This is a genomic window from Klenkia sp. AC732, assembly GCF_979256525.1.
Genome location: NZ_CEEDOS010000012.1, coordinates 56324 through 107590 on the forward strand (window position 1 = coordinate 56324; position 51267 = coordinate 107590).

General features: G+C 74.3%; 52 protein-coding genes (1 of these 52 running past the window's edge). 23 read left to right on the top strand and 29 right to left on the bottom strand.

The genetic code is table 11. From position 1 onward, the window contains the following. The 3 genes from AC0IVP_RS07700 to AC0IVP_RS07710 form a co-directional block, all read right to left on the bottom strand. A protein-coding gene (locus AC0IVP_RS07700) for a penicillin-binding protein (RefSeq protein WP_471755681.1) crosses the window boundary here: on the bottom strand, positions 1 to 2013 show its 5' portion. It extends 264 nt beyond the left edge of the window; 2013 of the gene's 2277 nt are visible here — the first part of the coding sequence; it begins with the start codon at positions 2011 to 2013; its stop codon lies off the left edge, out of view. A 125-nt stretch (positions 2014 to 2138) separates the two neighbouring features. Beyond that, positions 2139 to 2984, bottom strand: coding sequence for a PPK2 family polyphosphate kinase (locus AC0IVP_RS07705; protein WP_056300642.1), 846 nt, complete (start codon positions 2982 to 2984; stop codon positions 2139 to 2141). A 104-nt stretch (positions 2985 to 3088) separates the two neighbouring features. After that, on the bottom strand, positions 3089 to 5077 hold the full coding sequence (locus AC0IVP_RS07710; RefSeq protein WP_056300656.1) for a HelD family protein: 1989 nt from the start codon (positions 5075 to 5077) through the stop codon (positions 3089 to 3091). Between the two features lie 78 nt (positions 5078 to 5155). Here AC0IVP_RS07710 and AC0IVP_RS07715 point away from each other — a divergent pair, with 78 nt between their 5' ends. The 3 genes from AC0IVP_RS07715 to AC0IVP_RS07725 all read left to right on the top strand — a co-directional run bounded on the left by AC0IVP_RS07715 (position 5156) and on the right by AC0IVP_RS07725 (position 7238). After that, positions 5156 to 6175, top strand: a complete 1020-nt coding sequence (locus AC0IVP_RS07715) for a zinc-binding dehydrogenase (protein ID WP_200939178.1) — start codon at positions 5156 to 5158, stop codon at positions 6173 to 6175. A 47-nt stretch (positions 6176 to 6222) separates the two neighbouring features. Further along, positions 6223 to 6969 carry a PRC and DUF2382 domain-containing protein gene (locus AC0IVP_RS07720; RefSeq protein ID WP_471755683.1) on the top strand — a complete coding sequence of 249 codons (747 nt, stop codon included), beginning with the start codon at positions 6223 to 6225 and terminating at the stop codon, positions 6967 to 6969. Between the two features lie 74 nt (positions 6970 to 7043). After that, positions 7044 to 7238, top strand: coding sequence for a hypothetical protein (locus tag AC0IVP_RS07725; protein WP_471755685.1), 195 nt, complete (start codon positions 7044 to 7046; stop codon positions 7236 to 7238). 3 nt (positions 7239 to 7241) lie between these two features. On the opposite strand, the gene AC0IVP_RS07730 is transcribed toward AC0IVP_RS07725, so the two are convergent. Then, positions 7242 to 8093: a 3-hydroxybutyryl-CoA dehydrogenase gene (locus AC0IVP_RS07730; RefSeq protein WP_471755687.1), complete on the bottom strand. Its 852-nt coding sequence runs from the start codon at positions 8091 to 8093 to the stop codon at positions 7242 to 7244. A gap of 237 nt (positions 8094 to 8330) precedes the next feature. Between AC0IVP_RS07730 and AC0IVP_RS07735 the strand changes: the two genes are divergently transcribed. The 6 genes from AC0IVP_RS07735 to AC0IVP_RS07760 all read left to right on the top strand — a co-directional run bounded on the left by AC0IVP_RS07735 (position 8331) and on the right by AC0IVP_RS07760 (position 15525). After that, positions 8331 to 8954, top strand: coding sequence for an FBP domain-containing protein (locus tag AC0IVP_RS07735; protein ID WP_471755689.1), 624 nt, complete (start codon positions 8331 to 8333; stop codon positions 8952 to 8954). Continuing rightward, positions 8951 to 12151 (top strand): fused isobutyryl-CoA mutase/GTPase IcmF, encoded by a 3201-nt coding sequence (gene icmF, locus AC0IVP_RS07740; RefSeq protein WP_471755691.1) that lies wholly within the window; start codon positions 8951 to 8953, stop codon positions 12149 to 12151. Before AC0IVP_RS07735 ends, icmF begins: the two co-directional genes overlap by 4 nt. After that, positions 12151 to 12636 carry a MarR family winged helix-turn-helix transcriptional regulator gene (locus AC0IVP_RS07745; RefSeq protein WP_471755693.1) on the top strand — a complete coding sequence of 162 codons (486 nt, stop codon included), beginning with the start codon at positions 12151 to 12153 and terminating at the stop codon, positions 12634 to 12636. Before icmF ends, AC0IVP_RS07745 begins: the two co-directional genes overlap by 1 nt. Further along, positions 12633 to 13376, top strand: coding sequence for a helical backbone metal receptor (locus tag AC0IVP_RS07750; RefSeq protein ID WP_471755695.1), 744 nt, complete (start codon positions 12633 to 12635; stop codon positions 13374 to 13376). The genes AC0IVP_RS07745 and AC0IVP_RS07750 overlap by 4 nt, the downstream gene beginning before the upstream one ends. Next, the gene (locus tag AC0IVP_RS07755) at positions 13373 to 14311 is read left to right on the top strand and encodes an MBL fold metallo-hydrolase (protein WP_471755697.1); all 939 of its coding nucleotides are present in this window, start codon (positions 13373 to 13375) and stop codon (positions 14309 to 14311) included. Before AC0IVP_RS07750 ends, AC0IVP_RS07755 begins: the two co-directional genes overlap by 4 nt. A gap of 71 nt (positions 14312 to 14382) precedes the next feature. Further along, the gene (locus tag AC0IVP_RS07760) at positions 14383 to 15525 is read left to right on the top strand and encodes a thiolase family protein (RefSeq protein ID WP_471755699.1); all 1143 of its coding nucleotides are present in this window, start codon (positions 14383 to 14385) and stop codon (positions 15523 to 15525) included. Positions 15526 to 15614: 89 nt separating this feature from the next. Here AC0IVP_RS07760 and AC0IVP_RS07765 read toward each other — a convergent pair whose 3' ends face one another. The 3 genes from AC0IVP_RS07765 to AC0IVP_RS07775 are packed head-to-tail and all read right to left on the bottom strand — an operon-like array spanning position 15615 to position 21324. After that, entirely contained in the window at positions 15615 to 18032 is a 2418-nt protein-coding gene (locus AC0IVP_RS07765) for an AMP-binding protein (protein ID WP_471755701.1), read from the bottom strand. Then, positions 18029 to 19732 carry a class I adenylate-forming enzyme family protein gene (locus AC0IVP_RS07770; protein WP_471755703.1) on the bottom strand — a complete coding sequence of 568 codons (1704 nt, stop codon included), beginning with the start codon at positions 19730 to 19732 and terminating at the stop codon, positions 18029 to 18031. Before AC0IVP_RS07770 ends, AC0IVP_RS07765 begins: the two co-directional genes overlap by 4 nt. Further along, complete coding sequence (locus AC0IVP_RS07775; protein ID WP_471755705.1) at positions 19729 to 21324, bottom strand: flavin-containing monooxygenase; 1596 nt, start codon at positions 21322 to 21324, stop codon at positions 19729 to 19731. Before AC0IVP_RS07775 ends, AC0IVP_RS07770 begins: the two co-directional genes overlap by 4 nt. Positions 21325 to 21405: 81 nt before the next feature. Between AC0IVP_RS07775 and AC0IVP_RS07780 the strand changes: the two genes are divergently transcribed. Further along, positions 21406 to 22329: an enoyl-CoA hydratase-related protein gene (locus AC0IVP_RS07780; RefSeq protein ID WP_471755707.1), complete on the top strand. Its 924-nt coding sequence runs from the start codon at positions 21406 to 21408 to the stop codon at positions 22327 to 22329. A gap of 31 nt (positions 22330 to 22360) precedes the next feature. Here AC0IVP_RS07780 and AC0IVP_RS07785 read toward each other — a convergent pair whose 3' ends face one another. The 6 genes from AC0IVP_RS07785 to AC0IVP_RS07810 form a co-directional block, all read right to left on the bottom strand. After that, entirely contained in the window at positions 22361 to 23125 is a 765-nt protein-coding gene (locus AC0IVP_RS07785) for an ester cyclase (protein ID WP_471755709.1), read from the bottom strand. After that, a complete protein-coding gene (locus tag AC0IVP_RS07790; protein ID WP_471755711.1) occupies positions 23125 to 24627 on the bottom strand; it encodes a long-chain-fatty-acid--CoA ligase in 1503 nt (500 codons plus the stop codon). Before AC0IVP_RS07790 ends, AC0IVP_RS07785 begins: the two co-directional genes overlap by 1 nt. A 23-nt stretch (positions 24628 to 24650) precedes the next feature. Next, positions 24651 to 25847: an acyl-CoA dehydrogenase family protein gene (locus AC0IVP_RS07795; protein WP_471755713.1), complete on the bottom strand. Its 1197-nt coding sequence runs from the start codon at positions 25845 to 25847 to the stop codon at positions 24651 to 24653. A gap of 55 nt (positions 25848 to 25902) precedes the next feature. Beyond that, a complete protein-coding gene (locus AC0IVP_RS07800) occupies positions 25903 to 26751 on the bottom strand; it encodes a 3-hydroxyacyl-CoA dehydrogenase family protein (protein WP_471755715.1) in 849 nt (282 codons plus the stop codon). Positions 26752 to 26813: 62 nt separating this feature from the next. Then, positions 26814 to 27473: a TetR/AcrR family transcriptional regulator gene (locus tag AC0IVP_RS07805; protein ID WP_471755717.1), complete on the bottom strand. Its 660-nt coding sequence runs from the start codon at positions 27471 to 27473 to the stop codon at positions 26814 to 26816. Between the two features lie 9 nt (positions 27474 to 27482). Continuing rightward, positions 27483 to 27854 carry an acVLRF1 family peptidyl-tRNA hydrolase gene (locus AC0IVP_RS07810; protein WP_471755719.1) on the bottom strand — a complete coding sequence of 124 codons (372 nt, stop codon included), beginning with the start codon at positions 27852 to 27854 and terminating at the stop codon, positions 27483 to 27485. A gap of 188 nt (positions 27855 to 28042) precedes the next feature. Here AC0IVP_RS07810 and AC0IVP_RS07815 point away from each other — a divergent pair, with 188 nt between their 5' ends. Further along, complete coding sequence (locus AC0IVP_RS07815) at positions 28043 to 28366, top strand: hypothetical protein (protein ID WP_471755757.1); 324 nt, start codon at positions 28043 to 28045, stop codon at positions 28364 to 28366. Between the two features lie 110 nt (positions 28367 to 28476). Here AC0IVP_RS07815 and AC0IVP_RS07820 read toward each other — a convergent pair whose 3' ends face one another. From AC0IVP_RS07820 to AC0IVP_RS07850, 7 genes are all read right to left on the bottom strand, one after another. Next, complete coding sequence (locus AC0IVP_RS07820) at positions 28477 to 29133, bottom strand: TetR/AcrR family transcriptional regulator (protein ID WP_056300684.1); 657 nt, start codon at positions 29131 to 29133, stop codon at positions 28477 to 28479. Between the two features lie 26 nt (positions 29134 to 29159). Next, positions 29160 to 29828: an acVLRF1 family peptidyl-tRNA hydrolase gene (locus tag AC0IVP_RS07825; protein ID WP_471755721.1), complete on the bottom strand. Its 669-nt coding sequence runs from the start codon at positions 29826 to 29828 to the stop codon at positions 29160 to 29162. A gap of 59 nt (positions 29829 to 29887) precedes the next feature. After that, positions 29888 to 30310, bottom strand: coding sequence for a rhodanese-like domain-containing protein (locus AC0IVP_RS07830; RefSeq protein ID WP_471755723.1), 423 nt, complete (start codon positions 30308 to 30310; stop codon positions 29888 to 29890). Beyond that, positions 30307 to 30891: a cysteine dioxygenase gene (locus AC0IVP_RS07835; RefSeq protein WP_471755725.1), complete on the bottom strand. Its 585-nt coding sequence runs from the start codon at positions 30889 to 30891 to the stop codon at positions 30307 to 30309. Before AC0IVP_RS07835 ends, AC0IVP_RS07830 begins: the two co-directional genes overlap by 4 nt. Positions 30892 to 31106: 215 nt before the next feature. Next, on the bottom strand, positions 31107 to 32321 hold the full coding sequence (locus AC0IVP_RS07840) for an MFS transporter (RefSeq protein WP_471755727.1): 1215 nt from the start codon (positions 32319 to 32321) through the stop codon (positions 31107 to 31109). A 98-nt stretch (positions 32322 to 32419) separates the two neighbouring features. After that, complete coding sequence (locus tag AC0IVP_RS07845) at positions 32420 to 32902, bottom strand: hypothetical protein (protein ID WP_471755729.1); 483 nt, start codon at positions 32900 to 32902, stop codon at positions 32420 to 32422. 120 nt (positions 32903 to 33022) lie between these two features. Continuing rightward, the gene (locus tag AC0IVP_RS07850) at positions 33023 to 34837 is read right to left on the bottom strand and encodes a phosphoenolpyruvate carboxykinase (GTP) (protein ID WP_056300699.1); all 1815 of its coding nucleotides are present in this window, start codon (positions 34835 to 34837) and stop codon (positions 33023 to 33025) included. Positions 34838 to 35082: 245 nt separating this feature from the next. On the opposite strand from AC0IVP_RS07850, the gene AC0IVP_RS07855 reads away from it, so the two are divergent. Continuing rightward, entirely contained in the window at positions 35083 to 36246 is a 1164-nt protein-coding gene (locus AC0IVP_RS07855; RefSeq protein WP_471755731.1) for an NADH:flavin oxidoreductase/NADH oxidase, read from the top strand. A 12-nt stretch (positions 36247 to 36258) separates the two neighbouring features. On the opposite strand, the gene AC0IVP_RS07860 is transcribed toward AC0IVP_RS07855, so the two are convergent. Further along, on the bottom strand, positions 36259 to 36738 hold the full coding sequence (locus tag AC0IVP_RS07860; RefSeq protein ID WP_471755733.1) for an SRPBCC family protein: 480 nt from the start codon (positions 36736 to 36738) through the stop codon (positions 36259 to 36261). A gap of 93 nt (positions 36739 to 36831) precedes the next feature. Here AC0IVP_RS07860 and AC0IVP_RS07865 point away from each other — a divergent pair, with 93 nt between their 5' ends. Then, positions 36832 to 37026: a hypothetical protein gene (locus tag AC0IVP_RS07865; protein ID WP_056300706.1), complete on the top strand. Its 195-nt coding sequence runs from the start codon at positions 36832 to 36834 to the stop codon at positions 37024 to 37026. 72 nt (positions 37027 to 37098) lie between these two features. Here the strand turns inward: AC0IVP_RS07865 and AC0IVP_RS07870 are convergent, their stop codons facing one another. After that, entirely contained in the window at positions 37099 to 37875 is a 777-nt protein-coding gene (locus AC0IVP_RS07870; RefSeq protein WP_471755735.1) for an alpha/beta fold hydrolase, read from the bottom strand. A gap of 61 nt (positions 37876 to 37936) precedes the next feature. Next, a complete protein-coding gene (locus AC0IVP_RS07875; RefSeq protein WP_471755737.1) occupies positions 37937 to 38572 on the bottom strand; it encodes a DUF1707 SHOCT-like domain-containing protein in 636 nt (211 codons plus the stop codon). Positions 38573 to 38624: 52 nt separating this feature from the next. On the opposite strand from AC0IVP_RS07875, the gene AC0IVP_RS07880 reads away from it, so the two are divergent. Further along, positions 38625 to 39587, top strand: coding sequence for an NAD(P)H-dependent flavin oxidoreductase (locus AC0IVP_RS07880; RefSeq protein ID WP_471755739.1), 963 nt, complete (start codon positions 38625 to 38627; stop codon positions 39585 to 39587). 1 nt (position 39588) lies between these two features. Here AC0IVP_RS07880 and AC0IVP_RS07885 read toward each other — a convergent pair whose 3' ends face one another. Then, positions 39589 to 40284, bottom strand: a complete 696-nt coding sequence (locus AC0IVP_RS07885) for a DsbA family oxidoreductase (protein WP_471755741.1) — start codon at positions 40282 to 40284, stop codon at positions 39589 to 39591. Between the two features lie 54 nt (positions 40285 to 40338). Here AC0IVP_RS07885 and AC0IVP_RS07890 point away from each other — a divergent pair, with 54 nt between their 5' ends. Beyond that, positions 40339 to 40746: a VOC family protein gene (locus AC0IVP_RS07890; RefSeq protein WP_471755743.1), complete on the top strand. Its 408-nt coding sequence runs from the start codon at positions 40339 to 40341 to the stop codon at positions 40744 to 40746. Here AC0IVP_RS07890 and AC0IVP_RS07895 read toward each other — a convergent pair. From AC0IVP_RS07895 to AC0IVP_RS07905, 3 genes are all read right to left on the bottom strand, one after another. Next, positions 40743 to 40931 (bottom strand): hypothetical protein, encoded by a 189-nt coding sequence (locus AC0IVP_RS07895; protein ID WP_471755745.1) that lies wholly within the window; start codon positions 40929 to 40931, stop codon positions 40743 to 40745. The two genes, AC0IVP_RS07890 and AC0IVP_RS07895, sit on opposite strands and share 4 nt — an antisense overlap. Before the next feature lie 44 nt (positions 40932 to 40975). After that, the gene (locus AC0IVP_RS07900; RefSeq protein ID WP_056295092.1) at positions 40976 to 41353 is read right to left on the bottom strand and encodes an FKBP-type peptidyl-prolyl cis-trans isomerase; all 378 of its coding nucleotides are present in this window, start codon (positions 41351 to 41353) and stop codon (positions 40976 to 40978) included. Positions 41354 to 41427: 74 nt separating this feature from the next. Continuing rightward, entirely contained in the window at positions 41428 to 42045 is a 618-nt protein-coding gene (locus AC0IVP_RS07905) for a TetR/AcrR family transcriptional regulator (RefSeq protein ID WP_235564767.1), read from the bottom strand. Between the two features lie 188 nt (positions 42046 to 42233). Here AC0IVP_RS07905 and AC0IVP_RS07910 point away from each other — a divergent pair, with 188 nt between their 5' ends. The 5 genes from AC0IVP_RS07910 (at position 42234) to AC0IVP_RS07930 (ending at position 47543) form a co-directional block, all read left to right on the top strand. Next, positions 42234 to 43040: an SDR family NAD(P)-dependent oxidoreductase gene (locus tag AC0IVP_RS07910; protein WP_056295098.1), complete on the top strand. Its 807-nt coding sequence runs from the start codon at positions 42234 to 42236 to the stop codon at positions 43038 to 43040. Beyond that, on the top strand, positions 43037 to 44176 hold the full coding sequence (locus tag AC0IVP_RS07915) for a DUF5938 domain-containing protein (protein ID WP_471755747.1): 1140 nt from the start codon (positions 43037 to 43039) through the stop codon (positions 44174 to 44176). The genes AC0IVP_RS07910 and AC0IVP_RS07915 overlap by 4 nt, the downstream gene beginning before the upstream one ends. Beyond that, complete coding sequence (locus tag AC0IVP_RS07920; protein ID WP_471755749.1) at positions 44176 to 45723, top strand: AMP-binding protein; 1548 nt, start codon at positions 44176 to 44178, stop codon at positions 45721 to 45723. Before AC0IVP_RS07915 ends, AC0IVP_RS07920 begins: the two co-directional genes overlap by 1 nt. A gap of 210 nt (positions 45724 to 45933) precedes the next feature. Continuing rightward, positions 45934 to 46929 (top strand): 2-oxoglutarate and iron-dependent oxygenase domain-containing protein, encoded by a 996-nt coding sequence (locus tag AC0IVP_RS07925; RefSeq protein ID WP_471755751.1) that lies wholly within the window; start codon positions 45934 to 45936, stop codon positions 46927 to 46929. Positions 46930 to 46973: 44 nt separating this feature from the next. Then, positions 46974 to 47543: a hypothetical protein gene (locus tag AC0IVP_RS07930; protein WP_056295110.1), complete on the top strand. Its 570-nt coding sequence runs from the start codon at positions 46974 to 46976 to the stop codon at positions 47541 to 47543. Between the two features lie 28 nt (positions 47544 to 47571). Here the strand turns inward: AC0IVP_RS07930 and AC0IVP_RS07935 are convergent, their stop codons facing one another. Next, complete coding sequence (locus AC0IVP_RS07935) at positions 47572 to 48441, bottom strand: LysR family transcriptional regulator ArgP (RefSeq protein WP_471755753.1); 870 nt, start codon at positions 48439 to 48441, stop codon at positions 47572 to 47574. 70 nt (positions 48442 to 48511) lie between these two features. On the opposite strand from AC0IVP_RS07935, the gene AC0IVP_RS07940 reads away from it, so the two are divergent. Both AC0IVP_RS07940 and AC0IVP_RS07945 read left to right on the top strand, forming a co-directional pair. Then, positions 48512 to 49135 carry a LysE/ArgO family amino acid transporter gene (locus tag AC0IVP_RS07940; protein ID WP_471755755.1) on the top strand — a complete coding sequence of 208 codons (624 nt, stop codon included), beginning with the start codon at positions 48512 to 48514 and terminating at the stop codon, positions 49133 to 49135. Next, on the top strand, positions 49132 to 49665 hold the full coding sequence (locus AC0IVP_RS07945) for a GNAT family N-acetyltransferase (protein ID WP_056295116.1): 534 nt from the start codon (positions 49132 to 49134) through the stop codon (positions 49663 to 49665). Before AC0IVP_RS07940 ends, AC0IVP_RS07945 begins: the two co-directional genes overlap by 4 nt. On the opposite strand, the gene AC0IVP_RS07950 is transcribed toward AC0IVP_RS07945, so the two are convergent. Beyond that, positions 49646 to 50644 (bottom strand): helix-turn-helix transcriptional regulator, encoded by a 999-nt coding sequence (locus AC0IVP_RS07950; RefSeq protein WP_157519398.1) that lies wholly within the window; start codon positions 50642 to 50644, stop codon positions 49646 to 49648. The two genes, AC0IVP_RS07945 and AC0IVP_RS07950, sit on opposite strands and share 20 nt — an antisense overlap. Before the next feature lie 85 nt (positions 50645 to 50729). On the opposite strand from AC0IVP_RS07950, the gene AC0IVP_RS07955 reads away from it, so the two are divergent. After that, entirely contained in the window at positions 50730 to 51155 is a 426-nt protein-coding gene (locus AC0IVP_RS07955) for a VOC family protein (RefSeq protein WP_056295118.1), read from the top strand. The last annotated feature ends 112 nt before the right edge of the window (positions 51156 to 51267 follow it).

Consider the following 51267-nt stretch of genomic DNA (forward strand, 5'->3'; position numbering starts at 1 on the left):
GCCGTTCATCACCGCAGGGTCGGCGGGCGGGAAGTCGCTGCTCCCCCGCGCCTCCAGGACCGGCGCCATCGCCGCGCGCCAGATGGTGGCCGGCTTGTTGCCGCCGAACCCGCCGCCGTCCTCGTTCTGCTTGGGGTTGAGCACCATCACGCTGGCGGTGATCTCGGGGGTGTAGCCGACGAACGCCGCGGAGAAGTTGTCCTGCGACGTCCCGGTCTTGCCGGCGATCTGGTGCCCGGGGATCCAGGCGCGGGAACCGGTCTGCCCCGGGTTCCCCGGTTCGACGTCACGGCGCAGGATCTGGTTCATCGTGGTGGCGACGCCCGACGGGATCGCCTCCGGCGTGCACTGGTCGCCCGTCACCAGGGGCTGCCCGCCCTCGCCGAGCAGCGGCTGGCCGTTGCGGTCCAGCACCGCGGTGACCGGCGTGACCAGGCAGCGGGTGCCGCTGGCGGCGAAGGTCGAGTAGGCGCTGGCCAGCCCCAGCGGGCTGGTCTCCTCGGCACCGAAGGTGAACGAGCCGCGGTTCTCGTCGATGACCTGCTGGGCCAACCCGGGGCGGCTGAACTGGAACAGCCCGGCCGCCTCGGCCATGCGCACCGGCTCCTCGACGCTGCCCAGGGCGTCCTCCAGGGCCAGGAAGTAGGTGTTGGAGGACTGGTAGAGCGCCGTCGACAGGTCCAGCGTCCGGCCGTACCGCCCGGCGTTGCGGACGTCGTAGGGCTCGCTGCCGTCCCGGTAGACCCGCGAGACGTAGGGGTCCGACGTCGTCAGCGTGTAGTAGGCGGAGTACTGCCGGGCCAGCGCGGCGGCCGCGGTGAAGACCTTGTAGGTCGAGCCGGAGCCCTGGCTGGCCGCGACGTTGAGGTTGTAGGACTCCTGCGCCGGGTCGTTGACGTCGTAGCCGAACACCCGGTTCACGCTCATCGCCAGCAGGTGCCCGGTGCCCGGCTGGACGGCGGTGAACATACCGGCCAGCGAGTCGCCCATGGGCAGCGTCTCCAGCACCGCGGCGTCCCCGGCACGCTGCAGCTCGGGGTCCAGCGTGGTCTGGATGGTGAGGCCGCCGTGCTCGAGCTGCTGCTGGGTGATCCCCAGGGTCTGGGTCAGGTAGCGCTGCACGAAGTCGCAGACGAAGGGCCCGACGCTGGCCTGCACGCACCCCCGCGGCGGGGCCGGCCCCAGGACCAGGCCCAGCGGGGCGGCCTGCGCGGCGGCGGCCTCCTCGGCGGTGACCATGCCCTGGTCGCGCATCCGGTCCAGCACCTGGTCGCGCCGGACGGTGGCGGCGTCGGGGGCGATGGTCGGGTCGTCGCTGGTGGGGCTCTGCGCGAGACCGGCCAGCATCGCCGCCTGGGGCAGGGTCAGCGCGGCCGCGTCGACGGAGAAGTAGGTGCGGGCGGCGGCCTGCACGCCGTAGCTGTTCTGCCCGAAGTACACGATGTTCAGGTAGCGGGTGAGGATCTCGTCCTTGGAGTAGGTCTCCTCCAGGGCGAGGGCCAGCCGGGCCTCCCGGAGCTTGCGGGCCAGCGTCTGCTCGGTGGCTGCCGCGGCCTCCTCGGGGGTGTCCGCGGTCTGCAGCAGGGTCTGCTTGACCAGCTGCTGGGTGAGCGTCGAACCGCCCTCCTCGACCTCGCCGGAGGCCAGGTTGCGGGCCAACGCGCGCAGCGTGCCCTGCACGTCCAGGCCGTTGTGGCCGTAGAAGCGGGCGTCCTCGATGGCCACCATGGCCTGCTTCATGACCTCGCCGATGGCCTCGGCGGCGACCGGGGCCCGGTTCTCGTCGTAGAAGCCGGTGATCGGCTCGCCGTTCGCGGCCACCATCACCGTGTTGCCGGCGAGCGTGGCGTCGGTCAGCTCGACGGGCAACGCGTCCAGCAGCGAGGCGGAGTCCTGCGCGACCAGCGCCGACCCACCGACCAACGGGAACAGCCCGGCAGCGACGAGCACCCCGGAGACGACGAGGGCCACCACGAGCTTCGCCAGGGTGCCCAGCTTGCGGGCCACGCGCATGGGGCCTCCGTGCCCTCGACCACTGCTGACGTCCAGTCGATCAGAGAACACCCCGATCCACAACTGCCGTCACCCGGCCGTGACCTGCACCGACGACCGGACCGGGTCCGATCGCCGGTGCGGGGTCAGTCGGCCTCGTCGATCAGCCGGTCCCGCTGGGCGTCGACGTCGTAGTCGGCGGCCGGGAACCGCGGGGCCAGGTCGGTCATCGTCTCCAGCAGGAGGCGGCCGATGGCCCAGTTGCGGTACCACTTCCGGTCACTGGGGACGACGTACCAGGGGTTGGCCTCGGTGCTGGTGCGCTCGATCGCCGCCTCGTAGGCCTGCTCGTACTCCGGCCACAGCGCGCGCTCGTCGATGTCTCCGGGGTTGAACTTCCAGCGCTTGGTGGAGTCGTCCAGGCGGGCCAGCAGGCGCTGCTTCTGCTCCCAGCGGGAGATGTGCAGCATGCACTTGACCACCGTGACACCGGAGGCGGCCAGCTGGTCCTCGAACCGGACGATCTCCTTGTACCGGCGCTCGACGACCGCCGGGGTGGCCAGCGACCGGACCCGGCCGATCAGCACGTCCTCGTAGTGCGAGCGGTCGAAGACACCGACCATGCCCGGCGCCGGGACCGCGCGGCGCACCCGCCAGAGGAAGCCGTGCCGCAGCTCCTCCGGGGTGGGCTTCTTGAAGCTGGTGATCGACACGCCCTGCGGGTTCACCGCACCGACGACGTGCTCGATGACGCCGCCCTTGCCGCTGGTGTCCATGCCCTGCAGCACCAGCAGCACCCGGCGGCTCCCACCGCTGACGCCCTCGGCGTAGAGGCGCTCCTGCAGCGCCGCCAGCTCGGCGCCGTCGGCGGCCATCTGCTCCTTGGTCGCGTCCTTGTCCCCGGGCGCGTGCGGCTTGCCGCGCGGGTCGATGTCGGCCAGGGCCACGGGGGCGGACGGCGCACGCAGCGCGTCACGGAGGGAGTCGGCCATGGCCGGAGCCTAGTTTCCGCGGCCCGACCGTCGTCGAGTGCGGAGTGGTACCGGTCATCGGGCCGACGTGACCGGCCTGGCTCCGCACTCGACGGGCGGTTGCCTCAGGCGAGCAGCTCGGGCAGGTCGCCGCGGTGCAGCACCACCAGGCTGCTCACCGCGCGGGTCAGCGCCACGTAGAGGCGGTGCAGGCCACGGGGCTCGGCGGCGACGATCGCAGCCGGGTCGACGACGACGACGTGGTCGAACTCCAGGCCCTTCACCAGCGTCGCCGGCACGACGACCACCCGGCCCGGCTCGTCGCCGTCGTCGACCAGTGCGCCGACCTCGAGCCCCTCGGTCCGCAGGGCCGCGACCAGCTCAGGCACCGCAGCGTCGGCGCAGACCACCCCGACCGAGCCCTCCCCGACCTGTGCCACGACCCCGGCCACCGGCCCGGTCATCGACGTGACCGACCGCAGCTGCAGGGACCCGGGCTCGGAGCGGACCGCGGTGGCCGGCGCGAGCCCGGGCACCAGCGTCGGCAGCAGCCGGTTGGCGAACTCCAGCACCTCCGCGGGCACCCGGTAGCCACGGGTCAGCGGCCGGACGGCGGTGTCCGGGCGGCCCAGCGCGGTCAGCGTCTGCGTCCAGTCGGCCACCGACCACGGGCTGGTGGCCTGGGCCAGGTCGCCGAGCACGGTCAGCGAGCCGGCGGCCAGCCGTCGGGCGACCACCCGGCACTGCATGGGGGACAGGTCCTGCGCCTCGTCGACGACGACGTGCCCGTAGCCCGGCGTCCGCTCCAGCAGACCGGCGACCTCGTCGACGAGCACCGCGTCGGCCGGTGTCCAGCGGGTGGCCCGCACCGACCGGGCCGCCGGGCGCTGCAGCAGCACCTGCTCCTCCTCGCTCAGCAGACCGCGGGCGGCGCGGGCCAGCGCGGCCGGGTCGGTGAGCAGCTCGGCGACCACGGCCGCCGGGTCCAGGGCCGGCCAGTGCGCCTCGCAGAACGCCCGGGCCTCGGCCGACCGGGCGCAGGCCCGCGTCTCGGCATCGGTGGGGCTGCCGCCGGCCTCCTCCTTCTGCCGGCGGGCGTCCTCGGCCAGGGTCATGGCCAGCCGCTCCCGGCCGGCGCCGTAGCTGACCTCGGCCCGGCGCAGGTCGTCCACCAGGCGCTTGAGCCGCTCGACCGGGACCCGGTACCGCCGTCCCGACAGCGGGACCTGGACGGAGTCGACCGGCTTGACCACCCGGCGCCACACCGCCCGGTGCAGCACGTCGGCCAGCCGCGGGTCGCCCTTGAGGACGGCGACCGCGGGCTCGTCCTGCGCCCGCACCGGCACCCGGTCGGTCAGCGTGCCCACCGTGGCCTGGTCGACCTCCACCTCGCCCAGGGCGGGCAGCACCTGCTCGATGTAGCGCAGGAACGCCCGGTTGGGCCCGACGACGAGGACGCCGGTGCGGGCCAGCTGCTCGCCGTGCGTGTACAGCAGGTAGGCCGCGCGGTGCAGCCCGACGGCGGTCTTGCCGGTGCCCGGGGCGCCCTGCACGCAGACCGACTCGGACAGCGGGGCCCGGACGATGTCGTCCTGGTCGGGCTGGATGGTGGCCACGATGTCGCGCATCGGGCCCGACCGTGGCCGCTCGATCTCCTGCCGCAGCACGTCCGACGGGCCGTCGTCGACGGTGAGCGACTCGTCCTCGTAGGAGGTCAGCCGGCCGTCGGCGAAGCCGAACCGCCGGCGGCGGGTCAGGCCCTGCGGGTCCGCGGCGCTGGCCTGGTAGAACGGCCGGCTCATCGGCGCCCGCCAGTCGATGACCACGGGGTCCCCGGCGGCGTCCCGGACGTGCCGCCGACCGACGTGGAAGGTCTCCGCCGGGGTGTCGGTGCGGCCGAAGAACGGGGGTGCGTCCGGGTCGGCGGCCAGGGAGCGCAGCCGCTCCGCCCGGGCCGCGCCGAGCCGCTCCGAGGCCCAGGCGTCGACACCGGCGTCGGCGGTGGCGGCGGTGGCCACGTGCATCCGGGCCAGGCAGGTGGCGGCGTGCTCCAGGTGGGCGCGCTCGGCCTGGAGCACGGGGTCGGCGGTCTCGCTGGCGGGGTGGGGAGACACGGTCGGAGGACGTTACGCCCGGACCTGCCCCGGATCCAGCGGTTTCCCCGACGTCGCCCGCGGGGCACCACCGGGGGCATGACCGTCCCCACCACCATGCTCGCCGGCCGCCTCGACGTCGGCACCCACGAGTTCGCCGTCGTCGAGGTGCCCACGCCCACCGCCGGGCCCGGCGAGGTGCTGGTCCGGGTGCGTGCCGCCGGCGTGTGCCTGTCCGACGTGCACCTGGTCGAGGGCGAGCTGCGCCCGCTCCTCCTGGCCGGCGACACCGTGACCCTGGGCCACGAGGTCGCCGGCACCGTGGCGGTGCTGGGCGAGGGCGTGACCGGCTGGGTGCCGGAGCAGCGGGTGCTGCTGCAGGCCGGCGAGGACCGCGGCGGCGTCGTCTTCACCCGGGGCGTGGACTACGACGGCGGCTGGGCGCAGTACGCCGTCGCCCGGGCCGACACCCTGGTCGCCGTCCCCGACGACCTGCCGCTGGAGCAGGCCTGCATCGTGCCCGACGCCGTCTCCACCCCGTGGGCGGCGGTCACCGCCACCGCGGGGGTGCGCCCGGCGCAGCCGGTCGGGGTGTGGGGCGTCGGCGGACTCGGGGCGCACGGCGTGCAACTGCTCCGGCTGGTCGGCGCGGCGCCGATCGTCGCCGTCGACCCGGTGCCCGAGGCGCGGGAGCGGGCACTGGCCTTCGGCGCCGACGTCGCCCTGGACCCCGCCGACGACGACCTGGTCGCGCAGGTCCGGGCGGCCACCGGCGGGGTCGGGCTGGCGCACGCCTTCGACTTCGCCGGGGTCGCCGCCGTCCGGGAGCAGGCGGTGGCGTGCCTGGGCGTGGGCGGCGCGCTGACCCTCGTCGGGCTGACCAAGCAGCCGCTGACCCTGCGCGACGGCACCGCGTTCAGCTACTTCGGCCAGCGGGTGCAGGGCCACTACGGGTCCCGGCCCGAGCACGTCCAGGAGCTGGTCGACCTGGTCCGGCACCACCGCGTCGACTTCGCCCGGTCGGTGTCGGAGACGCTGCCGCTCACCGACGCGGCGGACGCGATCGAGCGGCTGACGCACAAGACCGGCAACCCGATCCGGATCGTCCTGCAGCCGTGACCGCCGCCGATGTGTGACGAGGCCGTTCCGCGAGCACCTAGGAGGGCATGAGCATCGACCCTGCCTCCCTCGTCGGCACCACCGCCACCGACCGGGACGGCGGTGTGCTGGGGACCGTCCGGGCGGTCTGGCTCGACGACGCCACCGGCCAGCCCACCTGGGTGGGGCTCGCCGACGGCGCGCACGCCGCGGCCGGTGACGACGAGCCGGTCACCGTGGTGCCGCTGGCCGACCACCGGTCGACCGCCGACGGCCTGCAGCTGGGCGTGGACCCCGCCCTGACCCGCGGGGCGCCTCGGCTGCGGGCCTCGCAGCGGCTGAGCCCGGAGGACGAGCTGCGGTTCCGGCAGCACTACGCACCCGAGCCCGCCGCACGCGGGCCCGCTGCACCCGGGTCCGATGCACCCGACGCCCTGCGGGGTCCGGGCACGGTGCGGTCCGAGGAGCGGCTGAGCGTCCGGTCCTCCACGGTGCCGTGGAGCCGGGCGGTCCTGCGGGTGGAGACGGTGACCGAGCAGGTCATGGTCCCGGTGACGGTGACCCGGCAGCGCGCCCGCGTCGAGCACCTCCCGTCGACCCCGGTGTCCGCCGCGGGCGGCACGATCCCGCCGGGGACCGAGGGCCAGGCCACCGACTGGGTGACCCTGTGGGGCGAGCAGCCGGTCGTCGGCGTCGAGCGTGTCCCGCTCGAGCGGGTGCGGCTGCGCACCGACTGGGTGACCCGCGAGGACACCGTGCGCGGGCAGCTGGCGCACGAGGAGATCGCCGTCGACGTCACCGACGGGCCGCGGTGAGGGCTGCTGCCACGGCAGGTGAACAGTGCACCAACGGGGGCGCGCGTCCCGGGGTGCGGCCATAGCGTCGGGGCATGGAGATCGCACTGATCGGCGTCACCGTGCTGGTGACGGGCCTGGTGGTCCGGGGGCTGCGGCGCCGTCGGGACGGCTGGTACGACCAGGACGGGGCGACCGCCCGGAGCGCGGACCCCGCCGCCCCCGCCGACGCCCGCGGTGCCGTCAACCGGCACAGCTGGATGCTCGGGGGCGGGGGCTCCGGCGGCTGAGCCCTACCTCGCGTAGGGGAAGAAGCCCCGACCGGTCTTCCGGCCGAGCAGGCCGGCGTCGACCATGCGCAGCAGCAGCGGCGGCGGCGCGAACAGCGGCTCCTTGAACTCCTCGTACATCGACTGCGCGACGGCGGCCGTGGTGTCCAGGCCGATCAGGTCGGCCAGCGCGAGTGGGCCCTGCGGGTGGGCGCAGCCCTGCACCATGCCGGCGTCGATGTCCTCGGCCGAGGCGAACCCGGACTCCATCATCCGGATCGCGGACAGCACGTAGGGGATCAGCAGGGCGTTGACGATGAACCCGGCGCGGTCCTTGGACCGGATCGTGGTCTTGCCCAGCTGGTCCTCGGCGAAGGTCGTCACCGTCGCCAGCGTCTCGTCGCTGGTCAGCAGGCTGGCGACGATCTCCACCAGCGGCAGCACCGGCGCGGGGTTGAAGAAGTGCACCCCGACGACCTTGTCCGGGCGCTTGGTGACGCTGGCCATCTTCACCAGCGGGATGGAGGACGTGTTCGAGGCCAGCAGCGCGTCCGGCGGCAGGATGTCGTCGAGCTTGCGGAACAGGTCCAGCTTCAGCGACTCGATCTCCGGTGCGGCCTCGATGACCAGCTCGGACTGCGCGGTGGCCTCCAGCTCCGTGGCGACGTCGACCCGGGCGAACGCGGCGTCCGCGTCGGACTGGGTGATCCGCCCCGAGGTGGCCGCACGCTGCAGCGACTTCTCCAGCCGCGCGCGGAACCGCTCGACACCCGCCGGGTCGGCCTCCACCACGACGACGTCGCACCCGGCCCGGGCGCTGACCTCGGCGATGCCGGCCCCCATCGTCCCGCCACCGATGACCGCGATCCGCTGCACTGTGCCTCCTGCTCGACGTGTGCCGCCCACGGTGCCACGCCCCGCGAACCTGCGTGCACCGGACCTGGTGGCGTCGTAGGGTGCTCGGCGGCCGTCCACGGTGGACGGCGACGTGCGTGCGGGCGGGTCCCGCGAGGAGCGAGGTGGCCGCGATGGCCTCCACGACCTCGAGCCGGACCCGCGCCCGGCGCCGCTGACCGCACCACCGACGACTCCCGCGGGAGCCGGTGCGACCGCGTGCCCGGAGCGGGGCGGCGACCACCCACCCCCCTCCTCCCGCACCGGAGTCAGCTGCGCACCCCCTCACCGAGGAGCAGCCTCCCGCTCGGCCCCCTCGTAGGGGCCCGCCGCGAGCGTGCGAGCGGTGGGGGACGAGGGGGTCCTTCTCCTGCTGGGCTGGTCGGACCGCAAGGCCCCCTGCTCGCCTACGTCGTCCTCGAGCTGGACGGCGTCCCGACCGGCGTCCGGTTCCGCACCCCGACCGCCGAGCGCGGCCGGACCCGCCGCGGCGCGATGTGCACGTGGTGCCAGGACGTGCGCACCACCGAGGCCGTGCTGGTGGCGGCCCGCCGGGGCGGGGCGTCGGGCAAGGCCGGGAACACCGTCGGCACGCTGGTCTGCGAGCAGTTCGTCTGCTCGGCGCACGCCCGCTGGACACCGCCGCGGCGGGACCCCGACCCGGCGACGGTGGCCGCCGACCTGATCGGCGTGGCCGAACGGGTGGCCGGGCTGCGCGAGCGGTCGGCGGCGTTCGTCCGGCTGGTGGCCGCCACCGCCTCAGGCGTTGCGTGGACGTCCAAGCATCCGGCGCGTAGGTTGCTTGGACGTCCACGTATCCAGCGCCGGAGGACCCCCTCGTGACCGATCTGCACGTGCCCCAGAACCCCGTCCGGTTCGTCACCGCCGCGAGCCTGTTCGACGGGCACGACGCCGCGATCAACGTCATGCGCCGGCTGCTGCAGAGCCAGGGCGCCGAGGTCGTCCACCTCGGCCACGACCGCAGCGTGGCCACCGTCGTCCGGGCGGCGCTGGAGGAGGACGCGCAGGGCATCGCGCTGAGCTCTTACCAGGGCGGGCACGTGGAGTACTTCAGCTACCTCCGCGAGGAGCTCGAGCGGCACGGCGCCGGCCACGTGCAGGTCTTCGGCGGGGGCGGCGGCGTGATCGTGCCCGAGGAGATCGCCCTGCTGCGCTCGCGCGGCGTGCGGATCTTCGCCCCGGAGGACGGCCAGAAGCTCGGCCTGCCCGGGATGATCAACACCCTCATCGAGGCCTGCGACGTCGACCTGGCCGCCGAGGGCCCCGACGTCGAGGCACTGCTCACCGGCGACCCGGCCGCCCTCGCCCGGGCGATCACCGTGCTGGAGGCCGGCCGCTCCCCCGAGCTCGCGCAGCGGCTGGCCACCGAGGCCGCGCAGCGGCACGTCCCGGTGCTGGGCATCACCGGCACAGGCGGGTCGGGCAAGTCCTCGCTCACCGACGAGCTGCTCCGCCGGCTGCGGCTGGACCAGGAGGACAAGCTGCGGATCGCCGTCCTCGCCGTGGACCCCTCCCGCCGGCGCGGGGGCGGCGCGCTGCTCGGCGACCGGATCCGGATGAACGCGCTGGAGACCGGCGACCGGGGCTCGACGTTCTTCCGCTCGCTGGCCACCCGGACCGCCGGGGCACAGGTGCCCGAGCACCTGGACCACGTGATCGACGCGGTGAAGGCGGCCGGCTACGACCTGGTCGTGGTGGAGACCCCGGGCATCGGCCAGGGCGACGCGGCGATCCTGCCCTACAGCGACGTCAGCCTGTACGTGATGACGCCGGAGTTCGGCGCCGCGTCCCAGCTGGAGAAGATCGACATGCTCGACTTCGCCGACGTCGTGGCGATCAACAAGTTCGAGCGCCGCGGCGCCGAGGACGCCCGCCGCGACGTCGCCCGGCAGATGGTCCGCAACCGGGAGGCCTTCGGCCAGAGCTGGGAGACCATGCCGGTCTTCGGCACCAGCGCCGCCCGGTTCAACGACGACGGCGTCACCGCGCTCTTCCAGGAGCTGAAGACGCTGCTGGGCGGCAAGGGGCTGGCGCTGGGCTCGGGTGTCCTGCCCCGGGTCGAGGTGCGGGCGTCGTCCGGGCTGACCAGCGTCGTCCCGACCTCCCGGGCGCGGTACCTGGCCGACGTCGCCGACACCGTGCGCGGCTACCACCGCACCACCGCCGAGCAGGCAGCGCTGGCCCGGGACCGGCAGCACCTCGGCACCGCCGCCGGCCTGCTGGACGGGGACGCCGCGGACGCCGCGCGGGCGAAGGCGGACTCGATCGACCTGTTGCCGGCGGTCGGCCACCTGCTCGAGGAGTGGCCGCAGCTGGTCGAGGACTACTCCGGCGACGAGTACACCTACACCGTCCGCGGCAAGGAGATCGCCGTCCCGCTGACCAGGGAGACGCTGTCGGGCAACCACGTCCGCCGGGTCTCGCTGCCGCGCACCGAGGACCACGGCCAGCTCGTCGGCTGGCTGCGCTCGGAGAACGTGCCCGGCCGCTTCCCCTACACCGCGGGCACCTTCCCGTTCAAGCGGCAGGGCGAGGCCCCGGCGCGGATGTTCGCCGGCGAGGGCGACGCGTTCCGGACCAACCGGCGCTTCCAGCTGCTGTCCGAGGGCCAGCCGGCAACCCGGCTGTCCACTGCGTTCGACTCGGTGACCCTCTACGGCCGGGACCCCGACCCGCGCCCGGACGTCTACGGCAAGGTCGGCACCTCCGGTGTCTCGATCGCCACCGTCGACGACATGAAGGTGCTCTACGGCGGGTTCGACCTCTGCTCGCCGACCACGTCGGTCTCCATGACGATCAACGGTCCCGCACCGGCGATCCTCGCGATGTTCCTGAACACCGCGATCGACCAGCGGCTGGCCGAGCACCCCGACGAGGACCCCGACGAGGTGCGCGCCTGGGTGCTGGCCAACGTCCGCGGCACCGTGCAGGCCGACATCCTCAAGGAGGACCAGGGCCAGAACACCTGCATCTTCTCCACGGAGTTCGCGCTGCGCTGCATGGCCGACATCCAGGAGTGGTTCATCGACCACCAGGTGCGGAACTTCTACTCGGTCTCGATCTCCGGCTACCACATCGCCGAGGCCGGGGCGAACCCCATCAGCCAGCTCGCGTTCACGCTGTCCAACGGGTTCACCTACGTCGAGGCCTACCTGGCCCGCGGCATGTCGATCGACGACTTCGCACCCAACCTGAGCTTCTTCTTCTCCAACGGGATGGACGCCGAGTACACCGTCATCGGCCGGGTGGCCCGCCGGATCTGGGCCGTCGCGATGAAGGAGCGGTACGGCGCGAACGCCCGGGCCCAGCAGCTGAAGTACCACGTGCAGACGTCGGGCCGGTCCCTGCACGCGCAGGAGATGGACTTCAACGACATCCGGACGTCGCTGCAGGCGCTGTGCGCGATCTACGACAACGCCAACTCACTGCACACCAACGCCTACGACGAGGCCGTCACCACGCCCTCGGCGCACTCGGTGCGCCGGGCGCTGGCGATCCAGATGATCATCGACCAGGAGTGGGGCCTGGCGATGAACGAGAACCCGCTGCAGGGCTCCTTCGTCGTCGACGAGCTGACCGACCTGGTCGAGGAGGCCGTGCTGGCCGAGTTCGACCGGATCGCCGAGCGCGGCGGCGTGCTGGGCGCCATGGAGACCGGCTACCAGCGCGGCAAGATCCAGGACGAGTCGATGCTCTACGAGCACCGCAAGCACGACGGCTCGCTGCCGATCGTCGGGGTGAACACCTTCCTGGACCCGCACGCCGGCGAGGAGGCACCGGCCACCGTCGAGCTCGCCCGCGGCACCGAGTCGGAGAAGCAGTCGCAGCTGGACCGGCTGGCCGACTTCCACGCCCGGCACGCCGCCGAGGCACCGGCCGCCCTCGCCGCGCTGCAGGAGGCGGCCCTGCACGGCGGCAACGTCTTCGAGGCGCTGATGACCGCGGTCCGCAGCTGCTCGCTCGGCCAGATCAGCGAGGCCTTCTTCGAGGTCGGCGGCCAGTACCGGCGCAACGTCTGATGGATCCCATCGAGGAGGCCGGGCGGCAGTGGCGGGAGCGGGGGTGGGGCGACGCCGCGGACGGGATGCTCGCGGTCACCTCGATCATGCGGGCGCAGGCGATCGTGCTGGCCCGGGTGGACGCCGTCCTGCGCCCGCTCGGGCTGACCTTCGCCCGCTACGAGCTGCTACAGCTGCTGTCGTTCACCCGTGAGGGGTCGCTGCCGATGACCCGGGCCGGTGCGCTGCTGCAGGTGCACCCGGCGTCGGTCACCAACGCGGTGCAGCGGCTGGAGGTGGCCGAGCTGGTCACCCGGCGTCCCTCGCCGTCCGACGGCCGGGTGGTGGTCGTCTCGATCACCGACGAGGGACGGCGGGTGGCGGCCAAGGCCACCGACTCCCTGAACAGCGAGGTGTTCACCCGCCCCGGCCTGCCGCCGGACCGGGTGCGCGACCTGGTCGACGTCCTCCGCGAGCTGCGCGCCGACGCCGGCGACCTGGGGTGATCGACGACCTCGGCACCCCGGTGCCGCTCCCCCGGTCGCCGCGGCGGGTCGTCTCGCTGGTGCCCTCGCTGACCGAGGCGCTCGCGGTGACCGTGCCCGAGCGGCTGGTCGGGGCCACCGACTGGTGCACCCACCCCGCCGGGCTCGACGTCGCCCGGGTGCGCGGCACCAAGAACCCCGACCGAGCAACGATCGCGGCCCTGACCCCGGACCTGGTGGTGGCCAACCAGGAGGAGAACCGGCAGCTCGACGTGGAGCGGTTGCGCTCCGCGGGCATCCCGGTGTGGGTCACCCGGATCGAGACCCTGGACCAGGCGCTGACCTCGATGGGCCGGCTGTTCGACGAGGCGCTCGACGTCGGGACGCCGGACTGGCTGGCCGCCGCCACGCAGGCGTGGGCCGAGCCGGCACCCCCGGGACCGCGGGTCGCCGTCCCGGTCTGGCGGGACCCGTGGATGTGGGTCGGTGCGCGCACCTTCACCGGCGACCTGCTCGCCCGGCTGGGGTGCACCAACGCGGTCACCGCGGAGCGCTACCCGAAGCTCGAGCCGGAGGCCGTCGACGCCGACCTCGTGCTGCTGCCCGACGAGCCCTACCTCTTCACCGCCGACGACGGGCCCGAGGCCTTCCCCGGCACCCCGACCGCGCTGGTCAGCGGGCGCCAGCTCACCTGGTACGGCCCCTCGCTGGCCACCGCCCGCGCCGACCTGACCGCCGCCCTGCAGAGAGGGACCCGATGAGCTCCACCACGACCGACCCCGTCCTGCCGCCGCCCGTGCTGCACGAGGTCGCGGACGGCGTCTTCGCCTACGTGCAGCCCGACGGCACCTGGTGGGTCAACAACACCGGTCTGCTGGTCGGCCGCCGCGGCGCCGCGATCGTGGACACCTGCTCCACCGAGAAGCGCACCCGCGCGTTCCGGGACACCATCGCCACGGTCACCGACCAGCCGGTGCGCACCCTGGTGAACACCCACCACCACGGCGACCACACGCACGGCAACTGGCTGTTCGGCGGGGCCACCGTGGTCGGCCACGAGGGCACCCGCGAGGGCGTCATCGCCGCCGGCGTCCCCCGCGACCAGCCGTTCTGGACGCCGTTCGACATCGGCGAGGTCGTGCTCGAGCCACCCTTCCTGACCTACACCGACGGCGTGACCCTCTGGGTCGACGACCGCCGGGTCGAGGTCACCCACGTCGGCACCCCGGCGCACACCACCAACGACTCGGTCGTGTGGCTGCCCGAGCAGCGGACGCTGTTCGCCGGCGACCTGCTCTTCGCCGGCGGCACCCCGTTCCTGGTCATGGGCTCGCTGGCCGGGGCGATCGAGGTGCTCGAGCAGGTGGTCGCCCCGCTGGGCGCGGAGACCATCGTGCCCGGCCACGGTCCGGTGGCCGGCCCCGAGCTGGTGGACCAGATCCTGGGCTACCTGCACTGGCTGGACGGCGTCGCCCGCGACTCGCACGCCGCCGGGGTCCCGCCCCTGGAGGCCGCGCGCAGCGTCGACCTGGGGCAGTACGCCGACTGGAGCGACGCCGAGCGGATCGTGGGCAACCTGCACCGGGCGCACGCCGAGCTGTCCGGCGGCGAGCGGGGCTGCCGCATCGACGTCCCCGCCGCACTGGCCGACATGGTCACCTACAACGGTGGTCGACGGCTCACCTGCATCGCCTGACCCGCGATACAGTCAGAACTGACCGTCCAGCGTCGGCACCGCCGCCGGCGCCCAGCGAGAGGAGTCGCCTGATGCGCGACGCAGTCATCGTCGAGGCCGTGCGCACGCCCGTGGGCAAGCGCAACGGCGGCCTGTCCGGCGTCCACCCCGCCGACCTGTCGGCCCACGTGCTGGCCTCCCTGGCCGCCCGGTCCGGGCTCGACCCGGTGCTGGTCGACGACGTCGTCTGGGGCTGCGTCTCGCAGTCGGGTGAGCAGACCTTCGACATCGCCCGCACCGCCGTGCTCGCCGCGGGCTGGCCGGAGTCGGTGCCCGGCACCACGGTCGACCGGCAGTGCGGGTCGTCCCAGCAGGCCGTGCACTTCGCCGCCGCCGGGCTGGTCGCCGGCCACTACGACGTCGTGGTCGCCGGCGGCATCGAGTCGATGTCCCGGGTGCCCATGGGCTCTTCGCGGGGCGACCAGGACCCGATGGGCCCGCAGTTCATGGCCCGCTACGGCGGCGTGAGCCCCAACCAGGGCATCGGCGCGGAGATGATCGCCTCCCGTTGGGGGCTGTCCCGCACCCAGCTCGACGAGTTCGCCCTCCGCTCCCACGAGCGGGCCGCCACCGCGCAGGACGAGGGCCGCTTCGACGCCCAGATCGCGCCGGTGGACGCCCCCGAGGGCAAGGTCTCTCGCGACGAGGGCATCCGCCGCGGCGGCAGCGTCGAGGCCCTGGCCGGGCTGAAGACCCCGTTCCAGGCCGACGGCGTGGTCTCCGCCGGCAACGCCAGCCAGATCTCCGACGGCTCGGCCGCGCTGCTCATGATGACCAGCGAGAAGGCCGCCGAGCTGGGCATGACCCCGATCGTCCGGGTGCACAGCGTGGCGCTGGCCGCCGACGACCCGGTCATCATGCTCACCGCGCCCATCCCGGCGACCAAGAAGGTGCTGCAGCGCTCGGGCCTGCGGCTGGACGAGATCGGCGTCTTCGAGGTCAACGAGGCCTTCGCCTCGGTGCCGCTGGCCTGGCTGGCCGACATCGGCGGCGACGAGAAGGTGCTCAACCCCGTCGGCGGCGCGATCGCCCTGGGCCACCCGCTCGGCGCCTCGGGCGCCCGGATCATGACCACGATGGTCCACCACATGCGGGACAACGGGATCCGCTACGGCCTGCAGACCATGTGCGAGGGCGGCGGCCAGGCCAACGCCACCATCCTCGAGCTCCTCTGACCCTCGGCGTGGATCAGCTCAGCTGATCCGACTCCGTCCTGGCTCACCGACGCCGGTGAGCCAGGACGGACACCGCTGGACCCAGCTGATCACCGCCCCACCCAGCGGGCGAGGTCGGCGGTGAGCTCGTCGGCCTGGGCCAGCGCCTTGTCCAGCCACCAGAAGCCGTGGACGGCGCCCGGGTACTCCACCAGCTCCACCGGCACGCCCGCCCCGCCCAGCCGCGCCGCGTAGGCCCGGCCCTCGTCGCGCAGCGGGTCCAGCTCGGCCACCACCACCGTCGTCGGCGGCAGCCCGGCCAGGTCCTCGGCCAGCAGCGGCGCCGCTGCCGGGTCGCCGTCCGGGGCGTACAGGCCCCAGAACCAGTCCAGCTCGCGGCGGGTCATGAGCGGCCCGTCGGCCTGCGCCAGCATGGACGGGGTGTCCGTGGGCGGGGCCAGGGTCGGGTAGACCAGCACCTGCCGGTCGGGCAGCTGCTCCCCGGCATCGCGCAGCGCCGTGGACACGGCCGCGACCAGCGCACCGCCGGCCGAGTCGCCGAGCAGCACCAGCCGCTGCCCCAGCCCGCGCGCCCACTGCACGGCGGCCAGGCAGTCCTGCACCGGCCCCGGGAACGGGGACTCCGGGGCGAGCCGGTAGTCGACCGCGACGACGGTGGCGCCCGACGCGGCGGCCAGCGCCCGGCACGGCCGGTCGGCCACCGCGAGGTCGCCGAGCACGAACCCGCCGCCGTGCAGGTAGACCAGCACGGTGCCCGTCGAGCCCGGGTACACCCGGACCGGGAAGCCGAGGTCGACGTCGTGGGTCCCGGCGACCTCGGCGACGGGCTTCTGCAGCCGCACCGCACCGCGCACCTGCTCCCGCGCCGCGGCCACGCCGACCCGGTCGTAGGTCTGCAGACCGGCCCGGGCGAACGTCGCCACCAGCGCCTGGACGTCGGGCCGCAGCCGCACCTGCTGCCGCAGCACGTTCTTCTGCACCTTGCCGGTCGGGGTCCGCGGCAGGTCCTCGACCAGCACGAGCGACTCGGGGTACTTCTGCCGGGCGATGCCCAACCCGTCCAGGAACGCGGTGAGCGAGGCCAGCGTGACCGTCGCGCCGGGCCGGGGGACGACGACGGCGCAGCCCCGCTCGGTGAGCACCGGGTCGGGGACGGCGACCACCGCCACGTCGGCGACGTCGGGGTGCTGGTAGAGGTGGTCCTCGACCTCCTTGGCGCTGATGTTCTCCCCGCCGCGCAGGATGAGGTCCTTGCTCCGCCCGGTGACGGTGAGGAAGCCGGCAGCGTCGACCCGGCCCAGGTCGCCGGTGGCGAACCAGCCGTCGCCGTCGACCACCTGCCGGTCCAGGCCGTGGTAGCCCAGGAACATCTCCGGCGCCCGGGCACGCAGGTGGCCGACCGTGCCGGGGGGCACCTCGCGCTCCTCGTCGTCGACCACCCGCAGCTCGCCGAGGCCGACCACCCGGCCGTCGGTGTCGGCGCGCAGGTCGGCGGGGTCGGCGGCGTGCCCGGCGGTGACCGTGGGGATCTCGGTGGAGCCGTACACCCGCACCACCGTGCAGCCCAGCTCCCGGGCCGCCTCGCGCACCAGCTCGGGCGGGACGTCGGCGCCGCCGCAGCCGAACACCCGCAGGGTCGAGGACGCCGGCCGGGCCGGGGAGTGGGTGAGCCCGTGCAGGAACGGGGTGGCGGCGACGGTGACCGTGCAGCCCTCGGCGGCGATCAGCTCCCAGCCGCGCTCGGGGGACCAGACGTCGCAGAACACCACCGCGGTGCCCAGCAGCGAGGCGAGGTGGAAGCCGTAGAGCACCCCGGTGACGTGGGCGACCGGCGAGGCGGACAGCACGACGTCGTCCGGGCCGAGCTGCAGGTGCTCGACCATGCTGCGGTCCTCGTGGCCGAGGGTGTCGTGGCTGTGCACCGCGCCCTTGGGGTCGCTCTCGGTGCCCGAGGTGTAGAGCAGGCAGACCGGGTCGCCGCTGGTCCGGCCGGGCTCGGCGTGCCCGCCCTCGGCGGTGCCCAGCAGATCGGCGAACCCGCCGCCCCGCGCGACCACGACGTGCTCGAGGACCGGGCAGTCCGGGCGCAGCCGGTCGGCCAGCGCCGCGTGGTCGTACCCGCGGAACACCCCGGGGACGACGAGCACCCGCGCCCCGCCCGCCTGCAGCGCGAAGCGCATCTCGGCGTCCCGCAGGATCGGCATCAGCGGGTTGCTCACCGCACCCAGCCGGATCGTGGCCAGGTGCACGACCAGCGCCTCCCACCAGTTGGGCAGCTGCTGGGCGACGACGTCCCCGGGCCCGATCCCCAGGCGCCGCAGCCCGGCGGTGCAGCGCACCACGCGGTCGGCCAGCTCGGCGTAGCTCAACCGGACGTCGCCGTCGACGACCGCGAGCCGGGTGGGGTCGGCGGCGGCCACCCAGGCGTCGAGCAGCGTGCCGTCCCAGGCGCCGGCAGCCGTCCACCGCTCCCGCACGGCGTCCGGCGAGCGCGGGAACGCGCTCACGAGGTCAGCAGCGTGTGCCGGGCCCGCTCGGCGAGCAGGAACTTGCGCGGGCGGCCCGACGGCGTGAGCGGGACGTCGGCGGCGGCGACGGCCAGCACGTGCCGGGGCACCTTGAACCGGGCCAGCTGCGGCGCGGCCCAGGCCAGCACCTCGGCGGCATCCAGCTCGGCACCGGGCTCGAGCACCACCCAGGCGACCCCGACCTCGCCCATCCGCTCGTCGGGCAGCGGGACGACGTGGGCCTGCGCGATCGCGGGGTGGCCGAGGAGCACGACCTCGACGTCGCCGGGCACCACCTGCTCGCCCCCGCAGCGGTAGCAGTCCTTGACCCGGCCGGCCAGCCGCAGCCAGCCCTCGTCGTCCACCGAGCCCAGGTCACCGGTGCGCAGCCAGCCGTCGGCGGTGAAGGTCGCGGCGTCGGCCCCGGGGTTCTCGAAGTACCCGTCGACCACCCCGGGCCCGCGGGCCAGCAGCTCGCCGACCGCGCCGGGCTCCAACGCCTCGCCGGTCACCGGGTCGGCGGTCCGGTAGACGACCAGCCGCCGGTCCAGCGCGGGGTCACCGGCGACCCCGGCGTCGCGCACCCGGCCGTTGGTCGTCCGGCGCTTCTCGGGGCCGTCCTCGGGGCGGGTGCAGGTCGTCGAGGCCGTCGTCTCGCTCTGCCCGTAGCCGGTGACCACCTCCACGCCGCCGAACGCCTCGTCGATCGCGTCCCAGATGCCCGGCGGGGAGACCCCACCGGAGGTGAACAGGTGCGTGAGGGAGGACAGGTCGTGCTCGCGGGCGCGCAGCTCGACCAGCACGGCCAGGGTCATCGTCGGGATGAGGAGCGCGTCGGTGCAGCGGTGCTCGGCGACCGCGGCCAGCGTCGCGGCCGGGTCGAAGGCCAGTTGCGGCACGATCGCCCCGCCGACGAACGGCACGGTCAGCAGACCCTCGACGAAGCCGTACACGTGGTACATCGGCAGCGAGAACGTCACGCGGTGGCCGTCGGCGAACGCCCGGCCGAGCACGCTGGAGTACGCCGCCCGCAGCAGCATGTCGTGGGTGAGCGGCACGCCCTTGGGCTCGCCGGTCGTGCCGGAGGTGAACAGCAGGACGGCGGGGGCGTGCGGGTCGGCGGGCGCGTCCTCGGCCGGTGGGCGGTCGGCGAGGGCGGCCACCGTCGTCGTCCCCGGGCGGGGGTCGGCCTGACCCGTCTCGTACACCACCACCGACCGCAGCTCCGGCAGCGCAGCGCCGCCGCCGTCGGTGGCCCACCCCGGGGCCACCTCGTCCAGCATCGCCAGGTGGTCCGTGCCGCGGAAGTGGTCCATGACCACCAGGGCGACGGCGTGCGACCGGCGCAGGATGAAGCCCAGCTCCGCCGCCCGGACCAGGAAGTTGACCGGCACCATGGTCGCCCCGAGCCGGCTCAGCGCGTAGGTGACGACCGGGAACTCGGCGACGTTGGCCAGCACCACGGCCACGTGGTCCCCGGGCCGCACCCCCAGGTCGTGCAGGCCGGCGGCCAGCCGACGGGAGCGGTCGGCGACCTCGGCGTAGGTCCACCGCACCCGGTCGGTGCGCACGAGGTCCCGGTCGGCGAACTCGGTGCACGCGTGGTCCAGCGCGCCGGCCAGGGTGCGCGGCGTCCAGACCGGGAACCGCTCCTCCAGCAGGGCCCGGCGCGCGGCCGGGGGGACCGGGTGGGCGGTCACCGGGCGGACCCGGAGAGCACGAACCCGTCGTAGTCGTCGGCGACCACGCGTTCCAGGATCCGCTTGTAGCCGCGGACCCCGCCCACGTAAGGGGTGAAGACCCGCGGCTTGCCCGGGACGTCGTCGCCCATGTAGTAGCTGCGGGCCTGCGGGTAGAGCGTGGCCTCGGCCCGTTCGTTGACGTGAGCCACCCAGCCGGCCTCGGCCTCGGCGGTCACCTCGACGACGGCGGCGCCCCGGGCACCGGCGGCGTCGAGCAGGTCGGCGATCCAGTCCACGTGCTGCTCGATGCTCAGCAGCACGTTGCTCAGCAGCGACGGGCTGCCCGGGCCGGCGACCACGAACAGGTTGGGGAACCCGGCCACCTGCAGGCCCAGGTAGGTGCGCGGCCCGGCGTCCCACGCCTCGCGCAGCGTCTGCCCGTCCCGGCCGACGATCTCGGGCTTGAGCAGGGCGCCGGTCATCGCGTCGAACCCGGTCGCGAAGACGACGACGTCGAGCTCGACCTCCCGCTCGGTGGTCCGCAGCCCGTGCTCGGTGAACCCGGTGATCGGGGTGTCCCGGACGTCGACCAGCTCGACGTCGTCCCGGTTGAAGGCCTCGAAGTACCCGGAGTCGACCGGCGGCCGCTTGGCACCGAAGGGGTAGCCCTCGGGGAGCAGGTGCGGCAGCAGCTCGGGCTTGGTCACCTTCGCGGCGATCTGCTCCCGGACGTAGTCGGCGACGGTGTCGTTGGCCGCGCCGTCGAGCATCAGGTCCCGGTAGGCCAGCAGGAAGCCGAAGCCCGTGGTCGGCCACTGCTCGTCGTAGTGCCGGCGGCGCTCCGCCGGGTCGACCTCGAGCGCCGACTCGCGGCTGACCGGGAAGCTCAGCCCGGTCGGGGAGTTGCGGGCGGCTTCCCGGCGCTCGCGGTAGACCGCCTTGACCGCGGCGTCCTCGGCGTCGTCGACCGGGGCGTTGTTCGCCGGGATGGAGAAGTTCGGCGTGCGCTGGAAGACGGTGAGGTGGGCGGCCTGCTCGGCGACGACGGGCACCAGCTGGGTGCCCGAGGAGCCGGTGCCGATGACGCCGACCCGCTTGCCGGTGAGGTCGATGCCCTCACGGGGCCATCGGGCGGTGTGCAGCACGGTGCCGGCGTAGTCGGCCTGGCCGGGGAGCTCGGGGTCCTTGGGGATGCTCAGCTGGCCGGTCGCCATCACCACGAACCGGGCCCGCCAGGTCGCACCGGTGTCGGTCTCGACGTCCCAGCCGCCGTCCCGGAAGACCATCCGGGTGACCCGGGTGCGCAGGTGCACGTCGCGGGCCAGGTCGAAGCGCTCCACCACGTGGTCGACGTAGCGCAGGATCTCCGGCTGGGTGGCGTACCGCTCGGTCCAGCGCCACTCCTGCTCGAGGTCGGGGTCGAAGCCGTAGGAGTAGTCGTGGCTGCGCACGTCGCAGCGGGCTCCGGGATACCGGTTCCAGTGCCACACGCCGCCGATGCCGTCACCGGCCTCCAGGACGGCGACCGCACGGCCCCGTTCGCGCAGCGTGTGCAGCGCCCGCAGGCCGGCGAACCCGGCTCCCACCACCACGACGTCGACGTCGGTCATGCCTCCACTGTGGCTGTGGACACAGGCGCTGTCAACGCATACGTTGACAGCGCTTCGTCGACGAGGACAGAGGAGACCGCCATGGGCCGCAGGGTGCCGAACCCGGAGATGCTGACCTACGAGAAGGAGGGCCGGATCGCCACGATGACGCTGAACCGGCCCGAGCGCGGCAACGCGCTGTGCCGGCAGCTCCGCGACGAGATGGACGACGTCCTCGACGACCTGGACGCCGACGACGACACCCGGGTGCTCATCGTGGCCAGCAACGGGAAGAACTTCTGCACGGGCTACGACCTGTCCGAGTGGGGCTACCTCTGGGGCACCGGTGAGCCGTCCCGCCCCGAGGACAGCCGCCCGCACCGGCGGGCACCGATCTTCAGCCGCCGCGAGTTCCACGAGTCCCGCGAGCGCTGGATGCGGCTGTGGCGCATCCGCCAGGCCACCATCGGCGTCGTGCGCGGGGCCTGCGTGGCCGGCGGGCTGGACCTGGCCGGCGTGCTGGACGTCGTGTTCGCCGCCGACGACGCGACCTTCGGCCAGCCCGAGGCGCGGTCGATGGGCGAGATCCACACCTTCGGCATGTGGCCGGTGCACCTCGGCATGCGCAAGACCAAGGAGTGGCTGTTCACCGGCGACTCGATGACCGGCACCGAGGCCGAGCAGTACGGCCTGGTCAACAAGGCGGTGCCCGCCGACGAGGTGATGGCGGTGGCCCGCACCTACGCCGAGCGGATCAGCCACGTGCCGCTGGAGATGCTCTACAGCCACAAGGAGGCCACCAACCGCTGGTGGGACGCGATGGGCATCGCCTCGGCGATCGCCGCGGCCAACGACGCCGACGCCATGGCGATCGCGGGCCCCGCGATGGCCGACTTCGAGCGGATCCAGCGGGCCGACGGTGTGCGGGCCGCGGTGGAGGACCGGGACGAGCCGTTCAGCCACCACCGCACCTACTGGGAGGCCTACCAGGCCGGTCGGGCCGCGGAGCGCGCCGAGCGCGGGTGACCGGGGCGGCCCGGCACGGCCGCTGCGGGGTTCAGCGCCGGGTGCGCGACCGCAGCAGGCCGTGCCGGTCGCTGACCACGACCCCGCCGGAGACCACGCCGTCGACGACCCGCACCAGACCCGCCAGCCCGAGCCGGACCGGTCCGTCCGCGGCCGGGAGGTCATCGGACCCGAGGAACTCGCCGGTCTGGGTGGCCGCGAAGGCGACGGTCGGGCCGACGGAGAACAGCTGGGCCACCTCCACGCCCCGGGGCCGGACCAGCGCGGCGGTCAGCCCGTCGTCCCAGGTCACGTCGTCGAACCCGGGCTGCGCGGAGCCCAGCCAGGCCCGGACGATGTCCTCCGCGGCCGGGTCGGGCACCCCGGGCACCGTGGTCCACGGCGCCACCGCCGGCGGGCCGACGGTGTCGGGCACGCCGTCGGCCAGCTGCCGGCGGCGGGCGGCGTAGTCCTCCTGGGTCCAGTTCTCGGCGAGCCGGTCGCCGTCCCGGGCGAAGAGCGCGACGCCGGTCCAGGCCGCAGCCCGCAGGTCGTGCCGGACCGAGGCGCCGTGCTCGGTGAAGTGCAGCGCCAGCCGGTCCTCGGTGAGCGCGAGGGCGTGCACGGTCAGCTGGAGCCCCGGGAACTGCTCGAGCTGGCCGAGGGTGGCCGGCACGTAGGCGTCCAGCCCGGTGAGCTCGACGTCGCCGATGTGCACCCGGTAGCCCGGCACCATGATGTCCGGCGGGACGGCGGGATCGGCCCGGTCCAGCCAGTCGACGGTGAACCGCTGCGCGAGGCGGGCCAGCGGGTGCATCAGTGCACCCGCCGGTCGGTGCCGGCCCAGAACGGCTCGCGGAGCACCTTCTTGAGCACCTTGCCCGAGGCGTTGCGCGGCAGCTCGTCGGCGAAGTCGACGCTGGTCGGGCACTTGTAGTGAGCCAGCCGGTCGCGCACGAACGCGATCAGCCCGGGCTCGTCCAGGGTGGTGCCCGGCCGCCGGACGACGACCGCCTTCACCGTCTCGCCCCACCGGTCCGAGGGCACCCCGATGACCGCGGCCTCCAGCACGTCCGGGTGCGCGTGGAGCACGTTCTCCACCTCGGCCGGGTACACGTTCTCCCCGCCGGAGACGACCATGTCCTTGATCCGGTCGTGCATGTAGACGTGGCCCTCGGCGTCCAGGTAGGCGGCGTCGCCGGTGCGCAGCCAGCCGTCCTCGACCAGCGCCTCGCCGGTGAGCCCGGGCTGGCCCCAGTAGCCGACCGTGTTCTGCCCCGAGCGGACCCAGATCTCGCCCACCCCGCCCACGGGTGCCTCCTCGCCCGTCGCCGGGTCGACCACCCGGAGCTCGACCCAGGGCAGCGGCTTGCCCACCGAACGCAGCAGATGGGCCCGCGCGCCGCCGGGGTCGTGGTCCTCGGGCTGCAGCGAGACGACGCTGCCCGCGGTCTCGGTCATGCCGTAGACGCCCATGAACTCGCAGCCGAACAACCCGATCGCCGTCAGCAGCTGGGTCTCGCCCATCGGGGCCGCCCCGTAGGCGATCCGCCGCAGGCTGGAGATGTCGGTGCCCGGCAGCGCCGGGCTCTCGGCCAGCATCTGCACGACCGCCGGCACCAGGAACGTGTGGGTGACCCGGTGCCGCTCGATCAGGCCCAGGACGGCGGTCGGGTCCATGTCGCGGACGAGCACGGTGTGCCCGCCCTGGCCCAGCGCGGTCAGGCTGTAGCCGGCGCCGCCGATGTGGAACAGCGGCGAGGGCACCAGGTTCACCGTTCGTGGGTCCATGCCGTAGAACTCCCGGCCCATCCGCGGGGTCCACAGCAGGTTCGCCGAGGTGAGCATGGCGCCCTTGGGGTTTCCCGTCGTCCCCGAGCTGTACAGCTGGAGGACGACGTCGTCCGGGTCGGGTTCGTGGCCGGGGTCGGAGTCGTCGTCGGACAGCCAGGCCTCGTACTCCTCCCCCAGCCGGACGACGGTCGGGCCGGCGGCGGGCAGCAGGTGGACGAACTCCCGGGCCGCGACCACAAGCCGGGGGGCGGCGTCCTCGACGATCGCGGTGACCTCGGGTGCGGCGAGGCGGACGTTCAGCCCGACGGTGACGGCGCCGACCTTGGCCGCACCGAACACCACCTCGAAGAAGGTGGGCGCGTTCTTGTCCAGCACGCCGACCCGGTCGCCGGGGCCGATCCCGTCGCCCACCAGGGCCCGGGCCACCCGGTTGCTGCGCGCGTCGAGCTCGCCGAAGGTCAGCGTCGTGTCCCCGAGCGTGACCGCCGGGGCGTCCGCCCGGGTGCGCCCCAGCTCCCGGATCAACCCCGCGAGCGTGCCGGCCACCGTCAGTAGCTCTTGGGCAGGCCCAGGCTGTGCTGGGCGACGTGGTTGAGCACCATCTCCCGGCTCACCGGGGCGGTCTTGAACATGCGGGCCACGAACCAGAGGTCGGCCAGTCCGTACTCGTGGCTCAGCCCGTTACCGCCGTGCACCTGGATGGCCTGGTCCAGCGCCTTCACCGCGGCGTCGCCGGCCGCGAACTTGGCGATGTTGGAGGCCTCGGCGGCGTCCAGCCCGGCATCGCTCATCTCCGCGGCGCGCATGGTCATCAGCCGGGCCAGCTCGACGGCGATGTAGGCCTCGGCCAGCGGGTGGGCCACGCCCTGGTGCGCGCCGATCGGGGTCTTCCACACCGTGCGCTCGTTGGCGTACCGGGCACCCTTGGCCAGCGCGAACCGGGCGATGCCGTTGGCCATGCAGGCCGCGGCCACCCGCTCGGGGTTGAGCCCGGCGAAGACCTGCTTGAGCCCCTCGCCCTCGGTGCCGACCAGCCCGGCCCGCTCGACCGGGACGTCGTCGAAGAAGGTCGTGAACTGCTTCTCGGGCAGCTGCAGCGCGGAGTCCAGCTGCTGGAAGGTCAGGCCGGGGGCGTCGGTGTCGCAGATGAACAGCGACAGGGTGTGCCGGCCGTCGGGGCCGGGCTCGGCGTCACGGGCGACCACCAGCAGCGCCTGGCACTCGTCCACCCCCGACGTCCAGTACTTCTGCCCGCGCAGCCGCCAGCCGCCGTCGCCGTCCTCGTGCGCCGTGGTGGTGATCCGGTGCGTGTTGGAGCCGGCGTCGGGCTCGGTGATCGCGAAGGCCATCCGGAAGGTGCCGTCGGCGATGCCGGGCAGGTACTTCTGCTTCTGCTCGGGGGTGCCGTGCGCGGTGAGCACGGTGCCGGCGATGGCGGGGCTGATCACCACCATGAACATCGGGCAGCCCTGGCTGGCCATCTCCTCGATGACCACGGCCAGGTCGGCCAGCCCGCCGCCGCCCCCGCCGTACTCCTCGGGCAGGTGCACGCCGAGGAACCCGGCCTCGCCCATGTCCGACCAGAGGGCGTCGGCCTTCTCGCCCTTGGCCACGATCTCCTGGAAGTACGAGCGGCCGTAGCTGCCGACGAGCTGGCCGACGGCCTCGCGCAGGTCGCGGCGCTCCTGCGTCGTGTCGCTGATCCGCGAGCCCTTGCCGGGCAGTGCGACCGGGGTGTTGTCCACGGGGTCTCCTCCTCGTCAACGCTACTGTTGACGGTAGGGAGTGAGCCAGACCACGTCAATCCCAGTCGTAGAACCCGCGCCCGGTCTTCACGCCCAGCTCGCCGGCGGCCACCTTGTCGACGAGCAGCTGCGGCGGGGCGAACTGCGGCCCCAGTGCGGTCTCCAGGTTGCGGGCGATGTGCAGCCGGACGTCGAGGCCCACGATGTCGGTCAGCCGCAGCGGGCCGACCGGGTGTCGGTAGGCCAGCTGGATCGCCCGGTCGATGTCGGCCGGTTCGCCCACGCCCTGCTCGACCATCCGGATCGCCTCCAGCGCCGCGACGACGTCCAGCCGGCTGGTGGCGAAGCCCGGCGCGTCGGCGACGACCGCGGACTCCTTGCCGATCACGGCCACGGCGGCCAGCGCCGCCTCCAGCGTCGCCGCGGAGGTGCGCGCCCCGCGGACCACCTCGACGACCGGGATGGACCAGACCGGGTTGAAGAAGTGCAGGCCGAGGAAGGCCCCGGGCCGGGCCAGGTCGGCGGCCAGGGTGTCGATGGACAGCGCGCTGGTGTTGCTGGCCAGCACCGCCGGACGGCGCTCCTCGCAGGCGGCCAGCACCCGCCGCTTCAGCTCGAGGTCCTCGGGCACGGTCTCGACGACGAGGTCCAGCTCCTCGGGCAGCTCGGCGGCCGAGGTCACGTGCTCGACCAGCCCGTCGAGACCCGCCGCGTCCTCGACGGTGAGCTTGCCGCGGCGCACCCCGGCCTCGGCGGCGGCGGCGATCTCGCGGCGCACCGCCGCCATGCGGGCCAGGTCGGGCTCCACCACCGTCGTCCGGGCGCCGGCGACGGCCAGCACGTAGGCGATGCCCACGCCCATCGTCCCCGCGCCCACGACACCCACACGCTGCAGCCCGGTCATCCCGGCCTCCCTCGGCTCGACATCGCGTCAACGTACACGTTGACAGCTCGCGGTGCGGGTGCTCAGCGGGCCCGGAGACCGTCCAGCACGAGTTCGGCGTAGGCCCGCCCGATGGCGCCGGCGTCCACGTCGGACCTCGTCGGGTTGAACCACCGGTTGGTCCAGCCGACCATCCCGATCAGGCCGTAGGCCAGCACCCACGGCTCGGCCACCGGGCGCACCGTGCCCTCGGCGATGCCCGCGGCGATGATGTCGACGACGCACTCCTGGTAGGCGCGGTTGAGCCCGCGCATCTCCGCGGACCAGTCACTGCGCTTCTCCCCGACGTGGCTGAGGTTCTCCTGGATGAAGACGTAGAGGAAGGGATAGGACGCCGCGTAGGAGTCCATCAGCTCGGTGACCAGCCGGGCGAGCTTGTCGGGGGCGTCGCCCGCGCCGTCCCGGATGGCCTCGGCCCGCGCCACGTTGGCCCGCACGGCGTCGCTGACCACCTCGTCGAACAGCTCCTCCTTGCTGCCGACGTAGTAGTAGAGCGTCGCGCGGTCGGTGCCGAGCGCCTCGGCGATCTGACCCAGGCTCGTGCCGCGGAACCCGTGCACCTTGAAGAGCTCGGCGGCCGCCGCGATGATCTCCGCGCGCCGCTCCCGGTACGCCGCCCGCGCCCCGCCCTGCTGGGCGGCCGCCCGCCGCCGCCCGATGGCGCTCGACTGGTCCTCGGTCATCGCCCGACCCTAGGCGTCGGCCACGTGCACCCGGACGGCGCGGAACAGCACGGGGCTGGACAGCAGCACGGCCTTGGTCGGCTCGCCCACCTCCACCGGCGTCAACCGGCGCAGCGCGGCCAGGCCCGTCAGCCGCCGGTCGGCCAGCACCTCGTCGACGAGCCCGCGGTCGCCACCGGTGGCCAGCCCGACGCAGGTCGCGACGTGCGGCCCGAGCACCCGGACGGCGGTCTCCACCGCATGGTCGACGACCGCGTCGGTCTGGTTGCCGCGCCGGCGGGCGAAGCGCTGCTGGGACCACCCGCCGGCCGCCGTCCGGCCCTGCACGAGCCGGGCATCGACCTCGGAGACCACCAGGTCGCCGCCCTCGAAGACACCCACGGCCACCGGCCGCGGCGGACCAGCAGCACGGCCACCCGGTGCCGCGACCGCGCGGCGGCGCCGAGCCGGGCCAGCGGCGTCGGACCGGGGCCGTCCCAGCCCAGCGGCGGGTCCAGCCGGAGGACGGCGCCGTCCGCGCAGGTCACCGTCACGCCGTCGGCATCGGCGACCACGTCGGCGAACGCACCGTGCCGGCCGGCCGCGTCGTCCAGCCACCGTTCCAGCCGCCGACAGCGCGCAGGCCTGCTCGACGGTGCCGACCAGCCCAGGCGCGTGCAGGCCAGGCCTTCGCGTCCGTGCCGCCGGCCTGGCTCGCCGAGATCGGCGCCGACGACGAGGTCCTCCACCCGGTCGGCGGCGCGATCGCCCTGGGTCACCCGCTGGGCGGCTCCGGCGCCCGCATCATGACCACGATGCTGCACCACGTGCGCGACAACGGGATCCGCTACGGCCTGCAGACGATGTGCGAGGGCGGCGGCCAGGCCAACGCCACCATCCTCGAGCTCCTCTGACCCACCTGAGCGTGGATCAGGGTCCCTGACCCAACTCCGTCCTCCCTCAACACATCTCGTGGGGGAGGACGGACTCTGATCAGGGACCCTGATCCACGCGGGGAGGGCCGTCAGCGGGCGCGCAGGCCGTCCAACAGGATCGTGGCGTAGGCGCGGCCGATGGTGGCGGCGTCGACCTCGGACTTCACCGGGTTGAACCACCGGTTGGTCCAGCTGACCATCCCGATCAGGCCGTAGGCCAGCACCCAGGGCTCGGCGACGGGGCGGATCGTGCCCTCCTCGATGCCCGCGGTGATGATCGCGACGACGCAGTCCTCGTAGGCCCGGTTGAGGGCGCGCATCTCCCGGGACCACTCGGCCCGCCGCTCACCGACGTGGCTGAGGTTCTCCTGGATGTAGACGTACAGGAACGGGTAGCTGGCCTCGTAGCTGTCCATCATCGCCACGACCAGCCGGTCCAGCTTGTCCGGGGCGTCGCCGGCGCCGTCCCGGATCTCCTCGGCGCGGGTCAGGTTCGCCCGGACGACGTCGCTGACCACCTCGTCGAACAGCTCTTCCTTGCTGCCCACGTAGTAGTACAGCGTGGCCCGGTCGGTGCCCATCGCGTCGGCGATCTGGCCGATGCTGGTGCCCCGGAATCCGTGGGTCTTGAACAGGCGCGCGGCCGCCTCGACGATCTCCTGGCGCCGCTCGGCGTAGGCGATCCGTCCCTCGCCCCTGGCCGCGGCGCGACGCCGGCCGATGGCGCTGGACTGGTCGTCGCTCACGCCCCGACCCTAGGTGTCACACAGCCTCAGGAGCGGTCGCCGGGCTCGACCAGGTGCACCTGCACGGCGCGGAACTGCGCCGGGGTGTCCACCAGCACCGCCTTCGTCGGCTCCCCCACGTCCAACGGTGCGGTCTGCGGCAGGGCGGCCAGCGGCGCGAGGCGGGGGTCGGTGAGGACCTCGGCCACCAGGCCCTTGTCGCCCCCGGTCGCCAGCGCAGCGAGGGTGCTGGCGTGCGGCAGCAGCACCCGGACGGCGGTCTCCACGGCGTGGTCGACGACGGCGTCGGTCTGGTTGCCCCGGCGGCGGGCGAAGCGCTGCTGGGACCAGCCGCCGGCCGCCGTGCGGCCCTGCACCTGGCGTGCGTCGACCTTGGAGACGACGAGGTCGTCCCCGTCGAAGACGCCGACCGCCCAGCGGCCCCGGCGGACCAGGAGCACGCCGACCCGGGCCGGCCGGCGGGCGGCGACGGCGAGCGCGGTCATCGGCGCGGGTCCCGGTGCCCACCCGAACGGCAGCCGGACGACGGCGGTCGTGGTGTCGGCGCAGGTGACGGTGACCGCGCCGTCGGCAGCGACGGCGACGTCGGTGAAGGCGCCATGCCGGTCGGCGACCCCGTCCAGCCAGCGACCCAGGCGCTCGGCCGGGACCGCGATGACACGGCCACCGCCGGCGGCGGGGCGGCTGCGGCTCACCCGGTGATCAGACCACGCGGCCGGCCGTGGGTCTGTGCGGCCGAGCCGGGGCCGACGTCTCAGACGCCCTCGGTGCCCAGCTCGTGGGGCAGTCCGGCGGCGACCCAGGCGACGAAGCCGCCGATGACGTCGGTGGCGCTGGCCAGGCCGAGCGAGCGCAGCGCGTCGGCGGCCAGGCTGGAGGTGTAGCCCTCCGAGCACAGCACCAGGACGTCGACGTCGTAGCCGGTGGCCTCGGGCAGCCGGGCGTCGCTGGCCGGGTCGAAGCGCCACTCCAGGACGTTGCGCTCGACGACGAGGGAGCCGGGCACCCAGCCCTCGCGGGCGCGCTGGGCGGCCGGCCGGATGTCGACGAGGTACGCACCGGCGGCCCAGCGACGGGCGGCCTCCTGGGGGGTGACCCGGGCGATCCGGGACCGGGCGGCGTCGAGCAGGTCGTCGACGGAGACGGCGCCGGCGGGGCGCTGCAGCAGCGAGGTCACCAGTCCACCCCCGCCTTCTCGGTGCCGATCCGGACCAGGCCGGTGGGGTCGATCCGGTAGGTGTTCATCAGGCTCAGCCGGGGCGCGTAGACGTGCACGCTGACCGCGGGCTCGTGCAGGGTGTTGACCACCTGGTGCACGTAGTGCGGGCCGAAGAAGCGGACCCGGCCGGCGGTGAGGTCCGCGGTGCTCTGGTGCGGCGCGCGGCCGCTGCGGGCGGCGACGACCCGCTCGGTGAGCGTGCCGCGGGCCACCGCGAAGGCCCCGGAGGAGGCGCCGTGGTCGTGCAGCGGGGTGCCCTGGCCGGGCAGCCAGGACAGCAGCCAGACCTGGGCCTCCTCCAGCTCCTGGTGCAGCGAGGGGTCCAGGGCCGGGGCCAGGTCGGCGGTGGGGAGCAGGTGGGTCCACCGGCTCTCCTCGCGGAACTCCACGAGGTGCGCCCACAGGTCGGTGCGGACGGCGAGGGCGACGGCGAGGGCTGCGGCGCCGGCGGGCCGGGTGGCCTCGGCGACCTGGCCGGCGGCCGAGGCCGAGCGGGGGCGGGCGGACACGGGCGAGCTGGGCAGGACGGTGCTGGTCACGGTGACTTCCTCAGGACGTGGCGCGGCCGGCAGGAGTGCGGCGGCGGGTGGCTGGTGCGGGGGCTGGAGGTGGAGTCAGCGACCCGGACACAGCGCGCTGGCGACACGGAGCAGGTCCACGGCGGACCTCCGGTGCAGCTCGAGCGAGTACGTCACCGGGAGATCAGACCACTCGGCCCGGCCCCCCGTCAACAATCCCGATCGGATTGGTGTACTTAGCGTGCGAGCGCCGGTTCCCCGGTGTGCTCGGCGGGGACGACGAGCAGCCGCTGGAACACCCCGACGGCCACCGCGGCCACGGCCGCGGCGACTGTCGAGACCAGGAACGAGTGGTTCGCCCCGGACACGTCGACCACCTTGCCGGCTGCCGAGGCACCCACCGCGACGCCGAGGGCCAGGGCGGTGCCGATCCAGGTGAAGGCCTCGGTGACGCAGATCCGTGGCACCAGCACCTCGGCGAGGGTGAAGGCGCTGATCAGCGACGGCGAGACCGCCACCCCGGCCAGCAGCACGAAGGGCACCAGCAGCCACAGGTCGGTCACGACCACCAGCGGCAGGCTGAGCAGGACGAACCCGACGAGGACCACGAGCAGGCGACGCCGCACCGGGGCGCGGAACCGCATGGTGCCCCAGCCGATGCCCGAGGCCATCGACCCCAGCGCCAGCGCCGCGATCAGCACCCCGGACAGCGACTTGGCGCCGACCTCGTCGGCGAAGGCCACCAGCGCGATCTCCAGGCTGCCCAGCACCGTCCCGACGGCCAGGCCGACGACGAAGAGCACCCGCAGGCCCGCCGTCCGCATCGCGGAGGGGCCCTGCCGGCTGGCGTGCCCGTGCGCCGGCGGCTCGGTGCGGCCCTGTGCGGCGAAGGCCAGGCTGCCCACCACGGCCAGGCTGAAGGCGGTGACGACGCCGGAGGTGGTGTGACCCGTGGTGGACAGGAAGGTGACCAGCACCGGGCCGACGATGAAGACGAACTCGTCGACCACCGACTCCATCGCCAGCGCCGTGGGCAGCCGGGGTGTGCCGCGCAGCAGGTGGGTCCACCGCACCCGGATCATCGAGCCGACCGGGGGGATGCACGCGCCGGCGACCGCGGCCGAGGCGAAGACCACCCACAGCGGCCAGCCCTCCCGCACGGAGAACAGGAACACGAACCCGGCCAGCACGAAGGCCAGCAGCACCGGCAGCAGCACCCGCCGCTGGCCCAGGGTGTCGGCCAGCCGGCCCAGCACCGGGCCGCTGACCGCCGTGGCCACCGCCCCCGCGGCGGCCACGCCACCGCCCAGGGCGTAGGAGCCGGTGTAGTCCTGCACCAGCAGCACGCTGCCCAGGCCGATCATCGACAGCGGCAGCCGCCCGACGAAGGCCGAGGCCACCATCGGCAGCGCGTGCGGCGTGCGCAGCACGTGCAGGTACGGGTTGGGCACGAGGGGAGGGCCTCCGGCGAGACGGTGGGTCGCGGACGGTGCGGCCCCGACGCTAACCGCCGGGTCCGCCCCGGGCTCGCAGGAGGGCCCGGGCGGGGTCAGCCCTGCGGCGGGGACCAGGCCTGCGGCGTCGAGGTGGGGACGGCGGTGAAGCCGTCGTCGTCCCGGCCGTCGTCGCCCTTCTCCCGGCGCGGCCGGCGGCGGCCCTGCGGGACCAACGCGAGGACGACGAGCAGCGCGCCCACGAGCAGCGCACCGCCACCGAAGGCCAGCTGGGTGATGCCACTGCGGATCTGGTCGAACGGCACGTCGAAGCGGTACACCGTGTCCGGGTCGGCGTAGGCGGTGACGCCCAGCGCCAGGAGGGCGGCACCACCGATGAGCGGGGCGAGCGGGGACACCCTCCGAGCGGCGGCCAGCAGCCCGAGCACGGCGCCACCGACCAGCGTCCAGACCAGTCCGGTCGTGCTGGGGTCCAGCCGTTGGGCGTCCACCAGCAACTGGCCGACACCGAACCCGCCGGCGCCCAGCGCCCCGGCGGTGAGCACGATCCCGAGCAGCAGTCCCAGCACGTGCCTCATGCCCCGACGCTAGCCCGGCGCAGGGTCACCGCCCGGGACGCGCGCGGGCCCCGCCGCACCGTCGACGCTGACGGTGCGGCGGGGCCCCACGGGAGGACGACGCTGTCCTCCGGACCTCGCTCAGGCGAGGCGGCTCTTGAGGATCTCCAGCTCGTCCCACATGGTGGTGGGGAGCTTGTCGCCGAAGCGCTCGAACCACTCGGTGATCTGCGGGATCTCCTCGCGCCACTCCTCGGTGCGCACGGCCAGCGCGGCCTCGACCTGGTCGGCGGTCATGCCCAGGCCCGAGACGTCGAGCGACTCGGCGGTGGGCACGTGGCCGACCGGGGTCTCGACGGCGGCCGCGGTGCCCTCCAGGCGCTCGACGACCCACTTGAGCACCCGCGAGTTCTCCCCGAAGCCCGGCCACAGGAAGCCGCCGTCGGCGTCCCGGCGGAACCAGTTGACGTAGAAGACCGAGGGCAGCTTGGCGGCGTCGGCGGACTTGCCGGTCTCGACCCAGTGGTTGAAGTAGTCACCGGCGTTGTAGCCGATGAAGGGCAGCATCGCGAAGGGGTCGCGGCGGATGACGCCGACCGCACCGGTGGCCGCGGCGGTGGTCTCCGAGGACAGCGTGGCCCCCATGAAGACGCCGTGGTTCCAGTCCCGCGCCTGGCTGACCAGCGGGATCGTGGTCTTGCGGCGACCGCCGAAGAGGATGGCCGAGATCGGCACGCCCTTCGGGTCGTCCCACTCCGGCGCCAGGATGGGGCACTGGGTGATCGGGGTGCAGAACCGGCTGTTGGGGTGGCTGCTGGGCTCGGTGGACTCCGGAGTCCAGTCCCGGCCCTTCCAGTCCCGCAGGTGGGCCGGGGGCTCCTCGGTCATGCCCTCCCACCAGACGTCGCCGTCGTCGGTGAGGGCGACGTTGGTGAAGACCGAGTTGCCCTGCTCGATGGTGCGCATGGCGTTGGGGTTGGTGTCCCAGCCGGTGCCGGGCGCGACGCCGAAGAGGCCGAACTCGGGGTTGAGGGCGTAGAGCCGGCCGTCCTCACCGAAGCGCATCCAGGCGATGTCGTCGCCGAGGGTCTCGACCTCCCAGCCCGGGATGGTGGGCTCGAGCATCGCCAGGTTGGTCTTGCCACAGGCGCTGGGGAACGCGGCGGCGATGTAGTGCACCGCGCCCTCGGGGTTGGTCAGCTTGAGGATCAGCATGTGCTCGGCCAGCCAGCCCTCGTCGCGGGCCATCACCGAGGCGATGCGCAGCGAGTAGCACTTCTTGCCCAGCAGGGCGTTGCCGCCGTAACCCGAGCCGTAGGACCAGATGGTCCGCTCCTCGGGGAACTGCACGATGTACTTGGTGTCGCTGCAGGGCCACGGGACGTCGGCCTGGCCCTCGGCCAGCGGGGCACCCAGGGAGTGCAGCGCGGGCACGAAGGGCCGGTCGGTGCCCATGGCCTCCAGGGCGGCGCTGCCGATCCGGGCCATGACCCGCATGGAGACCACGACGTACTCGGAGTCGGTCAGCTCGACGCCGAACATCGGCGACTCGGCCTCGATCGGGCCCATGCAGAAGGGGATGACGTACATCGTCCGGCCGCGCATGCACCCGCGGTACAGCTCGGTCATGACGGCCTTCATCTCGGCCGGTTCCATCCAGTTGTTGGTGGGACCGGCGTCGGCCTCGTCGACCGAGCAGATGTAGGTGCGGTCCTCGACCCGGGCGACGTCGCTGGGGTCGGACTGGGCCAGGAAGGAGTTCGGCTTGGCCGCCAGCCGGGTGAAGGTGCCGGCGGCCTCCAGCTGCTCGGTGAGCCGGGTCCACTCCTCGTCGCTGCCGTCCACCCACACCACTCGGTCCGGAGTCGTCAGCTCGGCCGTCTCCGCCACCCAGGCGAGCAGTCGTGCGTGGGTGGTGGGGGCGTTCTCCAGACCGGGGGTGGCCACGGACGTCACAGGCGTCTCCAAACTCGTGGACGCCGGTGCGGCTGTCACACCGGCGCTGGTGCGGTACCTCGGACGCCGTCCGGGAGGGCTCCCCGGCAGCGCGATCTCGGAAGGCTAGCGCTGGGGAGGGGCCTGCGGCAGGGTCAGTGACGAGACGTACAAGACGTCTTGTCCAGGGGGGTAGACGTCTGCGACGTCTCTCGCACCTGGACGGGCCGGGAAGCCCCTCCGGGGCCACCGGGTTGACCCCGGACGTGACCCCTCCCGCTCTCTTCACCCCCCTCACCCTGCGCGGTGTGACCCTGCCCAACCGGCTCGTGGTCGCCCCGATGTGCCAGTACTCCGTCACCGAGGGCGTCGTCGGCGACTACCACCTGGCCCACCTGGGCCGGTTCGCCCTCGGCGGCTTCGGCACCGTCCTGGTGGAGGCCACCGCGGTCACCCGCGACGGCCGGATCAGCCACGGCGACGTCGGCCTCTGGGACGACGGCCAGGTCGAGGGACTGGCCCGGGTGGTCTCCTTCCTGCACTCCCAGGGCACCGTCGCCGGGGTCCAGCTGGCGCACGCCGGCGGCAAGGCCTCCACCCACCGCCCCTGGGACGGCGAGGGCCCGGTCACCCCGGACACCGCCCGGCCCGGTGAGGACCCCTGGCCGACGGTGTCGGCGAGCGACGTCCCGCTGGGCGAGGGCTGGCCGCAGCCGCACGCGCTGGGCACCGACGAGCTGGCCGCCCTCGTCGCGGACTGGGTGGCCGCCACCCGGCGGGCGGAGCGGGCCGGCTTCGACGTCGTCGAGGTGCACGCCGCGCACGGCTACCTGCTCAACCAGTTCCTCTCCCCGCTGACCAACACCCGCACCGACGCCTACGGCGGCTCGCCGGCGGCCCGGATGCGGTTCCCGCTGGAGGTGGTGGCCGCGGTGCGCGCCGCGTGGCCCGCGGACAGGCCGCTGCTGGTCCGGGTCTCCGCCGTCGACGGTGCGGCCGACGGGACGACGCTGGAGGAGACCGTCGCCTTCGCCCGCGAGCTGGCCGCCCTCGGCGTGGACGCCGTGGACACCTCCGGTGGCGGCATCGGCGGTGGCTGGGCGCACCCGATCGGCTACGGCTACCAGGTGCCGGCGGCCGCCGCGGTCAAGGCGGGCAGCGGGCTGCCCACGATGGCGGTCGGCCTGCTCACCGAGCCGGCCCAGGCCGAGGCCGTGCTGGCCACCGGGCAGGCCGACCTGGTCGCACTGGCCCGGGCCGCGCAGGACGACCCCAACTGGCCGCTGCACGCCGCCCGCGAGCTGACCGGCTCCTACGACGCCTGGCCGGTGCAGTCCGGGCCGCGGCTGGCTTCCCGGGACAGGCTGCTGACCTCGATCGGCCCGTGGACCGGCCCCGACCCGGTCCAGCTCGCCCCGCCGCGCGCCTGACCACGGCCGGCGTCAGGACCGGCGGGACGAGGCGGCGAGGAAGTCGTCCCAGCCGGGCGCCGGCGGGCCGCCGGTGAGCACCGCGTCCAGCCGGGTCAGGTACCACTGCCAGCCCAGCGCGACGTCCGTCCCGTCGGTGCCGGGCGGCAGCAGCTGCCCGAGCACCAGCGCGGTGCCGCCGTCGGCCTCGGCCAGGTGGAGCTCGACCTGCCAGCCGGCATCGCCCGGCTGCACCCAGCGGACCACCAGCCGCTCGGGCCGGGCGCACTCCACCACGGTCAGCGGGTCGCCGGTCGCGCCGTCCTCGGCGGTCATGGTGAACGTCCCGCTGCCAGCGGCCCGGCGCTCGCCGTCGTACCGCCCGATCCAGCGGGCCAGCGGCTCCGGCTCGGTGAGGGCGGCCCAGACCCGCTCGGGGGGCAGCGACCAGTGCCGGGTGACCCGCACCCGCACGCCGTCGTCCTCGGTGGTGACCGTGCCGGGCTCGCTCATCGTGGCCTCCTCGCGACAGCGGCGAGCCTGGCGCAGCCGGGCCGCGCTGTCGAGGACCGGTTCGGACGACGCCCACCGGGGCACGGCACCGGCATGACCGTCACCGATCCCGACGTCCCCGACCCGTTGCACGACCCCCGCACCACCCAGGCCGACCCCGGCGCGCTGGGCCAGGGCGCCGACCTGGCCTCCACCGAGGACGACGAGCTGACCGCCGGCGACGACGAGCTGGCCGACGCCGACCCGGCCGGCGAGCCCGACGAGCAGCTCACCGAGCAGTCCCCCTGACCGTGCACTCGCGCTGACCGCGCACGGAGACGGGGACGCCGGAGGCCGGCTGGGCCGACCGGCCCCGTCCCCTCAGCGGGGCGGGGCCACCCGGCCGGCCAGCGCGGTGAGCGCATCGGCGACGTCGGCCGGGGACTCCAGCGCGGTGAGGTGGCCCGACCCGGGCACGACCACGACGGCTGCGTCGGGCCGGACGGCCCGCAGCTGCGCCAGCCGCTCCGCCGGTGGCGTCGGGGTGTCGTGCTCCCCGGCGAGCAGCAGCACCGGCCCGGGGTACCCGCGCAGCGCCTCGGTGGTGTCCGGCCGGTCGGCCAGCGCCCGGCACACCCACGCGACCTCCGCGGGGTCGCGGGACTCGACCATCTGCCGCACCCGCCCGGCCAGCTCCGGTCCGGCGTGCGGCCCCAGGCCGTCGGCGACCGAGTCCAGCACGGCACCGATGCCCAGCGCGCCCTCGAGCTGGCGGGCGGTCTCCCGGCGGGCGTCGGGCTCGTCGGGCGGGCCGACCTCGGTGGTGGTGTCGCAGAGCGCCAGCGCGGCCACCCGGTCCGGTGCCCGACCGGCCAGCATCGCGGCGACGTAGCCACCGGTGGACAGCCCGGCCACGACCGCACGGTCCACCCCGAGGGAGTCCAGCAGCGCGAGCACCCCGTCGACGGCGGCGTGCAGCGAGGGCTCCCCCGCCGTCGGTGAGCCCAGGCCGGGCAGGTCGACCGCGATCGGCCGCAGCGTGTCCGGTAGCAGGGCGGCGACGTCGTCCCAGAGGCGGTGGTCGAGCGGGAAGGCGGGCAGCAGGACGACGGGCAGCCCGTCGCCCCCTCGGTCGACGGCGCGCAGCGGGGTGGTCACCTGGGCCCCCTACCCGCGCAGGACCGCTGGACGCGCCCGTCGACGAGGTCGTCGACGGCCCTCAGAACCGGTGACCGCCGAAGCGGTAGCGGTTCCGGACGGTCACCGAGCCCATGCCGGCCTTGCCGTGCACCCGGAAGTGCGGCATCCCGGGCTGGGGCAGGGAGGAGACCTTGCAGGTCACGCTGCCCATCCCGGCGTTGACCCCGTCGACGTCGGCGGAGGCGCCGTCGGGCACCAGGATGCGGGCCGACCCGGCACCGAGCTGCACCTCGATGTCGACGACGGCGTGCGGCACCTCGGTGTCGCAGAAGTCGAGCACCACGGTGCCCATCGTGCTGTGCACCCGCAGCCGGGGCGGGACCGCCCAGCGGCCCTTGCGCTTGATGTCCCCGACCCCGCTGCGCAGCACGACAGGGGCGTCCGCGGGGACCGGGACGCCCGGGTGCGCGACGACGGGCGGGTGCCACGCCGACGCCGGCGCGGGCGGGCCGGCCACCCCGGGCGGACCGGGCACCGGGGGCAGGTCGGCCAGCGGGGGGACCAGCTCGTCGGCGTACCGGGCGGCGTAGACCACGCCCAGCCGCTCGTCGAGCTCGAGCATGGTGATCCGACCCTCGGCCATCGCCGTCTGGAGCCGCTGGGCGGCGCGCTCCCGGTCGGCGTCGGAGATGCGCACACCGCGGCTGCCGTCCACCCGCCCGACCCTAGCGACAGCAGGCCGCGGCCCGGCGGGGCACGCTGGACCCGTGATCCGCACCCCGCTCACCCGTTGGTTCGACCTCGACGTCCCCGTGTTCAGCGCCCCGATGGCCGGCGTGGCCGGCGGCGAGCTGGCCCGCGCGGTGTCCCTGGGGGGCGGGCTGGGGATGATCGGCGTGGGCCCGTCGACCCCGGCGGACTGGATCACCGAGCAGGCCCGGCTGCCCGAGGAGTCCGACGTGTCCTTCGGGATCGGGCTGATGGCGTGGGTGCTGGCCGACCGGCCCGACCAGCTGGCCGCGGCGATCGCCGCGCAGCCCGCGATGGTGTCGGTGTCCTTCGGGGACCCCTCCCCCTTCGTCGGCCCGCTGCACGACGCCGGGATCGCCGTCGCCACCTCGGTGCACACGCTGGCCGACGTCGACCGGGCGGTGGACGCCGGCGCCGACGTGCTCGTCGCGCAGGGCACCGAGGCCGGTGGGCACACCGGCCACCGGGCCACCCTGCCGCTGCTGGTGGACGTGCTGGCCCGCACCGACCGGCCGGTGCTGGCCGCCGGCGGGATCGCGACCGGCGCGGCACTGGCCGCGGTGCTGGTCGCCGGTGCCGCGGGCGCCTGGGTCGGCACCGCGCTGCTGGCCTCCCCGGAGGGCACCGGCACCGACGCCACCCGGGCCCGGGTGCGCGCCGCGGGCGGCGAGGACACCGTGCTGACCAGCGTCTTCGACATCGCCCAGGGCCTGGACTGGCCCTCCCGCTACCCCGGCCGGGCGCTGGCCAACGACGTCACCCGGGCCTGGCACGGCCGCGAGGACGAGCTGCGCGGGGACGCCGCGACCGCGCAGCGCGTGCGGACCGCCCGGACCACCGGCGACCTCAGCGCGGCACCGGTCTACGCCGGCGAGGCGGTCGGGCAGGTGGTCGACGAGCGGTCCGCGACCGACGTCGTCCGCCGACTGGCCGCGGACGCCGAGGTCGCGCTGCAGCGCGCGGCGAAGCTGGCCCGCTGACTCAGACGGTGCAGCTGTCGTCGGTGCAGCCCTGCGCCGGCGGCACCGTGGTGAGCACCGGGTGGGTGTCGGCCCAGGCGCGCTCCAGCACGGCGAGCAGCTGCTCCGGGGGCTGGGCACCGGACGCGCCGTAGGTCCGGTCGACGACGAAGAACGGCACGCCGGTGGCGCCCAGGGCGCGGGCGGTGGCGATGTCGTCCTGGACGGCGGGCAGGTGGCGGCGGTCGGTCAGCGCGGCGCGCACCTCGTCGCCGTCCAGACCGACCTCGGTGCCGAGCTCGACCAGTGCGTCGACCTCGAAGACCGAGCGGCGCTCCTCGAAGTGCGCGTGCAGCAGCCGTTCCTTCGCCGCGTCCTGGCGGCCGTGCTCGGCGGCCAGGTGGAGGAGCTGGTGGGCCAGCAGGGTGTTGCCGCTGACACCGTTGGCCAGGTCGTAGTCCAGGCCCTCCTCGGCGGCGAGCGCGTCGAGCTGGGTCATCTGCGTGCGCATCTCGTCCTCGCTGCGGCCGTACTTGGCGGCCAGCGCAGGCAGGGCGGGGTGCACGTCACCCTCGGCGACGGAGGGGTCCAGCTGGAAGGACCGCCACACCACCTCGACGTCGTCGGCGTGCTCGAACCGCGACAGCGCGGTCTCGAAGCGGCGCTTGCCGATGTAGCACCAGGGACAGACGACGTCGGACCAGATCTCGACCTTCACGCGCGGCGCAACGCCGGGCCACGTCGGGCTGTTCCCGGGGGTTGTCGGGCACGGGTGGGCAAGGCCACACTCGGCCGGGTGCTGGACCACCTGGGGATCCCCTGCGCCGACCCGGACGCCGCGCTGGCGTTCTACGTGACCGCCTTCGCCCCGCTGGGCTTCCGTGAGGCGATGCGCTTCGAGACCCCGGCGGGGCCGGTCATCGGCGTCGCCGACGGGCCGGGTCCCCCGCACTTCTGGCTCTCCCCGGCCGCCCCGGGCACGAGCTACGAGGCGCACGTCGCCTTCAGCGCGCCCGACCGGACCGCGGTCGACGCGGTGCACGCCGCGGCGGTGGCCGCGGGCTACGAGGTGCTGCACGCACCGCGGGTGTTCCCGGAGTACCACCCGGGCTACTACGGGACGTTCCTGCGCGACCCCGACGGCAACAACGTCGAGGCCGTGCACCACACGTCCGGCTAGAGCAGGCCCGGCAGCGCCAGCACGCCGACGACGAGACCGCCCAGCACCTGGTGGGAGACGGTCTTCCGCAGCCCGTTGCGGTGCGCCAGCATCGTCCACTGAGCGTCGACGGCGTCCAGGACGACGTCGGGACCGCCCTCGGCGGGGACGACGGCGTACGGGCTGGACCCGGCCAGCTGGTGCACGCGCGAGGCGGACTGCCAGCCGGCCGGGCCCGGGGTGGGTCCGGTCAGCGGACGCCGACCAGGTCCACCACGAAGACCAGGGTGGCGCCGGGCTTGATGACGCCGCCGGCGCCACGGTCGCCGTAGGCCTTGTGCGCGGGGATGGTGAGCCGGCGGCGGCCGCCGACCTTCATCCCGGCGATGCCCTCGTCCCAGCCGGCGATGACCATGCCGACGCCGAGCTGGAACTCCAGCGGGTCGCCGCGGTCCCACGAAGCGTCGAACTGCTCGCCGCCGTCGTGGGTGACGCCGACGTAGTGGGCGCGGACGAGGCTGCCGTTGGTGGCCTCAGCGCCGTCACCGACGGTGATGTCCTCGATGACCAGGTCGGCGGGGGCCGGGCCGGTCGGCGGCTCGACGTCGGGGCGGGTGGGCTCGGCCACGGGTGCTCCTGGGGGTTCGGTGCCGGGGTGGTCCCGGCGTCCGTCCTCCACCCAACCAGAACCGCGGCGAGCTCTCAGCCCGCGACCGGCTCGCGCTCGAGCGGGACGACCTGGGCGACCACCGAGGTGACCGCGGCCTGCAGGTCGGCGGCGGCGTCGGGGTCGCCGGCGAGCTGGCGGAGCAGGGCCTGCTGGAAGAGGCCGTCGAACAGGGCGTACATCGTGGCGGAGGAGACCCGGGGCGGGGTGTCCAGCAGCTCGGCGAACCGGCTCACCACCCGCCAGACCATCCGCTCCAGGCTGGCGTCGATGGCCGCGACGTCGGCCCGGAAGGACTCCTCGAACATCGACTGGTTGCGCAGGTCGTACCAGAGCCGGTGCATGTGCGGCTCCTCGACGAGGGTCTGCGCGAGCTTGTCCAGGAAGCCGGCCTGCAGCTGGGCCGGGGTGGTGGCGGTGGCCACGACCTGGTCGTAGCGGGTCACGCAGACGGCCTTGTACTCACGCACGCAGTGCGTGATCAGGTCGACCTTGTCCCGGAAGTAGTAGTGCAGGACGCCGTGGCTGAAGTCCGAGTTCTGCGCGATCTCGCGCAGGCTCGTGCGGGCGTAGCCCAGCTCGGACAGCGTCTTCAGGGTCGCCCCGGCCAGCTCGGCACGCCGTGCCGCCGACTTGTCCACCCGCTCGTCCACGTGCCCACCTCCTGTGCCCCGGTGCACCGAGGGTAACCGCGCCGACCCCCGGGAGGTGGGACCTGGACGATCGTCAAGGAAAAGCTTGACAGTCGTCAAGACACGGGACCAGCATGACCGGCGTCACAGGGCGACCGCAGCCAACGTGGGCCGCGGAGCCGGTGACGTGACGACACGGAGGGCAGTCGATGTCCGTCTTCGACCTCGCAGGACGCAAGGCACTGGTCACGGGGGGTGCTCGCGGTCTGGGGCAGGGCATGGCCGAGGCCCTGGCCCGGCACGGCGCGTCGGTGGTCATCGCCGACCTGCTGGACTCCGACGGCAAGGCCGTCGCCGAGCAGATCGCCGAGACCCACGGCGTCACCACCGGGTTCGTGCACCTGGACGTCACCGACGAGGCCAGCTGGGAGGCCGGCACCGCCCAGGCCGCCGAGCTGCTCGGCGGGCTGGACGTGCTGGTCAACAACGCCGGCGTCGAGATCTCCGCGCTGATCAGCGAGTTCCGCCCCGAGGACCTGCGCACCATGCTCGAGGTGAACGTGCTCGGCACGGCGCTGGGCATCAAGCACGGCCTGCGCGCGATGCGCCCGGGCGGCGTCGCCGGGTCCGGCGGCTCGATCGTCAACATCTCCTCGGTCGCCGCGACCATCGCCTTCCCCGGCATCTCCGGGTACTCGGCCACCAAGTCCGCCGTCGACCGGCTCACCCGGGTCGCGGCCGCCGAGTCCGGCAAGCTCGGCTACGGGGTACGGGTCAACTGCGTGTACCCCGGCCTGGTCCCCACCACGATGGGCAACCAGCTGGCCGTGGACATGGCCGAGCTCGGGCTGTTCCCCTCGGTCGAGGAGGCCGTCGGCACCGTCGTCGCCCTGACGCCGTCCGGCCGGCTGGGCGAGGTGGGCGACATGGCCGATGCCGTGGTCTTCCTGGCGTCGGACGCCGCCCGCTTCGTCAACGGCGCGGGCCTGCCCGTGGACGGCGGGATGGGCTCGTGACCGCTCCCGCCACCACGACCACACCGAAGCCCGTCGTCGTCTACGGCGCCTCGGGGTACACCGGACGCCTGGTCTGCGAGTACCTGCGCGAGCTCGGCGTGCCCTTCGTCGCCGCCGGCCGGGACGCCGCCCGGGTCCGCGAGGTCGTCGAGAAGATCCCCGGCATCGAGACGGCCTCCTACGAGGTGGTCGAGGTCGAGCACACCGTCGAGGCGCTCACCGAGCTGTTCCGCGGCGCGCAGGTGGTCTGCAACATGGTCGGGCCGTTCATCAACCTGGGCCCGCAGGTGGTCGACGCCTGCCTGGCCGCCGGCGCGCACTACCTGGACACCACCGGCGAGCAGGACTGGGTGCTGGAGTGCCAGCAGCGCTGGGGCACCCGGTTCGCCGAGGCCGGGCTGCTGCTGTCCCCCGGCATCGCGCAGATGTACACGACCGGCGAGATCGCGATCAACATCGCGCTGGAGACCCCGGGCCTGGACACCCTCGACGTCCTGGTGCTGTGGAAGGGCTTCCCGACCACCGCCTCCACCGAGACGATCTTCACCATCCTCAAGGCGGACTGGTTCCACCTGCAGGAGAACGCCTACGTCCAGTTCGAGCCCACCACGACGTTCGACGTGGTCGTGCCCGGCAGCCACGAGCTGGCCCTGGCCGTGCCGTGGGGCGGCACCTCGCACCCGGTCTGGTTCAAGGACGACCCACGGGTGTCGACGGTCAAGGTCGCCGGCGGCGTCATGAACAAGCCGGTCATGGAGGCCGTCGTGGCCACCACCGCGATGGTCGAGAGCGAGATCAAGACCCTGCCCCGCGAGCAGTGGGACGAGAAGCTCGCCGAGATCGCCGCGGCGTGGAGCGCCGGGATGCCGCCGCGGGAGAACCCGCGGCTGAACACCTCGATCGACTCCGTGTACGCCTCGGGTCCGCTGGGCCGCAAGCACGTGGTCATCCACGGCAACAGCAACTACAAGCAGACCGGCCTGCTGCAGGCCTGGGCCGCGATGTCGCTGCTGCAGCAGAAGCCGCTGCGGGCCGGGTTCGCCTCGGGCTGTCAGGCGTTCGGCCACCGGCAGCTGCTCGGCGTCCTGCGCCAGTTCGGCCTCGTGCTCGACCCGGTCGTCACCGAGCACCGCTGATGACGCCGACCTCCGCGGGCCTGACGTCGTGGCTGGACAAGGGCGCCTCGCTCGGCCGGGACGCCCCGTGCCTGACCGCCGGGGACACCACCCACAGCTACGGGGAGGTCCAGGAGGTCAGCTGGCAGGTCGCCCGGGCGCTCGCGCGCTCGGGCGTCCTGCCCGGCCAGACGGTGGCGGTCCTGTCCGCCAACGACCCGGTCGCGTTCTCCTGCGTCTTCGGCATCGCCCGGGCCGGCGCGGTCTGGGCGCCGGTCAACCCGCGCAACCAGGCCGCCGAGAACCAGGAGCTGCTGGAGCTCTTCGGCTGCACCGCGCTGCTCTTCCAGGCCTCCTTCGCCCCCCTGGTGGCCGCGATCCGCGACCGGCTGCCAGCGCTGACCACCCTGGTCTGCCTGGACTCCGACGAGCACGGGGTGCCCTCGCTGGCCCAGTGGCTCGACGGCGTCCCGGCCGAGCCGCTGCAGGTCGAACCCGTGGACGACGTGGTCATGGTGGTCGGCACCGGCGGGACCACCGGGCGCCCCAAGGGCGTGCTGCTCACCGACCGCTCCATCGAGACGATGTCGGCGATCACGCTGATGAGCTACCCCTTCCCCGACCGGCCCGTCTACCTGGCGCTGGCCCCGCTGACCCACGCCGCCGGGGTGCTCTGCTTCCCGGTCATGGCGCTGGGCGGACACGTCGTGGTGCTGCGGACGCCGTCGCTGGACGACCTGCTCGACGCCGTCCCGCGGCACCGGGTGAGCCACGCGTTCCTGCCACCGACGCTGGTCTACATGCTGCTGGACCACCCCCGGCTCGACGCCACGGACCTGTCCTCGCTGCGCTGCTTCTGGTACGGCGCAGCACCGATCTCGGCCGCCCGGCTGGAGGAGGCGCTGCACCGGATCGGCCCGATGGCCCAGCTGTTCGGCCAGTCCGAGGCGCCGATGATGGTGTCCACCATGGCCCCGGCCGACCACTGGCGGGCCGACGGCACGGTCGCGGTGGAGCGGCTCACCTCGGCCGGGCGGCCCTCGCCGCTGGTGACCGTGGCGGTGATGGCCGAGGACGGCACCCTGCTGCCGGCCGGGGAGCGCGGGGAGGTCGTCGTCCGCAGCTCGCTGGTGATGGCCGGCTACCTGGGCGACCCGGCGGCCACCGCGGCGGCCGGGGAGCACGGCTGGCACCACACCGGGGACATCGGCTACCTGGACGCCGACAACTGGCTCTACATCGTCGACCGGGCCAAGGACATGATCATCTCGGGCGGGTTCAACGTGTACTCCGCCGAGGTGGAGAACGCCCTCATGGCCCACCCCGACGTCGCCGACTGCGCCGTCGTCGGGGTGCCCGACGAGAAGTGGGGCGAGCGGGTCGTCGCCGTCGTGCAGGCCCGGGCCGGGGCGCAGGTCGACACCGCCGCGGTGACGGCGTTCGTCAAGGAGCGCATCGGCAGCGTCAAGGCGCCCAAGGAGGTGTGGGTGTGGGAGGACCTGCCGCGCTCCACCGTCGGCAAGGTGCTCAAGACCGACGTCCGGGCGCGGGTGCTCGCCGCCCGGTGACACAGACCGCCGTCCGGACCGTGGAGACCACGCCGGTCCGGACGGCCTGCCGGCTCGCGGGTCGTCGTGGGGCAGCGGCGACCCGCGACGCCGGTGTCAACACCGTGTGACGTCTGGTCGCAGGGTCTTGCCACCGTCCCGGTGGGGCCACTTGCATGGTGGCCAGAGCCGCGGCGTCTGCCGTGCGGCCTCCCCTCGGGGGACACCACGATGACCACCACCCTGACCGAACTGGACCGCGAGTCCCGGATGGGCGCCGTCGGCACCCTGACCACCGACCGGGAGGTCCGCCGGGTCTCCCTGGCCGACTTCGAGGCCCGCCGGGCCGAGGTCACCGAACAGCTGTGGCAGGCCGCCACGGACATCGGCTTCTTCCAGGTCGTCGACCACGGCATCACCGCGACGGACGTCGATGCCGCCTTCGCCGCCTCGCAGGCCTTCTTCGCCCTGCCCGCGGAGGTGAAGGCGAGGTACCCGATGAAGAAGGGCCTCAACGCCGGCTGGGAGTCCAGGAGCCAGGTGCGGCCCTCGGTCGGCACCCCGGACCAGAAGGAGTCCTGGCAGCTGACCCGGCCCTTCATGGACGGGCTGTGGCCCGCCGAGGAGGAGGTCGCCGGCTTCCGGGACACCCTGCTGGCCTTCGAGTCCCGCTGCTGGACCGTGGCGATGCAGGTGCTGTCCTGCTTCGCCGACCGGCTCGGCATGGACCGGGACTTCTTCGCCGGCGTGCACGACCCGTCGTCCCCGCAGTACCGGTCGTGCCTGCGGCTGATCCACTACATGGCCTTCCCGGAGGACCTGCTCGACACGCCCGGGACGTGGCGGGCCGGCGCGCACACCGACTTCGACTGCCTCACCCTGCTCTTCCAGCGGGCCGGCCAGGACGGGCTGCAGGTCCTGCCCGGCGCCGAGGCCGCCCGGCCCACGGACGAGGGGTACGCGTGGACCCCGGTCCCGGCCTCCGACGAGGCCATCACCTGCAACGTCGGTGACATGCTCATGCGGTGGAGCGACGACCGCCTGCCGTCGAACTTCCACCGGGTGGCAGCACCCGGTCGCGGCGACTCGCTGGCACCCCGGTACTCGATGGCCTTCTTCGCCCAGGCCGACGCCGACGCGCTGATCCAGACCCCGGCGGGCACCCACGAGCCGATGACGGCCGGGGACTTCCTGCTGCAGCGGATCCAGGCCAACTTCCGGGCGTAGCCCGCGGCCTGCTCCTCGCGGCCGCCCTGGGTGCGCTCACCGGGGTGGCCGCGAAGGCCGCCGACGCCTCCGGTGTGGGCTGGCTCGCCGACCTCGGCTCCCACCCCGCGGCCTGGGTGCTGGCCGTGGCACTGCTGGCCCGGGCCGCACCCACGGGCCGGCTGGCAGCCGTGGGCAGCGCCGTCTTCTTCGCGGTGATGAGCCTGGCCTACTACGCCTTCGCCGTCGTCGTGCTGGGGTTCGACCTCCGGGGACAGCTGGTGCTGCTGGCCGCCTGGACGGTCCTCTCGCTGACCGCGGTGCCGCTGTTCGCCGTCGTGGTCCACCTGGCGACCCGCCACCGCGGCGTGCTGCCCGGCGCCGTCCTGGCCGGTGCCGCCGCGCTCGCGCTGGCCGACCGGACGCTGTGGGAGCTCTGGCTGGCCGCCACCGGGGACGCCCCGGGCGTGCTGCACCCGGTCCAGGCGGTGGCCGGGGTCGTCGTCGCGCTGGTGGTGGCCGGGGTGCTGCCCCGGCACGGCCGGACCCGGGCGGTCGCGCTGGTGCTGCTGGCCCCGGCTGCGGTCGCCGCGACGTGGGGCGTGGACCTGCTGTACGGGCTGCTGCCCGGCTGAGGTCTGGGCGTGGTCAGCCCCGACCCGGTCACCCCAGGGCGGCGCGGGCGGCCCGGGCGACGGCGTCGGCGACCAGGTCCAGGCTCGGGGAGCGCAGCTTCCACTGCTGCCACCAGAGCACGACGTCGACCGCGCCGGCCGGGTCCAGGTCGACCAGGTCGTCGTCCGGACCGGTCTGCAGGTCGGGCAGCATGCCCCAGCCGAACCCGAGCCGGACGGCGTCCAGGTAGTCCGCCGAGGACGGCACGTGGTGCGTCGGCGGGTGGACGACGGCGTGGGTGCGGCGCCGCAGGTAGGCCGCCTGCAGGTCGTCGGTCCGGTCGAAGGCCACCAGCGGTGCACGGCGCAGCGCCGCCGCCGTCGGACCGTCGGGGAACCAGCGCTCGGCGAGCGCGCGGCTGGCCATCGGCCGGTACCGGGCCACGCCCAGCCGGGTCGACGAGCAGCCCGGCACCGGGTCGGCGTCCGCGGTGACGGCGGCCATCACCGTGCCGGCGCGCAGCAGGGCGGCGGTGTGCTCCTGGTCGGCGACCCGGACGTCCAGGCTGACCCGGTCGGCGACCGGGGCCAGCGCGGGCAGGAACCAGGTGGCCAGCGAGTCGGCGTTGACCGCGACCGGGACCACGGGCGGCGCGCCGTCGTCGGTGCCCCCGGCCAGCGTGGCGGTGGTGTCGGCGACCAGCAGCTCGACCTGGCGGGCCAGCCGGAGCACCGCGGCGCCGGCCTCGGTGGGCACGACCGGGCGGCTGCGGACCAGCAGCACCTGCCCGGTGGCGACCTCCAGGGCGCGGATCCGCTGGCTCACCGCGGACGGCGTGACGTGCAGCCGGCCGGCGGCGGCATCGAGGGTGCCGGTCTCGACGGCGGCGACGAGGGCGCGGAGCTGGGCGAGGTCCATCGACAGCACAGCTTACGGTGCGTGCACATCAACAACTGCGCTGTCGGTCAGGGCGCCTCAGGATGGGTCCGTGGTCCTCTCCGCCGTCCTCTCCGGCCTCGGTCTCGGTCTGTCCCTCATCGTCGCCATCGGCGCCCAGAACGCCTACGTGCTGCGCCAGGGCCTGCGCCGGGAGCACGTGGCCACCGTCGTCGCGGTCTGTGCACTGTCCGACGTGGTGCTGATCCTGGCCGGCGTGGCCGGCACCGGCGCCGTGCTGGAGCGGGTGCCGTGGCTGGTCACCGTCGTCCGGGTCGCGGGCGGGCTGTTCCTGCTCGGCTACGCGGTGCTCGCCGCGCGACGGGCGGTCCGCCCCTCCGCGATGGACACCTCCGCCGGGGGTGCCCGGGTCGGGACGGCCGCCGTCGTCGGCACCTGCCTGGCGCTGACCTGGCTGAACCCGCACGTCTACCTGGACACCGTGCTCCTGCTGGGCTCGGTCGCCGGCACCCACGGCGACCAGCGCTGGTGGTTCGCCGCCGGGGCGTGCGTGGCCAGCGTGCTGTGGTTCACCGGGCTGGGGGTGGGGGCCCGTGCACTGCGCCCGGTGTTCGCCCGGCCGGCCGCCTGGCGGGTGCTCGACGGGGTCATCGCAGTGGTGATGACAGCCCTGGCCGCGTCGCTGCTGGCGGGAGCTGGTGGGATCGGGGCATGAGCTCCGACCTGTCACTGCGCTGGCTGACCTCCCCCGACGAGGTCACCCCGGCCATGGCCACCGAGCTCGCCACCGTCTGGCGCGAGGTCAGCAACGCCGGCGGCGCCGTCGGCTTCCCCCAGGTCCCGGTCGACGAGGCGACCGTCGCCGCGGCCGCCGACGCCGTCGTCGGTGCGCTGACCCCGGACGAGCGGCTGCTGTGGGTGACCGCCCCCGACGGGTCCCTGGCCGGCTGGCTGGTGCTGGCCCGCAACCCGCAGCCGATCTTCCGGCACTGGGCCACCCTGCGGCGGGTGCAGTCCTCGCTGGGCTCCCGGGGCACGGGCGTCGGGTCGGTGCTGCTCACCGAGGCCGCCCGCTGCGCCCGCGAGCTGGGCCTGGCCCACCTGCACCTCTACGTCCGCGCCGGACAGGGCCTGGAGCCCTTCTACCTGCGGCACGGGTACCGGGAGATCGGCCGCTGGCCGCACGCCCTGCACCTGGGCGACGGCGACTTCCGCGACGAGGTGCTCATGTTCCTGGAGCTCTGAGGCCCCCGCGCGTGGGTCGACGACCCCGGGTCGCGCCGGCTGCGCCCGCCCGCCCGGCGAGGACCGCGAACGCCTCGACCAGCTCCCGGGGCTGCACGTCGGACAGCTCGGCGTCCAGCCGCAGCAGCTCGGCCGCCAGCCCGGTCCACGACCAGGAGCCGGTGGACACCCGGCAGCGCCCCCCGTCCAGTGGCTCGACGGCGCCGTTCCCCACGAAGGGCGCCACCGTCTCCGCCGGGACGGCGAGCACCGCGCGACCCCGGCACGGCCACCCACCGCCGGGGTCCCGCGAGCCGCGGAACAGCGCGGCGACGAAGGCAGCGGGGTCACCGCCGGGCACCTCCCGGGGCGCGAACCGGGCGCCCAGCGGGGTGCGTGGGGCGATCCGGTCCAGCCGGGGAGTGCGCCAGTCGTCCCGGTCGACGTCCCAGGCCAGCAGGTACCAGCGGCCGTCCCGGGCCAGCACGGCGTGCGGCTGCACCCGGCGGGGCACCCCGTCGCCGCCCGGGGCGTCGTAGCGCAGCTCCTGCCGCGCGCGGACCGCCGCGGACACGGCCAGGAGCACCTCGGGGTCGACGTCGACGGCCGGGCGGCCGGGCACCGCCGCCACCTGGACGGCGTCCACCCGGTGCCGCAGCCGCGCGGGCAGCACCTGCCGGACCGTGGCCAGCGCGCGCTCGGCGGCGGCCCCGGTGCCCGTCCCGCCGGCGGCGGCCAGCTGCAGAGCGACGGTGAGCGCGACGGCCTGGTCGTCGTCGAAGAGCAGCGGGGGCAGGTCGGCCCCCGGGGCCAGCCGGTAGCCGCCGTCGGGGCCCATCGACGCCTGCACCGGGTAGCCCAGCTCGCGCAGCCGGTCGACGTCCCGACGGACGGTGCGCGGGCTGACCTCCAGCCGCTCCGCCAGCAGCGAGCCCGGCCAGTCGCGGCGGGACTGCAGCAACGACAGCAGGCTCAGCAACCGTCCGGGCGTCCCGCTCATGCCTCCAGGATGGCCCACGAGTAGGTCAGGAACTGACCGCCACCCTCGGCAGAGTGGTCCTCACCCACCGAGCAGAGGAGCCACCATGAGCGTCACCACCACCACCCACCTGAACTTCCGCGGCCAGGCCCGCGCAGCCCTGGAGCACTACGCCGACGTCTTCGGCGGCGAGGTCCAGGCCTTCACCTTCGCCCAGGGCGGCAGCGACCGGGACCGCGCCGACGGCGCCGTCGACGACCAGGTCATCTGGGGCGCGGTGCAGTCGCCCTCCGGGTTCTCGGTCATGGCCTTCGACGTCCCGCCGGGCCGGGCGTACGACCCGGGCACCGACGCGCTCTACGTCTCCGTGCGCGGGGACGACGCCGACGAGATCACCCGCTGCTTCGACGGCCTGGCCCAAGGGGGCACCGTGCGGGCGGCCCTGGGCCCGGCTGGGTTCTCCCCGCACTACGGGATGGTCACCGACCGGTTCGGCGTGACCTGGGTGCTCGACGTCGCCGTCGCCTACTGACGGGCGAGCGTGGATCAGGGTCCCTGATCAGAGTCCGTCCTCCCCCACGAGATGTGGTGTGGGAGGACGGACTCCGGTGAACGCCCTGTCTCGTATACACAACTCCGAGCCC

What these genes read in the sequence shown, in the direction of transcription:
- AC0IVP_RS07950 (WP_157519398.1), bottom strand. Translation starts at nt 50,644, where the DNA reads ATGAGCGGGACGCCCGGACGGTTGCTGAGCCTGCTGTCGTTGCTGCAG.
- AC0IVP_RS07715 (WP_200939178.1), top strand. Translation starts at nt 5,156, where the DNA reads ATGACCGTCCCCACCACCATGCTCGCCGGCCGCCTCGACGTCGGCACC.
- AC0IVP_RS07720 (WP_471755683.1), top strand. Translation starts at nt 6,223, where the DNA reads ATGAGCATCGACCCTGCCTCCCTCGTCGGCACCACCGCCACCGACCGG.
- AC0IVP_RS07805 (WP_471755717.1), bottom strand. Translation starts at nt 27,473, where the DNA reads ATGACCGAGGACCAGTCGAGCGCCATCGGGCGGCGGCGGGCGGCCGCC.
- AC0IVP_RS07800 (WP_471755715.1), bottom strand. Translation starts at nt 26,751, where the DNA reads ATGACCGGGCTGCAGCGTGTGGGTGTCGTGGGCGCGGGGACGATGGGC.
- AC0IVP_RS07860 (WP_471755733.1), bottom strand. Translation starts at nt 36,738, where the DNA reads ATGAGCGAGCCCGGCACGGTCACCACCGAGGACGACGGCGTGCGGGTG.
- AC0IVP_RS07955 (WP_056295118.1), top strand. Translation starts at nt 50,730, where the DNA reads ATGAGCGTCACCACCACCACCCACCTGAACTTCCGCGGCCAGGCCCGC.
- AC0IVP_RS07945 (WP_056295116.1), top strand. Translation starts at nt 49,132, where the DNA reads ATGAGCTCCGACCTGTCACTGCGCTGGCTGACCTCCCCCGACGAGGTC.
- AC0IVP_RS07775 (WP_471755705.1), bottom strand. Translation starts at nt 21,324, where the DNA reads ATGACCGACGTCGACGTCGTGGTGGTGGGAGCCGGGTTCGCCGGCCTG.
- AC0IVP_RS07920 (WP_471755749.1), top strand. Translation starts at nt 44,176, where the DNA reads ATGACGCCGACCTCCGCGGGCCTGACGTCGTGGCTGGACAAGGGCGCC.
- AC0IVP_RS07845 (WP_471755729.1), bottom strand. Translation starts at nt 32,902, where the DNA reads ATGAGGCACGTGCTGGGACTGCTGCTCGGGATCGTGCTCACCGCCGGG.
- AC0IVP_RS07760 (WP_471755699.1), top strand. Translation starts at nt 14,383, where the DNA reads ATGCGCGACGCAGTCATCGTCGAGGCCGTGCGCACGCCCGTGGGCAAG.
- AC0IVP_RS07935 (WP_471755753.1), bottom strand. Translation starts at nt 48,441, where the DNA reads ATGGACCTCGCCCAGCTCCGCGCCCTCGTCGCCGCCGTCGAGACCGGC.
- AC0IVP_RS07745 (WP_471755693.1), top strand. Translation starts at nt 12,151, where the DNA reads ATGGATCCCATCGAGGAGGCCGGGCGGCAGTGGCGGGAGCGGGGGTGG.
- AC0IVP_RS07705 (WP_056300642.1), bottom strand. Translation starts at nt 2,984, where the DNA reads ATGGCCGACTCCCTCCGTGACGCGCTGCGTGCGCCGTCCGCCCCCGTG.
- AC0IVP_RS07910 (WP_056295098.1), top strand. Translation starts at nt 42,234, where the DNA reads ATGTCCGTCTTCGACCTCGCAGGACGCAAGGCACTGGTCACGGGGGGT.
- AC0IVP_RS07755 (WP_471755697.1), top strand. Translation starts at nt 13,373, where the DNA reads ATGAGCTCCACCACGACCGACCCCGTCCTGCCGCCGCCCGTGCTGCAC.
- AC0IVP_RS07785 (WP_471755709.1), bottom strand. Translation starts at nt 23,125, where the DNA reads ATGCACCCGCTGGCCCGCCTCGCGCAGCGGTTCACCGTCGACTGGCTG.
- AC0IVP_RS07865 (WP_056300706.1), top strand. Translation starts at nt 36,832, where the DNA reads ATGACCGTCACCGATCCCGACGTCCCCGACCCGTTGCACGACCCCCGC.
- AC0IVP_RS07725 (WP_471755685.1), top strand. Translation starts at nt 7,044, where the DNA reads ATGGAGATCGCACTGATCGGCGTCACCGTGCTGGTGACGGGCCTGGTG.
- AC0IVP_RS07925 (WP_471755751.1), top strand. Translation starts at nt 45,934, where the DNA reads ATGACCACCACCCTGACCGAACTGGACCGCGAGTCCCGGATGGGCGCC.
- AC0IVP_RS07780 (WP_471755707.1), top strand. Translation starts at nt 21,406, where the DNA reads ATGGGCCGCAGGGTGCCGAACCCGGAGATGCTGACCTACGAGAAGGAG.